Genomic DNA, 57,671 nt, shown 5'->3' with positions numbered 1-57,671 from the left:
ATGAATTTTTCACCTTCATTTTGTTTCCTCCTCTTCATAGGAAAAAATGTCCTCCACTGTCACCGATAGAATTTGTGCCAGCTTAAGCGCCAGCGTTACCGATGGGGAATAATCCCCCCGCTCAATCAAACTGATGGTCTGTCTGGATACACCTGCCAGATTGCCAAGTTCCGCCTGATTCACGCCGAGCCTTGCCCGGTGTTCCTTTAACCTGTTAATTAGTGGCATAGTTCTCCTTTCCGTATGACAACTTCTTTTTACATTTTGACAACTTTCTTTGTCATATTTACTATAACACTGACAACTTTCCTTGTCAATTCTTTTTGACAACTTTATTTGTCATTTTATATCAGTATACCTTGTACTGGCCCTATCCATGACATATCCAGGGCAGTCAACGTCCTGCATTTTTCCCCATCTGAAAACAGGAAAACTCCTATACCGCAACGATTTCCGTCACGATACAGGAGCCTGTTTTTTGCCGTGCCACTTCTATTTATAGATACATCCACTTACAGATACTTTCCACTTACAGATACTTCCCACTTACAAATACTTCCCCGTCACACTCTCTTTATTCCCCGCAATCTCAAACGGCGTCCCCGCCGCCACAATCCTTCCGCCGTCCTTTCCGCCACCCGGTCCCATGTCGATACAATAGTCCGCGCTCCGGATGACATCCAAATCATGCTCAATCACAATCACCGTCGCCCCATTCGCGATAAGGGTGCGGAATACACCGAGCAGCGTCTGCACATCCAGCGGGTGGAGCCCGATGGTCGGCTCGTCAAACACAAAGACGGAATCTGACTGGGCTTTTCCCATCTCGCTTGCCAGCTTTAACCGCTGGGCCTCGCCGCCGGAAAGACTTGGCGTCTCCTCTCCCAGAGTCAGATAGCCCAGTCCAAGACTTTGCAGCACCTGCAGTCTCGACTGTACCGTCTTCATATCCTTGCAGAATTCCAGCGCATGATTCACATCCATGTCCATCAGCTCCGGCAGGGAGCGGGACACATGCTCCTTGTTTGTGTGCCGGATTCCGTATGCCATTTTCGCATAGCGGGACCCACGGCAGTCCGGGCAGGGAATATCTACATCCGGCAGGAACTGCACGTCGAGACTGATTGTCCCCGTCCCGTCACACACCGGACAGCGCAGCATTCCCGTATTGTAGGAAAAATCTCCCGCCTTATATCCGTGATGTTTGGCGTCCGCCGTCCTCCCATAGATTTTGCGCAGCTCGTCGTGCACATTGGCATAAGTCGCCACCGTGGAGCGGACATTGATTCCAATCGGCGACGCATCAATCAGTTTGATATGGGAAATGCCTTCCGCCCGGACAGACAGCACATGCTCCGGCAGTTTCCTCCCCGCGATATGCGCCTCCAGCCCGGGAATCAGACTCTCCAGTATCACGGTCGTCTTGCCGGACCCGGACACCCCCGTCACCACCGTGAGTTTCCCCTTGGGAATATCCACCTCCAGCGGCTTCACCGTGTGAATGGATGACGTGGACAGATGAATCGTCCCCTCCGAGAACATTTCCTCAGAGGACACCCGGTTTTCCAACATCGTCCCCGCTCTCCCAGCCAGAAATGCTCCAATCTGCGACGCGCCGTCAGCCTCAATCTCCTCAATCGTTCCTTGGGCAATGACCCGGCCTCCGTCAGCCCCCGCCTGCGGCCCCATCTCAATCAGCCAGTCAGCTTCCCCCAATATCTGGGTGTCATGGTCCACCAGCAGAACGGAATTTCCATCCGCAATCAAATCGTGCATCACACCGTTAAGTCCCACAATATTGGACGGATGCAGCCCGATAGACGGCTCGTCCAGCACATACAAAACCCCCGTCGTCCGGTTGCGCACCGCCCGGGCCAACTGCATCCTCTGCCGCTCCCCGGTGGAAAGAGTGGACGCCGCCCGGTCCAGTGCCAGATAGCCAAGCCCCAAATCCATCAACCGCCTGGCGACGCCGGTAAACGAGTCACAAATACTCTCCGCCATGGGACGCATCTCCTCCGGCATATGGGAGGGAAGACTCCTCACCCACTCCGCCGCTTCCGTCAAGGTCATTCTGCACGCCTCATCCAGGGAAATGCCGAGAATCCTCGGCATTCTCGCCGTCTCCGACAGCCGTGTTCCGCCACAGTCCGGACAGACATCCTCCTTCAGAAACTTTTCCACCCGCTTCATGCCCTTCTCATCTTTGACCTTGGCAAGCGAATTTTCCACGGTATACACCGCATTATAATAAGTAAAATCCAGTTCGCCGGCCTGGTTAGATGTCTTCGCCTTGTAGATAATGTGCCTCTTTTCCGCCGGCCCGTGATACACCATCTCCTTCTCCCAATCCGTCAACTCGCAAAACGGCACGTTCGTCCGCACCCCCATGGCCCCGCAGACATCGGTCATCAGCGACCACATCAGCGTTTTCCAGGGCGCTACCGCCCCCTCATCAATGGTGAGAGATTCATCCGGCACAAGAGTCGATTCATCGACCGTCCGGACCGTTCCCGTGCCACCGCACCTGCGGCAGGCCCCCTGGCTGTTAAATGCAAGCTCCTCCGCGGAAGGCGCGTAAAAATGCTCGCCGCACTCCGGACAGACCAACTCCTGCCCCGCCGCAACCGCGAGACTGGGTTTTAAATAATGCCCGTTGGGGCAGCGATGCTCCGCCAGTCTGGAAAACATGAGGCGGAGACTGTTCAAAAACTCCGTCCCCGTGCCAAACGTCGACCGGATTCCGGGAACCCCCGGTCTCTGGCGCAGCGCCAGGGAGGCAGGCACATACAGCACCTCATCCACCTGCGCCTTGGCCGCCTGGGTCATCCGCCGCCTCGTGTAGGTGGAAAGCGCATCCAGATACCGCCTGGACCCTTCCGCGTACAGCACCCCCAGCGCCAGGGAAGACTTCCCGGAGCCGGAAACGCCGGCGATACCGACAATCTTATTTAAAGGAACATCCACATCAATATTTTTCAGGTTGTGCACCCGCGCGCCACGAATCAGGATTTTCTGCGGGGCTGTCATTTCATCAGGCATATGGTCATCTCTTTTCTACTGGTCAAATTCAGTCTAATCCATATTATACTAAATCCTCCATCATTTTTCAAATGACGATTATCGCTTGACATTTTCTCCTGTCCTGTGTTAGGATACTTCACAGTGATAAAAAGTCACCGGTTTTTCTGTTTCAGAATTCAAACAGATGCCGGTGGCTTTTTTGTTCTCCCGCTGTCATGCGGGCAGAAAGGATAGAGGAAAAATTAAGATGAATCAAACAGATAAGAACCAAGCCAATCAATTTATGAAAACCCGCCCGGTATTCGGCCTTTTGATGTCCATGTCCGTGCCGATGATCATCTCCATGCTGATTCAGTCCCTGTACAACATTGTGGACAGCATCTACGTGTCCAGACTGGGAACCCAGGCCCTCACGGCGGTGTCTCTGGCATTTCCACTCCAGAATATCTCCACCTCCGTGGCCATCGGTATGGGCGTCGGCATCACCTCCGCCATCTCCATCCACTTAGGCTCCGGCAGCGCGGAGAAGGCCAACCGCTCCGCCACCATCGGCGTCGCTCTGGCCGCTGTCCACTGCCTGGTATTCGTGGTGTTCGGACTCCTGGCCACCAGACCGTTTCTCATGCTCTTTACCAGAGATGAGCAGACCCTCACCTGGGCCTGCCAGTACACCTACATCGTGGTGTGCGTCTCCTTCGGCTGCCAGCTTCAGCTTGCCATGGAGAAAATATTTCAGGCCGTGGGCTCCATGAAAGTCACCATGGTGCTGCTTGCCGCCGGCTGTATCATCAACATTATCCTGGACCCGATTCTGATCTTCGGTCTCCTGGGATTCCCGGCCCTCGGCATCATCGGCGCCGCCGTCGCCACGGTCATCGGGCAGATTGCCGCCTTTCTGCTCTACATTGTGGTGTACCACCGCAAACGGAAGACATTTCCGGTGAAAATCCACCCGCAGTATCTGCATTTTGATAAAGCCATCATCCGCCAGATTTACTCCGTGGGAATTCCGTCCACCATCATGCTGGTGCTGCCGTCGGTTCTGGTCAGCATCTTAAACAGCCTGCTGGCCAGATTCTCCGATGTCTACGTGGCCGTGCTAGGCGTTTACTTCAAGCTCCAGACCTTCATCTACATGCCGGCCAGCGGCATTGTCCAGGGCATGCGCCCCATCATCGGATACAATTACGGCGCCGGAGAGTACGACCGGGTGAAAAAAGTCATCCGGTACAGTCTGCTCTCCGCCGCCGTCATCATGGCCGTCGGAACCGTGGCCGCCCTGGGCTTCCCGGCCCAGATATTTGCTATGTTTGATGCCGAGGAAGCGCTGTTAGACGCCGGCATCTCGGCGCTGCGGATCATCAGCCTGGGCTTCGTCATTTCCACCGTAGGCGTCATCTGCTCCGGCACCTTCGAAGCCCTGGGACGGGGAAAGGATTCCCTCATCGTGTCCCTGCTCCGCCAGTTTGTCATCACCATCCCCTTAAGCTTTCTGCTGTCGGGCATCATGGGGGCGGACGGCGTCTGGCTGGCATTTCCTATCTCCGAGCTGTGCGCTTCTGTTGTCGCATGGATTCTGTTTCGGCGGGTGCCAAATCTGGGGTGATTACTCCTCCGGCGCCCGGATGACCAGTAACCCAACATGAATTCGTCTATCAGCAGCAAAACAAACGCAGAGGCCACATTGTCCTCTGCGTTTTACGTTATATTTATTTAAGCGCTAAACTCCACAACAATCCCATCCGGGTCGGCCACGGTAAAATGTTTTGGCTTCGGCCCTTTTACCACGATATCGGAGGGATGGTATCCCAGCGCGGCTATCTTCTCCCTCTGCTCCTCAAGATCTCCCTTCACCAAAAAGCTAATCACCATCCCCCTGACCGAAACCTTCTCCGCATCCTCAAACTGGATAAATTCCAGCATTGTCCCGCCATCTTCATCCGCCATAAACGTAATCTCCCCCATCCCCGGGTTGAACTGTCTGACAACACGCAGATTCGCCGCCTTCTCATAAAACTCCACCGTTTTCTTCATATCCCGAATCATAAATGTAATATAACTGAGCTGCATTGCTGACCCCTCCTTTTTCTTTGTCCTCATATTTAAATCAAATGCATTTTCTTACAGTAATCGTAAATCCCATCCTCCGCGGCGCACCCGCAGATATCATCCGCAATCTCCTTCACATTGTCCGTCGCATTTCCCATGGCTACACCGTGGCCGACGGCTTGCAGCATTTCGATATCGTTGGTTCCATCGCCAAACGCAATCGCTTCCTCTCTCGTCAGATGATAATAGTCAAGAATCTTCTCCACGCCCAGTCCCTTGCCGCCGTCTGCCGGTATGATATCTGCCGCCCGATTCCACCAGGCCGTAATTTTCGCGCCTTTTGCGTGGTCGAGTATCCTATCATACTCTTCCGGATAACAGCCGATCATCATCTGATAAATATCTTCCCTGGCCAGTTCCTCAAAATCATCCGCAATCTCTACTGTCTGATTGGCAATTGCAAAATAATCAACCAAATCCCTGTCCCTGCCATTCGCCCCCAGCCGGTCCGCACTGGCAACGCAGACCGGCCGGTTGATTCCTTTTGCATTTTCGATAATCGTGTGTACATCCGGTGACGGAATCGGATTTTTAAATATCACCTCATCTTTTGTACAGCAATAAGATGCATTAAACGTCAGAAAAACATCAAATTCAATCCCTGGAAAGCGCGGCACATTTCTCAGAGGCCGCCCCGTAGCAATGCAGAGAATCACATGATTTCGTTTTAATCGAATCAATGTCTCTTCCATCTTTTTAGTCATTACTTTGGTATTCATATCAATCAACGTTCCGTCGATATCAAAAAATGCAATTTTTATATTCTTCATCTATGTTCTCCTAAACTGGTGACGCTGCTTAACTTTATCTTTTATCATACCTCATGTATAATAGTGGGTATGGATTCCCCTGCTCATCGAATTCAGTTCTGTGATAAACGTGAAAACCCATATGCTCATAGAAGCCTCTCGCCGGCGGATTTTGTTCGTTCACCGCCAGTTCATTGACAGAATAGGTCTCTATTCCATATTGAATTAACTGTTTACCAAGGCCATTTCCTCTTTCTTCTCCTGAGACAAACAGCATCTCCAGTTTCTGGCCATCTATTCCCATGAATGCCACTGGGGATTCGTTATCATTTTCCACAATTACCAGGTGTGGTATCTCGGCCAGCGCTTGTGGAACATACGTCTTAATCATTTCTATTTCATCGTTTGATAAAAACAAATGCGTCGCCCTCACAGATGTCTCCCAGATTTCCAAAAGCTGTTGTATCAGCGAGGAGGATCGTTCTCTTACTTCGGTTATTTTCATCGTTGTCTCCCTAAAATAATAGCCATTTCATGTCACTGCTTCACTTTTAAAGTGGTCAATTCCATATAATCTCCCACTCTCAATTGATAAGACGGATGGTATAACCCTGTTGGCTCATAATAATTCTTGCCAATATACTGAAATCCAAGTTTTGTCAATAATTTTTTGGAAGCCGCATTCTGTGGATGATGACCGGCATACAGTATTTCTGCCTTTAGAACCCGAAAGCTATAATCGATAACTGCCTCTGCCGCTTCCGATGCAAATCCCATCCCCCAGTATTTTTTCCGAAGATGAAAACCAATTTCATAAGAATCCTTTTCATTTTTAAAAGGCCGCAGGCCACAGCATCCAATCAGTTCCTCTGTCGCAAGTTCGAATATGGGCCAGTACTGTACCGAATACTGTTCGCCATTATGAATTTCAGTCCCTAAACGGTCCGTAATTTCCTGCCGGGAAAATGCTCCGGACGCGCAAATATACCGCGTCACTGCTTCCTCTCCCCACAACAAAACAGCCAGTTCCATATCATCATGGCACCATTTTGAAAACCCAATCCGATTAGTCATTAAAAAATAATCTCGACTCATCTCATTCCTTCTCTCAATATTTTTCATTCACAAATCAATTACTGACGCTTTCCCGCATCGACATTGTTCCCGTGTCATAAGTGTCGAAGTAAATCTGCCGCACGACTTCTTTCCCGTCATTTTTCTGTGTGAAAGAAAAGAGAACTTCGTACTCGGCCGGCTCCTCCAGGGTTGGCTTTGCGGCGCCGTATGACCATGGCTCCTCTAAGTAATTCCAGTTTTCTCCCCAGTCGAGGATGTTGTTTAGCAAAATGCCTGTCTTCCCATACTCTGAGCTGATGAAGCCGTATGCTTCATATTGGCCGCTTTCGGATGTGCACAGTTTGACAATGGCATCCTTTGAAATATCTTCCAGTCCATTATCATAATCGATGGCATGATCCAGGCCCTGGTCTGTCAGGATGCGGCTCATAACTCGATATAGTGTCTGTTCCAGTGTATCGTCGGAATTCACGGAAGTGTCTGTCTGCTCCGGAGTGCTCGATTCCGGCTCGGCCGGTTCCACGGTCTCTGCCTGTTTCACTGTCTCCGTTTGTTCCACGGTCCCTGTTTGTGTTTGTTCCACGGCGCTGCTCCTGCTGCACCCACTAATTCCCAAAACCAATAATGACAACGTTAAGAGATTAACCATGCTACGCTTCATTTCAACCATCTCCTCAAATTCCAGTTTTTATTTTTATCACCATCTATCAAAATGCACTTTTCCCGAATCCCATCTCTCCTCCGCCTGTCTGCATTCATCCGGATAACCTAAGGCGATGACAGACACCGGTTCAATTTTCAGTGGAAGGTTGAGTGTATCTATGATCAGCTTTTTCCAATCAGAATTCTGTACAACGCCGCACCACACAGCCCCTAATCCCAGCCCATGAGCGCCAAGCAATATATTCTGCGTCGCCGCGGCACAGTCCTCATATAAAAATTCCTTATTCCCCTCGATATTCCGGTCTCCGCATACGACAATGCCGCAGGCGGCATCTCTTAGCATGACTGCGTAATGGTTCTGACTTGCCAGTATCTCAAGTGTCTCCTTCTCACGAATCACGATAAAATGATATGGTCTTTTATTCTTCGCGGTGGGAGCCTGCAAACCGGCACTCAGGACTGTATACAATATCGTCTCATCAACCGGTCTCGGCTGAAACTTGCGGATGCTCCGCCTTTCTCTTATCGCCGTGATAACATCTATCCCGCTAGCGGCCGTCTCCATTTCCTTCAATGGGCCATTTATTTCTTCCTTCTCAGCGCTCATTGTCACCTTCACCGGCATTGGACCACTCTGAAAACCGACCTGTTTCTGTAATTCTTTGTTTAAAACAAGAATATAGACGTCATTTCCCCGCGACAGCAGTTTGCTGCGGTATTCGACCTCATTGATTCTGCCTTTCACATAAATGGTTCCTTTGGGTATGGAGAAAACTTCTCTTGCATCAAAAGGAATCTCAAGAAAAGTAAGTCTTCCATTTTCCTCTTTCGTAATTTCCGCTTCAAATGTCTGCACGGTACCCCCTCCATTCTCCTATGTCACTCACGGAACATGTACTCAACGATTCCCTGAATATGATACTTTAATGTGTCAAACACAGGGACCGGCAACTTCTCGTTGGCATACATCAGCGGCAATTCCGTACATCCCATGATGACCGCTTCGATCCCCTCCTCCTTTATGAGGCGCTGGATGATAATGTCTATTTCTTTTTTGGATTCCTCGTTTACAATTCCGAACTCCAGTTCTTTTGCAATGATCTTGTCAATCAATGCCCGCTCCCTTTCATCCGGAACCACCACATCAATCCCGTGTTCCATAAAAGGTCTTTTAAAACATTCCTGTTCCATCGTAAATCCTGTCCCCAGCCAGACAACCTTCTTAATTCCGACTGCTTTCACCGCCTGATAAGTGGGTTCAACGATATTCAGAAGCGGGATATGTGCCTGTTTTTCAATGATATCGAATACAACGTGCGGGGTATTGGAAGCCAAGATGGCAAAATCAGCCCCTGCCTTCTCCAGATTATAAATTCCCCGCAACAGGTATTCAGCCAGTTTATCATATTGCTGTGCCTTACAATACCCTAGCATTTCATACATATTGACGGTCTCTATCGTCAGCGCAGGGAAATTCCCATCTTTATCTTTCCTCTTGTATCCCGCCGCAATTTCCTTGTAGTAAAGCAAAGTTGATTCCGGCCCCATCCCACCAAGTATTCCTAATTTTTTCATGGATAGTACTCCTTTCATCCGTTCAAAATATCATGTTCCAATCACTCTGCATCGGTCTGCGTCTGTCCGTACCGGAAATATATTCCATTCCCACTTCCAGAATACGCTTCACTCCCTGCCACATTACAGACATTTCCAAATAATCAGCAAAATCAGCAACAGCCAAATGATAATAATTGGAACTGCATAATACCATTTTTTAGGTTTTCCGTCTTTCCACATGCCAGCAGAACAAGCACGATTCCGCTCCCAAACCTCTTTCGGTATCAATTTTACTGTCAATACAATCAACGCTGGAAGCAGAATCACATCATCTAAATACCCCAGAACCGGAATAAAATCTGGCACCAGGTCGATGGGAGATAACGCATATGCCACGGTAATAGCCGCTATCACTTTCGCTAACACCGGCGTGTCTTTATCCTTTAGTGATAAAAAAACAGCTGGAATGTCCTGCTTTAACTTGATTGCGCGTTCTTTCAAATCCATTGGGAACTACCTCCCTTCAGCTTCTAACAGCCACTCCACAATCCCCCTCTGGGCGTTTTCCGTATAATAAAACACATCATACTCATTCCCTTTCTCACTCAGCCGCTTCTCCGCCACAATTCCATGTCATTCGTTTCCATCAAACTTTTTCTTGACAACTCAACAGACATATTCTATACTTAGAAAAAGGAAATGGGTTTTTACCAAGTAGAATCTTATGATTTGAACGGGTTGCTCGTTTCTTTTTTTATGTCAAGAATGTCATATAAATACATTTTTCCATCACTTGCATGGCGTATCAGCATAGATGCATGAAATACATTATAATGGTCAACCTTCCCATTATCCCCATAAACTGGCAAAGCAAATCTGGAATCGTACCGATACCAACCATTCGCAGCATTTCTTTGATGTTTTTCTCCTGAATTCTCTCTAAAATGCTTACCAACAGCAATTTCTAACATTTGAGGTATCCCCTGTGATGCATTGGCTTTTGCTTTAGCATTCGCTCCCTTTAAAGAATACGTGTATTTTGAGCTTGCATATTCATCCGGCAAATCATTGCCAATATACACAATATCTTTTGTATCAGCTATTTCATAAAATTCACCCACATATGATTTAAGATACGCTCTTACATCATCCCAATTTATAGATTTTTTCCCTTTGAAAATAACCTCATTAATCAATACCATTTTATCACCATTCAAATCGGTTACTATGCTCACATTCCTCACCAACAGCATTTCCTCCGGTTCTAATTCATTGAATCCTATATTGATTCACTGGACAAAACATATAAATATCCATCATCTTTTTACCAGCCACTCCACAATCCCCCTCTGGGCCTTCTCCGTATAATAAAACACATCATACTCATTCCCCTTCTCACTCAGCCGCTTCTCCGCCACAATTCCAAACATTCTTCCGGTTTCCGTCAAGTTCTTCCGCTTCATTCCATTGAAGAACCGCTCCTCAAAACATCCGTCGTCCACCAGTTTCTGTTCCACCTCTTTGATTGTCAGGCGTTTCATGACGGTGTCATCCCGCATATCGTTTATCTGTCCCACAAAATCGCTGAGGGACATCCGCTCCGAATAGTGAAGCTGTTCAGCCAGTTCCTGGGTCATGACGAAATCGGTCTTGGTGGCTTTGGTTTTCTTTGTTTTTGTGGCACTGGTCTTGGCGGGGGAGTTTTTTTGTTTCACTGGTTCCTGGCTGCCATTTTCCCAGGCCGCCATGGCGTCATCGATAGACCAATCGTCAAATTCATCGCTGTCACTGCTAAAATAGATATCATCCTCTCCGAAATATCCCATAGCATCCCCGGCAGCGATGTCCATTGTATACTCAGATACATGGACATTTCCGTTACTATCCCCGCTCTCTTCCGTGTGCACCGCCACATTCCGCTCCGCCCTGATGCACTCTAAGAAACGCTCTCCATATTTCTCATACTTAAACTCACCCACACCGGACACCGACAGCATTTCCCCTTTTGTCACCGGCTTAACACTGCACATATGGACCAGCGTCCTGTCAGAGAACACAATATACGGAGGCACTTTCTCCTCCTTTGCAATCTCGGAGCGAAGGCCGCGGAGTTTTTCAAAGAGCGTCTCATCCAGCTCCGTGAGCGCGGCATCCTTGACGGCCTTACTCTTCCTGGCTTTCTTCTCGCTCTTCTCCTTCGCCTGGCGCTCCTGTTCCTTCGCCATTTTCATCACAATGGCTTCGTCGCCTTCCATAAATTCCTTGGCTTTCTCTGTCAGTTTCACTACCACATATTCATCATTTGTCACAAACAGGTAATCCCCCAGCAGCAGATGATTCATCACCTGGCGCAGTTTGTAGGACGGTACTTTTGCCAGTTCGGCATAGTGAGGGTTCTCATCCATACGGTACTGTCGAATCTTCGCGGTATTTGCCCCATGAAGCGTGTCGATAATGACATTGGTGCCATAACGTTGCCGGCTGGACGCAACACACCCGATAATCGCCCTTGCAATATCCGTCACATCCACCGTCTCAAACTGGCTCAGACAATTGGAACAATTCCCGCAGTAATTCTCCCCATACTCCCCAAAATACCGCAAAATATAGTCCCGCAGGCACTCATTGGTAAAGCAGTAATACGTCATTTTTTTCAGCCGGTCCCGGTCCCGCTCCATGACAATGGCTCTCGTCACCGCATCCAGCTCCTGGTTGTCCTGGTTATTGTCAATGAAGAACTGGTTCGTCACCACATCCTGGCCGCCATACAGCAGAATACACTCCGCCGGCTCCCCATCTCGACCGGCTCTTCCCGCTTCTTGATAATATGACTCCATATTTTTCGGCATATTATAATGTACCACAAACCGCACATTGGACTTATCAATCCCCATCCCGAACGCATTGGTGGCCACCATTAACGGATACCTGTCATAGATAAAATCTTCCTGGTTCTGCTTCCGCTCCCCATCACTGAGCCCCGCATGATACCTGGTCACCGGATATCCATCCCTTCTCAGCTTCTCGCAGACCTCCTCCACCACCTTCCTCGTCAGGCAGTAAATCACGCCGCTCTCCCCCTGATGGGTCTCCAGATAATTTTTCAGACACGCATATTTATCCTTCGGACTCTGCACCCCAAAATACAGATTCGGCCTGTCAAACCCGGTCGTCAGCACCGTCGGCTCCCGAAGCATCAAAATATCAATAATATCATCCCGGACTTCCTTCGTAGCCGTGGCTGTAAATGCACTCAGCACCGGCCTTACCGGCAGCCGCTCCACAAACTCCAGAATCCGCAGGTAACTTGGCCTGAAATCCTGCCCCCACTGGGACACGCAGTGGGCTTCATCCACCGCAATCATGGAAATCTTCGTATGTAATGCAAAGTCCAGAAATTCATCCGTCACCAACCGCTCCGGAGCCACATAAATAATGGGATATCTTCCCTCCCTCGCAAATTCCAGCGCCCTATAATACTGCGCCGCCGTCAGCGAACTGTTCAAATACGCCGCATGAACTCCCGCCTGGTTTAACGCCTCCACCTGGTCCTTCATCAGTGAAATCAACGGGGAAATCACCAGCGTCACCCCATCCATCATCAGCGCCGGAATCTGAAAACACAGACTTTTCCCAGCCCCGGTAGGCATAATCCCCAGCGTATCTTTTCCTTCCAGCATACTGTCAATCAGCAGTTCCTGCCCTTCCCGGAACTGGTCATATCCAAAGTAATGTTTTAGTATCTCCTGTTTCTTCACGTTATCCCTCCAAGTTGTATTATCTCTCCGAATTTTGCAGCGACATGCCCTGACAAACTTTGATTTTGATATAGAACGTTTCGAATACCTTATAAGAATCTGTCATAATGACTAAATCATACCATATTCGTCACGAATATGCAAGAATTGCGATATATAAATGAAATCCTCTTTGCTATATAAGAAAAGCGGAAGCACAATCATAACTGACGTCTCTTCCATATTTCTTTATCTTTATTTTCACTATTTAATATTATTTTTCATACCTTTTCCTCCTGTCTATTTACTAAATCTTGAACCAGCCAAAAGCTTATAGGACCTTCCAAAAACATTATCCAGCAAGGCCGGGCAATATTATATTTCTAATCCACTAAATACACAGTAAATTTTTTCGGTACACCATCGACCATATGATTTACTACATCATTTTCCCACCATGGAATATAATCCTCTTTAAATCCTCTGAATATTTCAGTTTTAGACGAAATATCCAGCTTCATAAATAAATCATAATTATATATAACAATTACAATACTCATATCTTTCTCAATCCATGAAAAATCCATCATCCAATCATTATAAGTAGCCCACATATTACTTTTTCTTGGAAAACAACATTTTTTTGTACATGACACAAAAATAGTCATTTAATGTTGCTATTTGACCTCCCTCTAATTCTACAAGAAAAGTCTTATGATCAAATTCATTTTTTATTTGTTCCATTTTACCTTCTGTAACATGAAATATCCCATTTTTCATATAAATATCCCTTGTAAAAAAATCTGTATTTTACTGATTATATATTTATAATGCAATGTTAATCTTTAAGTATGATTTAGAGCGGTGCAATCGCGACAATTCAGCTTTTCTCTAAAAATAAAACGTATTTCACGTTTCTTTCAGGCGTTCTCTTGCCCATGTGACATGCTGTACCGGCTCGTGTTCCATTTTTAATCCTCATCTCAGTAAATGAGTTCCTGGGCACATTAAGCCGATTTGAGACAACGGCATTACCCTTAAAAGGCCAAAATATGGGCTGTTTCAAGAGGCTATGCCAAAGAACGGCATAGCCTCTTGAAACATACCCTGACAAAATCGTGCGAAATTAACCATGAATTCATTCTTTGTTTACTTCTGCTTCTAAGCAATCAAGATATTCATATGATAATTTAAAAAACAACTCCCACGCATCATCCTCTGTATCCGTCACACTATAAATCATCTTATACCATAGAAAAGAAAATTCAATCTTTGTAAATTCATTACTTTTATTTTTCCTAATCCATTCATAAATATAGTGTGCAATTCCTGCACGATATCTGCCATTTATACCTTCATCATTGTTCCAAAACCATCCAGCAAGAAAATGACGAAGATAATCTATTCTACCTTCTTTTTCCCCCAAATACATCCCAGGTCTCTTTTTAATATACTCTAGCATTTCTCTTATTGTCCGTTGTTGATTATCTTTGCTAACCATCTGTCCTCCTGTTTTAATTGTTTAAAATTTCTTTTACAATTCTCCATGTTATATCAGCAAATTCACCATTTGCTCCTAAATCAGCTAACCAATCCTCACATTTCATTCCTGCAAGTGTCAAATTATCATAGACCATATTACCAATCCGAATTCCGTAATGAAACTTGTCTCCTATACTACTTCCGTATTTGTCTGAATATATTCCAACCCTGGAGTCAATTCGAATAATCTCAAATTTAATTCCTGCTTGATTCAATTTTTCAACAAGAGCTTTTGCAAACTCATCACATGTTCCAACCTTATCTTTTAGATTGTCTGATATCTTGGCAATAATTCCAGCCATAATCGTAGGATCTGGGTTTTTATTGGGGTCACCCATGTTATTATTTCCAGAATCAGATTCCCCCTCAGCCTCCTCAATTTCTTCATAATGTTCTGACAGATATTCTGCCGTAGCCATCGTGACCCAGTTAGCCCCTACACGGACATTATCGATATATATCGACTGCGAATCCTTGATTTCAATTTGTATACTTCTGTTAAGGCCCGGCAGCGTTCCTGCTTTCAGCTCATATATTATTCCCAGGACTGACACAATCAGCCCAGCCATCAATAGGGTAAAGGCTATCTGCGCAAATACTCCTCCCAATCCTAATCCTACAAACTCAAGGGCCACTACGGCCGACCGCCCCGCAGGCTGCTCCGGCACCTGTTCGCTTGGCAGGCGTTTTATCTGCTCCAGCGCCTGGGTAAACTGCGCTTTGCTGTAAACATGCCCGTCAATGATGATGGAATCCGACGTTATCTCCAAGGTTCCCTGCGGCGTAATAACTGCGTTGGTGCCAGCTGCCTGTTCTCCGGCGGCCATGGAATAAACCGTCATATTGATACACATAACCGCTGTTAATAAGAAAGCTACTGTCCTTTTCAATAATCCTTTTCTCTTTTTACTCATAAAGACCTCTTTCCTCTCCATTTTTTTGATAGGTTCCTCTTTAGCGCTTACCACTGCATGCAGATAAATCTTTTTGGTGTTTACCGCCGCATATTGTTCCCCGATTTCATTCCCCCTCCCGTATGTCAAAAAATATGTTTTTGTTACAACTTCTCTTCCTATTCATCAATGATGCGCACTCAACTCCTCATTCACTGGAGGAATGGGAGTACGTGCTTCATAATCTTCAAATAATAACCTCTGTTTTCAAAAATGCCCTCTGTAAACCTGGCTCTTATAGATAATCTTCTATAACGGAATGGAAGAACATACCATTTATACTCTAAACTTTTTTTCTAATTAAATTATATAATAACGAGCGTTACAGATGTGTGAAAACATTTCCACTCATCCACTTCAAAACATGCAATTTCTTAGTCATTTATAGCAGACAGCCAATTTCCGGAACTTACATTTCTCCTCGTCAATAAATACAAATCAATAAAATATACAAAAGGCAGACTTCCATTTATATACAAGAATTCTGCCTTTTTTACAACTGCAATATATATTAAACAACCATCTGTCCCAGCCTCAGCAGGCCGTCACTTATGAGGGCAGGGGTTCCGACCTTTCTTGAAACGATTGCCTGCCCTTTCCTGTTACATACAGTACCGGTTCCTTCCCCCTTTTTTCGCCCGGTACAGCGCCTGGTCGCTTCTCTGAAGGAGCAGGTCAATGTCCATACCCGCATCACTCGTCTGGGCGATACCTACGCTGGCGGACAGCGTAAGAACCTGTCCGGCTGCCTGAAATTCATTCCGGATTTCCTCGAGGAAGTGATCTGCCTCCTGCTCCAGCTGGCAGATGGGACAGTCTCCCAGCCGGACTACCAAAAACTCGTCCCCGCCAAAGCGCGCCACAAAGTCTTCCCGGAATGACTCTGACAGTATCCGCGCGGTATGTATCAGGACCGCGTCCCCGACCTTATGTCCGTATGAGTCATTGATTGCCTTGAAACTGTCCAAATCAATATACAGCAGGCTGACCGTCCTATCCTCCCGGTTATTGTTGATGTACTTATAAAAGCAACGGCGATTATAAAGTCCAGTGAGAAAGTCCGTGTTAGAGCTGTGGAGAATCTGTTTTTCCAGACTGCGCTCTACCGTCACATCCCGGAAGATGCAAAGCTTCCCGACCACATTATGGAAGATATCATGGATGAAATTCTCATGAATCTCCAGCATTCTTCCAAAGCCTTCCGGCAGGGACACCATGGCCTCCACATACCCTTCGTTGTTAATCGTATGCGGCTCTGCAAACGCCTTTGCAATCCACCCCTCATAGTCCCGGCCCACCACATTTTCCCTCTCTGTCCGGAAATACTCCTCAAACTTTTCGTTGACATTGAGAATCCGGTCCTCCTTGTCCCTCAGAAGAATGGCATAGGGCATGCTCTGGAGCAGTATCTCAATCTCAGCGCTCATATTCCCCAAATCCGTCACATCATGCCCAATTCCCACGGTTCCCAGGACCGTCACTCCGTCCCGGTCGATAATCGGGGTCTTGTAGGTGCGGAGCTGGCGCATCCCGCGGGAGCATTTGACTTCCTCCGTAAACTGCAGGGTGTGGCCTGCCTTTATGACCGCCTGCTCCGACTCCCGGCAGGAGGCCTCCCCATTCTCAGCATCATCCGGCGAGACGCCCCAGATATAACAGTGGTCCCGCCCGGTCACATCCTCCCTGGATTTCCCGACCACGGTGCAAAATGCCTTGTTAACCTTGACGTGAATGCCGTCTAAGGATTTAAACCACATCATATCCGGAAGACTGTCTATGGCGGTATCCAGATAGGTCCTGGTCATACATAAATCATACTCCGTCTTCATGCGCCTGAATATATCTTCCATGCGCAGCCGCACGCGTTCCCGGCGGTAAGGCATTTCCCAGAACTCATCCACGGCCTGCAGTTCCGGCAGGTCAAATGCACCAATCTGCTCATGCTCCCCGCAGTAAATCAAGACAGCCTCCTTTTGGCAGCGCAGGCGAAGTTCGGAGGGAAGAAGCGCCGGTCCCAAGTCCCAGACCACCACCTGACTCTCCTGAAGCAGCAACGGGTCAGTATCCGTCCTTTCCATGACACGGTGTGAAAAATGTTCCAGCGGAGGAATTTCACGAATTACCTCCCCAATTACTTGGTGATGACTGAAAACAGCTATTTGCAGACTGCACTGATACATATTACCCCTCCCTCATATGTAAAACCGTCCGTTCAAACTCCTCCACGGGCATGGGCTTGGCAAAATAATAGCCCTGTCCGATATCACAGTGAATGGATTTCATAAACTCAAGCTGCGCCAGGTTCTCAATTCCTTCCGCAACCGTTGTGATGGAAAGCGCCCTGGCAAGGTGAATCACACTTTCAATCACAATCCGGCCCCGCCGGGATGTGGACTGTTCAGACAGGAAATCCCTGTCCAGTTTTAACTCCGCGATGTCTAAATCTTTTAAAGTATTCAAAGAGGAATACCCGCTTCCAAAATCGTCCATGGAGATGGAGAATCCCATGCTGTGAAGCTTCCCAATCACCTTCTTCACACGCTCTAAGTTGCTCATGGCAACGCTCTCCGTCACTTCCAGGATAATCATGGATGGGTCGATATGATACCGGTTCACAATTTCATAGAACTTGTCGAAATACTTCTCATCGTAAAAGAAGATTCTGGATTGGTTCACGGAAATCGGCCGTATATCATACCCCTGCCTTCTCCAGTCCGCAACTTGCCGGCAGGCTTCCTCAAGCATGAACATATCCAGCTCCGTGATAAATCCATTTTCCTCAAATACCGGTATGAATTCATCGGGATAGTGAATGACGCCGTCGGCCGTATACCAGCGGACAAGGGCTTCCGCACTATGAAGGGACTTGTCAGTTAAATTGTATTTGGGCTGAAGATACATGTGGAACTCCCTGTTTGCCAGGGCCGCGTGCATCTGGCTGGCAATCTCCACCTTTTTGCGCGCCTTTTCATGAATTGCCTCATCATAAAAAGCAAACGGATTGGTCATGTTTCCATTGACGCTGTTTAATGCCAGAAGGGCGCCATTGATGGCCCCATCCGGAGACAGGAGACTGTCCTTTTTATCCTCCCCCTGTATGATGTGTACTCCAAAATTACAGTTGATGCGGTACTCCTGGTTGGGAGAAGCAATATATGAGTTGATATCCCTGTGTATCCGTTTGAGCCTGTCAATCAATTCTTCCCTGCCGCTGTAAAGAAGAAGCATGCCGAAGCGATCGGCGTTGTCCCGGTAGCAGCGCTCCCCCTCGCCGATGTTATGTTCCAAAACGCCGGCGATATGCTGCAGGAGGGCATTTCCCCTTTCAAAACCAAAGAACTCATTCACAAACTTAAAGCCGCTGACATTCATCAGCACCAGCGCGTAATCCACCTGCTTTTCAAGCAGCGCGGGCAGTTCCGACACAAAGCCATTCCGGTTACCTGTCCCCGTCAGCACATCCTTGTACGCCAGTATCTGGAGCGTTTCCTGTTTCCTCCGCAGAAGGCTGTAAATATACAGGAACAGAATCATGAATAAAATGATCATACATATCATGACGCACAAATACACCAAAAAGATGGTATCAAGATTGTGGTTTAAGAATGTCTGAGGCACCAGGCAGAAAATCTGCCAGTCATTGATTCCCACAGGGATAAAAGTCACCCAATAACCTTTCCCCTGATAGCGAAATATGGCAAAGGAATCCCCGCCGTTTTTGATGTCGGCGAGTATGGACGCTTTCGTTTCCTCCGTGACATCTCCCTCATCAAAGATGTTGTCCATCTCCTTCTGGATTACCGCGTGGTCAGAACGGAGGATGAAATCACCGGACCGGTCAACGATATGGATAAAAGCAACGCCGTCAAAGATTTCACGGCTTATGATCTCGGAGAGATTGTCGGTTGTGCGGGTGGCCGTGACCGCGCCGATGACATTCCCATCGTGGGTGACCGGTACCCCGCAGAAGATAACAGATTCGGCCGACAGCCTGTCCTCCTCGATATCCGAAACCATCCGCTCTCCGTTTAATATCCTCCTGACGAATTCCTCGCCACCGACATCGATCCCATAATGCTTCGTCCCGTCCGCGTTGACAAAATATCCCAGCCCCTCTGAGGAAACAACTCCCATGCGGAGGAAATCATTTTGTCCGTTCATCTCTTTCATATAGCCCTCAAGATAAGGAAGAACGTCATTGATCCCATCGGCGCCGGCCTGCCCCGCAAGGACTGCCACTGCATCCAGGGTCTGCATATCCCCGTCGAGCTGTGCCGTGATGATATTCTTATACTGCGACACAATCTCCTTCATATACTTTTGCGCTTCCCTCTCCTGGGTGCCCTTGATGCTTAAATTGATAACACTGCCTGTCAGGACCAGTATCACACTGACTGTAAACGCCAGGACAACCGCTATGGTAACCTGCTTTTTAATATCGTCCCTGACCATACCTCCCCCTCCTCTGCCCGGCTATCCAGTGCCCAGACTCCCATTCCCATTACCCCAGTACGGATGTGACCTTGTTCACGTTAGCTTTATTGAATCAATTATATCGCTTACGGTGTAAAAAGACAACAAAATACCCGGAAAGTTTGTCCGGGTATTGAAAATGATAATTTATATTTCATGATTATTTTATTAGCCCTTTTTCACATCCACGTCCACCAGTTCTCTCCCATCCTCCACCTCGCACAGAAACAGGTCGTCGGGATGGCGTCTTATGATTCTCCTGCCACCCACATCGCCTTCCAGCGCCAGCAATTCCTCGCGGTACCTGTTGGAAAACACGGCCGGATTGCCCAGCTCTCCCTGGCAGGAGAGACAGCCGATGCCTTTGCCGCTCCGCAAAAATCCATCCACCAGCGTCCGCACCGTCTCCCCTTTCAGATAAGGCTGGTCGCACACCGCAAAGCAGAACCCGCAGTCCCCCCACGCCTCCGCCGCTCGAATCCCCAGCTCAATAGAGTGAGATATCCCCAACTCACTCTCGTGATTTTCCACCACCAGATACCCCTCCTCGCCAAGCGCGTCCATGATCTCCTGATACTGGGTCACCACAATCTTCTTCTCAAATAATGTCTCCGGCAACTTTCCAATCTCATCCACCAGATACCGGTACATCGGTTTTCCATCAAACAGGTGTAGCAGCTTATTCCCGTTAAACCGCCTGCTGTCCCCGGCGGCCAGTAAAATCAATACTATTTTTTCCATCGTTTCCTCCCCTTGCTTCTCTTTCTTCTCTGATTATACCTCTTATATTGCATTTATACCACAAATCGCCAGTCAAACGGATGGCCTGCCATCATATCAGTTCTTCTTCCATTTTTCTCTGTATATATTTAATATCTGGAAAAATCAGTCGAATCCCCCGATTATACATAGCCAAAACTTCCCGAAGATTGACAGTCAAATCTCTATTTAATTTGTTATGTATTGTAACTGGGATATTTTCAATCGTATGGACATGGTCAAGATATTTTCTGATAATCGGAAATGCATTTTGAATTAAAAAAGCATTATCTTTTCCGGCAAATTTACCTATAATTATGGTATTACACTTACCATACCGCTTTATTTTCTTCTCTACAATAGTCCTATATTTTTCCACTTGTGAACTTATAGAAATCATCCAATATATACCCCTGTTGTACTTTCATATTTCTCCTCAAAAAAATCCCCACCAAATCTGATGGGGATTCATACCAAACTATACTACTTATATCCCACCTGTATAGCAAGTGGCAATTATTTACGCACCGAATCATTTATATCCCACACCATCGGCAAGTGGCAGAATCACATATTATGCATCTTATACCCCGTTGCATAACAAACGGCAAACATTTACTTCTATTTATAGTATAGCAAAATCGCTTGAAAATGCAAGAAATATTTTCAGTTCAAAAAATACCGCCGTATTGCCAAAGAAAACGGAACTATTTTTGGGTCACTCCACTTACCACTGCCGCATTCGCCACCGCTTTTGCTACCGCCTCTTTTATCCGTGGGTCAAATGGTTCCGGCAATATATATTCCGGTCTTAATTCATCGTCTGAAACCAGTCCTGCTAAGGCGCAGGCCGCTGCCATCTTCATCTCATCATTAACAGTTCTGGCTCTCACATCCAGTACTCCTCGAAAGATTCCAGGAAAAGCAAGCACATTATTAATCTGATTTGGAAAATCACTTCTTCCGGTTCCCACTACGGCAGCTCCCGCTTCCAAAGCTAAATCCGGCATAATTTCCGGAGTAGGATTTGCCATTGGAAAAACAATTGCTTTCGGTGCCATGGAACGAATCATCTCCTGACTGACAACACCAGGAGCCGATACCCCAATCAACACATCCGCTCCTGCAATCACATCCGAAAAACTCCCCTGCTTCTTTTCCAGATTCGTAACCGTAGAAATCTCTACCTGCTCTTCATTCAGACCATCTGCTCCCTCATAAAGAGCCCCAAAACGGTCACACAGAATTAATTGTTTCGCCCCCATAGAAAGCAGCAGCCTGGCAATCGCGATACCTGCCGACCCGGCACCGTTTATTACAATTTTAATATCTTTTATTTCTTTCTCTACTATCTTTAACGCATTGCTTAAAGCAGCCATTACCACAATGGCAGTACCATGCTGGTCGTCATGGAAAACCGGAATATCACAGCACTCTTTCAGCCTCCGTTCAATTTCAAAACAGCGAGGTGCTGCAATGTCTTCCAGATTAATTCCGCCAAAACTGCCTGCCAGCAAAGAAACCGTATGTACAATTTCATCAACGTCTTTAGAGCGGATACAAATCGGAATGGCATCCACATCACCAAACGCCTTAAACAATACACATTTTCCTTCCATAACAGGCATAGCAGCTTCCGGTCCTATATCCCCAAGTCCCAGCACCGCTGTCCCATCCGTAACAACCGCCACCGTATTCCAGCGTCCGGTCAGTTCATAGCTCTTTTCTATATCCCTATGTATTTCCATACACGCTTCGGCGACCCCCGGCGTATACGCCATTGATAAATCCAATTTGGTTTTTACCGGCATTTTGGGAACCACACTCAACTTTCCCCTCCACTGCTGATGCAGCTTTAACGATTCCTTCGCGTAATCCATATGTCAATCCTCCTATTTTTCAACTGATGTTCAGCAAATCCTTAAATGTATTCAGTTTATAATTCGCAAGTTCAGAATTTACCGCATCCCCAATTGCAGCACAGTCCATATTTCCATTTACAGCAGCCAGAAGCCCCGCCCTGGCATCTTCTACTACCAGGCAATCCTTCGGGTCCAATCCCAAAAACTGGGCGGCTTTTAGAAATACCTCGGGGTCGGGCTTTGAATTGGTAATATTGTTTCCATCTGATACCGCATCAAAAAAACCCTTCAGGCCAATCCGTTCCAGAATAAAACCTGCATTTTTACTGGAGGACCCAATTGCCATCTGATACCCCCGCTCCCTCAACTGATTTAAAGTATCCTTCACCTCATCGCTCAAATCATCGGGGTTCATTTCTTTTAACATTTCCCTATAATATTGATTCTTCTCCTCTGCATAGCCTGCCTTCTCCTCCTCCGTCAAGCCACTGCTATCCTTTTCCAGAATAATATCCAGGCTTTCCATACGGCTTACGCCTCTCAATCTGTTATTGATAGTTTCGTCAAAATAAATGCCTAATTTATCTGCCAGCTTCTTCCAAGCCTGATAATGATATTTGTCAGTATGACAGATAACCCCATCTAAATCAAAGATAATGCCCTGATATTTCATACTCTCACTCCTTTACAATTCTATTCTTTTCACAGCTCCTGGCTCAATCGAGACCAGTTCTCCATTCAATACACAAGAGGATTCCTGCTGCCCCATATTTTCAACGACCAGTTCCTGATGAGCCGCCGTTATTTTTAACTGACAGCCCTTCAGGCACAATGGGAAAATGAGTTTCTTCCACTTTTTCGGAAGTTTTGGAGCGATATGAAGATACTCACCTTTCAACCGCACTCCGCCAAATCCCATGACCGTACTCTCCCAAATTCCTCCAATCGCGGCACTGTGTATCCCCTCGTTAGAGGATTTCATCTGTGGCCCCAAATCAATCATAAGAGACCTTTTATAGAAATCATAAGCCATTTCTGTAAGCCCCAAATCATTCGCCATGATAGAATGAATACACTTACTCAAGGATGAATCATGAAGCGTTTTATCCTCATAAAAAGTAAAATTTTTCCGTCTTGTTTCTTCGTCAAACAAATCAGGGAAAAGAAACATCAGCATAACGGTATCTGCCTGCTTCGAAACCATAAATCCATTAATCTGCTCCGCATTAAAATCTTTGTAAATGATTTTTGCCTCCTCAGAATTCTTGTACTTTGTGATATCTATTTTCGTCAAATGCAGATACTCATCTGTCTGGGGAATGATGCCATCCTTGTCAGGCCCTGGCAAATACAGTCTATCAATGCAGGAATCTATTTTTTCTTTGATATAAGAAAGATTCAGCTTATGATCCAGTCTTTTGGACAATTCCGTGTTATCATCCAATAAATTTTCCATGATAAATAAGGCCAGATGCATGTTATAGTTTGCCATATAATTGGTATAAGCGTTATTATCTACATGCTCCTTATACTCATCTGGCCCAATGACATCCAAGATTTCATACCTGCCCGTTTCTTTCCGATACTGTACCCGGCTCGCCCAGAATAATGCAGTATCCAGTATCATCTCATAGCCGCAAGTCTCCATAAAATCCCGGTCACCCGTCATCAGATAATACTGCCATACCGCATAGGCAATATCTGCGGAAATGTGATGCTCAATCAGGCCGGTCAACACCTTTTTTACTTTTCCGGTTACGACATCCGCTCCTTTATAAAGAGGTGTCACTTCTCCATCATCCACCCAGGCACATTCCCACGGATACATGGCTCCCTCATACCCATTTTCTTTTGCCTTTCTGCGGGCTCCCACCAAATTCTTATATCTGTATTCCAATAGAGATTTTGCTGCACCCGGTCTGGTGAAAGTAAAATACGGAAGAATGAATAATTCCGTATCCCAGAAAGAATGTCCTTTATACCCTTCCCCAGTGAGTGCTTTCGCACCTATTCCTATCCGGTTATCATCCTGCTTTGCCATAATATTTAAATGATACAGGGAAAAACGCACAGCCAGCTGTTCAAAGTCTGTATCCCCATCTATGGTAATACCGCTCTCCCGCCAGTATTTTTCCCACTGCAAGGCACTGGCCTCTTTTAATCCCTGATAGCCTTTGGAATTGCTTTCGCGCAAAGATTTAAGGCCGTCTGCCATCAGTTTTTCTTCGATACCTTCCGTTTTAGCATCTTCATATTCTAAATCTCTGGAAGTATGAATCGCTGAAATTTTTTCAAAGTGAATATTCTGCCCCGCTTTTGCCATAAAGGTATAGCGGTTCTTTAACGTGCGTCTTTCCATAACCGGCAGAATATCGGCCTGTAAATTCAGACTGCATGCCGCATGCTGGGCAACCCAGACGTCGGACTCCGTAGTTCTTGACAAGTACTGCATATCCCTGCCGTCATAAACTCTTCTCTTTAAATCTTTAAAATGCTGTGCGCCGCTGTTGGTCACAGTGCCGTCAATCCCCGTTTCAATTACAATCTGCACATCTTTGTCTACCATCAAGTCCAGAGCTGCTGCAATTATATGCTCGTCCGCTAGAGATACGATTCGTTTAAATACAGCGGCAGTATAAACACCGCCAGGACTTTTCCACCGGACTTCCCTGACTGTTTCCCCATTTTTTAGATTCATGGTCCTCGTATATGCGCTCAATTCTCCCTGCATCAGATTGAAAACATGCCCGCCAATGAGAATTGTCATCCCCGTCATATCAGGTACATTGGGGAGTTCTGTCACTTCCTCAGCAGATGCTTTGTTAAAGGTTCCCGCAACAAATGTATTTCTTACTTCTCCCGGATAGGATTCTTCCAGTGCATTTCTAACTCCCATATAACCATTGCCCTGTGCAAAAATTGCCTCGCACTTTCCTAAAAACCTAGAATCAAAGGAACTCTCCTGTATCAGCCAATTTTTCAGGTTCCCCGTACCTCCATCATATTTCAAATGATTCATCACTTATCTCCTCCATCAACCTGCCTTATGATTCCATGCCAAACAGGAGTGTTTCATATGGGCGAAGTGTAACCTTGCCTTCCCTAACGCAGGAATCCTCATAATTTGAGAGCAGTATATCCGAAACCGATATCGGCAGTTCTACCGTCCGCCTGGTCTCATGGAAATTGCCAATTACAAACATTCCCTTTCCGCCTTTTTCCCGTTTGTAAGCAAACACATCCGCGTCTTTCTCAAAAAACGGTTCATAATTACCGTATACCATAACGTCCTTCCATTTGGACTCACGCCTGAGCCAAATTAATCTGCGGTAATGCTGAAGAATGGAATGAGCGTCTTCTACATTTTCCTGTACATGAACCGTCAGATAGTTTTGATTCAGTTTCAGCCATGGACACCCTTCCGTAAATCCTGCATTTCTGGTATCATTCCACTGCATCGGTGTTCTTGCGTTATCTCTTCCCTTCGCATAGACCGACCTCATGATTTTATCATGACTCCAGCCCAGTGCCTGATACTCACGATATAAATTTAGTGTTTCTATATCTCTGTAATCTTCAATCTCATCGAACCTTACATTGGTCATTCCAATTTCTTCCCCTTGATAGATATAGGGCGTCCCCTGCATTCCATGCAGGTAGGTGGCAAACATCTTGGCACACTCTTTCCGGTACCGGCCGTCATCTCCCCATCTCGAAACAATCCGAGGCACATCATGGTTATTCCAAAACAGACTGTTCCAGCCTCTGCTATCCAGTTCACACTGCCATTTTGAAAGGACTTCCTTCAGCTTTATAAAATCCAGCTCTCCCAGTTCCCATTTGGCTTTTCCTTCTTCCTTATCCAATTTTATGTGTTCAAATTGAAATACCATACTGAGTTCAGAGCCATCCAGATTACTGTACTGCTTTGCGTTCTCCGTGGTCGCCGCCCATGATTCACCCACAGTAAGCACGTCACGTCGGCAGAGTACCTCCGTATTCATTTCCTTAATATAATCATGCAGCTTCGGTCCATTGGCAACAATCAGCTTATCCGGTATTTTTCCAATCTTATCGATGACATCCATCCGGAATCCCCCGATTCCCTTATCCAGCCACCAGTTCATCATCTTATAAATCTCCTGACGCATCTCTCTGTTTTCCCAGTTTAAATCAGGCTGCCTTTTGGAATAAAGGTGCAGATAATATTGACCGGCTTCTTCACACCATTCCCACGCAGAACCGCCAAAAGAAGATTTCAACTGATTTGGCAATTCTGCCGGGGTTCCATCCCGCCACACATAATAGTCATAAAATTGATTGGTCTTTCCCTTCTTTGCTTCCTGAAACCATGGATGCTCATCAGAAGTATGATTGACTACCAGATCCATGACAATCTTTATTTCCCGCTTCCCAGCTTCTTCAATCAATTGCTCCATATCTTTCATCGAGCCAAATTCCGGCGCTATCTCATAGTAATTGCTGATATCATATCCATTGTCAGCTTGCGGTGATTCATACACAGGCGACAGCCAGATAACATCAATCCCCAAATAATTCAAATAATCCAACCTTTTTATAATTCCCTGCAAATCACCAATTCCATCACCGTTGCTATCCTGAAAACTCCGGGGATATATCTGATAAACGACCGATTCCTGCCACCATTTTTTCTTCATCATTTCTCCCATATTATATCGGGCGGGCAGAACCTAATCCGCCCGCCCATACAGTTTTATATCCTTCTTATTCGAATTCAGACCAAAATTCGTCCAGACTCTCCTGTACCTTTGCATTGACTGAGTCAAGTGTCTGCCCTGAATCACCATCACCGAGCAGACTGGTCTCAAAAATTTCCTTGCATGCGTCATCGACACTATATCTTTTGGTACTAAATGAAGTAAATGCATATGGAAGTGCCTCGATAAATGGTGCCATGTATTTGTCAGAAAGCAGCTCCTGGTCTTCTGCAAATATCATACGCGCGCCTATTTCTCCGGTAGCAGCCGTCCAACGCTTCATAACCTCTTCACTTGTAAGAAACTGTAAAAATTTCACGCTGGCATCAAGCTCCGCTCCCTTGGTAAAAGAAGTGATAGAATTACACCAGTAATCTCCATAGGTAGCCTTTTCCCCATTTTCCCATGTTGGAAGCTCTGCCACTCCCCATTCAAAACTGTCGCCTATTTTCTCTTTCATAGTCGCGATACGAAACGAGCCATCAATATGGAGAGCCGCAACACCGGTAGCAAACGATACCTGGTCGCTTGTCGTAAATCCGCTGACTGCTACCTTACGGTTTTTATACATATCAATCAAATAATCTAAGGACTTCTTAGCAGTATCAGAATTATATTCGGCAGTCTTATTATCCTGACCATAAAGGTCCCCGCCCAGTCCCTTATTCAGAATACGGAACCAATGACTTAATCGTCCGTCCTTATCCATTGTCGAGCCTGCAATCTTTAAATTATTACCCTCCCAGACAGTCATCTTTTCAGCCATATCCGCGTATTCTTCCCAGGTTTTCGGAAGGTCTGCCTCTGTATAACCATTCTCTTCTAATAATTTCTTATTATAAAACATGGCATATGTTCTGACAGCTGTCGGCAGAGAATAATATACACCATTTATTTTCCCCATCTGCACTAAAGGAGAAAATTCTTCATCAATGACCGCCGGGTCAAAGACGTCTGCCGGCAATGGCTGTAAGACTCCCTGTGCATAATAATTTGAAGTATCCACACAATTATAATTTATGATATTCGGTCCCACACCGGAGGACTGTGCTGTCACAATAGAGGCCGCCATTTTCTCAAAATAACTGTCATATGGATAAGTGATATGCTCAATCTTAATGGTTGGATTCTCTGCCTCAAACTCCTTGATCAGTTCGTCCATCATGGCAACTTTGGAATCATACGCATACTGCCAATATTGAATCGTTACGACACCATCCGCACTCCCTTCTCCCTTGTCAGCAGAATTCCCCTCCACTCCTGAAGCGCCATTTCCACCACAGCCACTTAAGCTGCCCACAGCTAATGCCATCGTAAGTAACATTGCATAAATATTCTTTTTCATATTATCTCCTTTTCTTTCATAAAGTCATGATTCATTACTCTTTATCCTTTTATTCCGGACAATGCCACACCTTCTACAATCTTACGCTGGAATATAATAAACACAATCAGCACCGGTATCGTTGCAATAGAGGCTGCCGCTAAAATCAATTCCCAGCTTGTTGAAACTTCCCCGGAAAACATGGCAAGACCGACCGGAATGGTGAATTTACTATAACCATCAACGGCAATAACCGGCCACAAAAATGAGTTCCAGCTTCCAAGAAATGTAAAGATAGCAAGTGCGGAAATAGCCGGACCAACCAGGGGCAGCGCAACTTTCATATAAATCTGCAGTTCATTCATCCCGTCAATGCGAGCCGCCTCCAACAATTCTTCAGGCACCCCATCAAAGAACTGCCTGGTCAAAAATATGCCAAATGCAGAACTTAAACTGGGAAATACCAGCGCCCAATATGTATTATTCCACTTCATAGCATTTACCATAAGATACCATGGAATAACCAGCATCTCCGTCGGTATCATCATCGTAGAAAGTATGATGATAAAAATGATATTTTTCCCTTTAAATTTGTACTTGCTGAAGGCAAAACCTACCATTGGGTCAAATACAAGTACGGACAGCGTCGTAATGATTCCTACGAGCAGACTGTTTTTAAACCAAAGTGGAAAATTTGATTTATTCGCTACCGTGATATAATTCTCCAGCGAAAAATGCTTTGGTAACAAATTCATGGAATAAACCTCAGCTCCGCTTTTAAAGCTGGTACCTATCATCCAGATGAACGGGAAGATGACAACAAACCCGACAAGGAGTAAGATAATTGTTAACAGAATCTGATTTATTTTTTTCTTTGCACTCATGTTTTTCTTCCTCCTTAATTTTCTTCTTTGTTAAGAACCTTCATCTGGAATATGGTTATCGCCAGTATAATAACAAAGAGCACGACTGTCATTGCACTGGCCCTTCCCATATTATACTTTGAAAACGCCTCCAAATATATTTCGACAACAATACTTGTTGTTGACTTTAAAGGACCCCCCCACGCATTGATGTTCAATATCTGTGTAAATACCTGCAGTGTTGATATGGTATTCATAATAATAATATAAACGAGTGACGCCTTTAACTGTGGCAGAGTAATGCTCCAGAAAGTCTGCCATTTATTTGCACCGTCTATACTGGCCGCTTCATAATAAGAAGAAGATATCTGTGTTAAACCTGCCAGGAGAATAATGGAGTTAAATCCAATCTTTGACCATACTAATAAAGACATCACAACATAAATTGCCTGGTTCGGACTATTCAGGAATGGCTGATTGGCAATCCCCAGCATTTGCAGCAGAGCGTTCATAACTCCTCCCTGTTCCATAAACATCCATTTCCAGATAAAGGCCACAGCTACCGCACTGGTTACATAAGGTATAAATATCAGCGTACGGAAAAATCCTTTCCCTTTCCGCACTCCATTCAGCATCAGAGAAATCCCAAGACTGACAATCACCATTAATGGAACTGTAATGATAATATAATAAAACGTATTTCTTATTGCCTTTAAGAATGTTTCATCCTGAAAGATTCTTATAAAGTTACTAAGCCCAATAAAATCTCTTTTACCGGATAACAATTGCCAGTTCGTCACGCTTAAATATAAAGAAAATACGGTAGGTGCAATTTTAAATATAATGAAATAAATACACGGAATTGCAATAAACAAATATGCGGTCCTCTGCTGCCTCCTTCCCATTGTCAGAGCCTTCTTTTTACTGGTATTGCTCATTTGCCTCCTCCTTTACATGTTCAACTTTACATTTTCATTACAATAGATTCTCACCTCATACGGTTTTAATGTATTCCTGTCTTCTGATTCTGCATAATTACATAGGCAGGAGGTAAAATCAGTTATCCTATTGTCAATATCAATCACCGCATTTAATTCACTCCAGTTTGCAACGACAAACAGTTTCTGGTTTTGATATTCCCGATAATAAGCTACAATTTTTTCATGTTCCTCTAATACCGGACTGTAATTGCCGTAAACCAGAACCTCATTTTCTCTGCGAAGACGAATCAGTGTCTGATAGTATTTGAATATGGAATCCTTTGATTGTAAATCTTCTGTTACATTAATCATACGGTAATTCGGATTAACATTCAACCATGGAGTACTCTGACTGAATCCTGCATTGTCCGAACCATCCCATTGCATCGGTGTGCGTACATTGTCTCTGCTTATATGTTTTAGAGAAGCCAGCGCCTCCTCCGGCTCTGTCCCAGCCTCCACCATAGTATAATACTTCCCAACTGTATACTTTTCGTCATAATACTCAATACTTGGGAAGTCTACATTGGTCATTCCAATTTCTTCTCCCTGATAGATGTAAGGAGTTCCGGGGAGGGTATGAATAAGTGCTGCAAGCATTTTAGCCGATTCCACTCTGTATCCCGTATCATTTCCAAAAAATGAAACCTGACGCGGTGTATCATGGTTGCTTAGGTACTGTGTAATCCAGCCATTCTGCTCAACAATCCCATACCAGCGTTTTTGTACATCTTTAAACTGTGAAACAGATATCAAATCAGGCCGTTTAGCAACCTCAAAATGGAAAACCATATTAATCTGCTGCTGTTCCTCCTGGACATATTCCAGCGCTTTATCCGATTTCAGATTTCCGGTCTCACCAACCGTAAGAATATCATACCGGCTGAAAACCTCCTGATTAATTTCTCGCAGCAATTCATGGATACCCGGTTGATTTGCACACATTTCCCGGTCCACCACATAACCGTATACGCCGACCGGGGGCGTTGGTTCCCGGGGGGAATCCGGAAGTCCAGCCGGTTTCATCAGACGATTGACCGCATCTAACCGGAATCCGTCAACTCCCATATTGAGCCACCACTTAAGCATATCAAACATATCCGCTTTCAGTTTTTCACAATTCCAGTTTAAATCCGGCATTTTTACTGAATAATTATGTAAGTAATACTCACCTGTCAAATCATCCAACTCCCACGCCGACCCTCTGCCTTCATAAAAATAATTACCCCAGTTATTAGGTTCCTTACCATCCCTTCCCGGCCTCCAGATATAATAATCGCGGTAAGGATTATCTTTGGATTTGCGCGCTTCCTGAAACCATGGATGCTCATCCGAAGTATGATTAAGCACCATATCCAGGATGACCCGGATACCCCGGTCATGAGCCTGCCTAAGCAGTTCCTTAAAATCGTCAAGCGTTCCAAAATCCGGATTTATCTCCCGGTAATCAGAGATATCATAACCATTATCTACCTGCGGCGATTTAAAGATTGGTGTCAGCCAGATTACGTTTGCCCCCAAATCCTTAATGTAATCCAGCTTCTCCGTAATGCCCGGTATATCACCTATCCCATCACCATTTAAATCCCGGAAACTTTTAGGGTATATTTCATACACCACAGCTTCCTTCCACCACTTTCTTGTCATAAAGCTTCCTCCGCATATTAAATTTATTGCTTTTTGTTTTAAAGCGCTTTAAATCATCTTTAATATATATTATCACAATTTAAAGCGCTTTACAATATGCTATTTATAGTATTTATGCACAAATATTTTTTGTTAAATTTGTAAGTTTTTTTTCATATTATTTTTTTGTTGTAAAGCGTTTTAAATTGGTATATAATGAATGAAGAAATAAAAAGACAAAAAGAGGTAACTTATGGGAGTGAGCTTAAAAGAAATAGCAAAAGCTGCGGGTGTCTCCGAGGCAACGGCTTCTCTTGCATTAAATAATAAACCACAGGTTAATGCGGAAACCAAAAAACGGATTTGTAATATTGCCACCGAAATGGGCTATATTCCATCCATAAATGCACAAAACCTAACAAATAAAAAAAGTAAGCTGGTCGGTGTTATTGTTCCTAATATTTCCAATCTGGTTTACAGTACCTTTGTCCGGGGACTGGAAGCAGAGCTTAGAAAGCACGACTATAAAATGATTATGGCAACCAGCGAAAGTAACATTGCTTATGAAGAAGAAATGATTAAACACTTTATATCATTTCGGGTGGAAGGTGCCATCATCTATCCTTTAATAAAAGATAATCCCGACCCCAAATATCTGAATATGCTGACCTCTTACAATATTCCATTTGTATTTATTGGGAGCTATTATAATGGAATCAATGCGCCGCATGTAATGTCAGACATTTACGGAGCTATATCAAATGCCACCGAATATTTGTATGATACAGGTGCAAGAAACTTCTATTATTTTGGAGGATGTAAAACGATTGTCAGCAATGATTTGAAATTCCGCGCAATTCGAGACACACTTGCCAACAAAGGAATTCCTTTTGAGGACAGTCATTACATCGAACTGCAAAAAACCAATTATCAATGCGCATATGAGCAGGCCATCCGATTATTGTCCCAACACCGGAAAATCGACGCAGCGCTGGCCGGTGATGTGTACACTTCCATGGCTATTTATAATGCTTTACGTGAATATGGATTTAAAGTCCCAGATGACGTTTCTTTGATAAGTTTTGATAATTTATTGCCACCAGAGGTCTGCAAAGTACCATTGACCTGCATAGAACAAAATTCAAGCGAGATTGTACATGATACTGTGGACATATTATTGCAGAAAATGGCTGGTAATCATGTAAATAAAAATATCTTAGTTAATACAAAGCTGATTATTCGGGAAACCACCAAAAACATCTGAAGTTCCAACACAAACAGAGCCTGAAATGCTATTTTTCAAGCATTTCAGGCTCCTTGACTTTTTTATTTTATAACTCCCCTCACTTCGCCAGCTTCCGATACAGCTCCACCATCTCCCCAGCCAGAGCGTACGTAATCTCCGTTCCCATCATAATGTCCTCGCTGTGAATCAGAATCAAACTAATCTTATCCAGCTTCCCAGCCGCATCCATGGTGATAAGCTCCGTGTGAACGTGATGGGCTTCCTTCATCAGTTCGGCGGCTCTATCCAAATGAGCTTTTGCCTCCTCGAACACCTCATTTCTGGCCTCCACCATGGCGGCCATACATTCACTTCTGGCTTCGCCGGCGTTGGTGATAATCTGTAAGCATGTCATCTCCAGCTCTTCCATTATCAATCACCCATCTCCTTTCTGGCCTGATTCAGAACCTTCTCCCCGTTCATGGTTCCATAGGCCATCGGGTCGATGGATACCACCGGACATGATACCTGTTTCTTCACCACTTCCATCTGGAACCGGACCTGCGGCCCCAGGAGAATGATATCGGCTTCCGCCCCCACCACTTCCGCATCGGCCACCGGCGCGGCTGAAATCTCACAGTCGTAGGACGTGGCATCGGCCGACGCTTTCATTTTCTTTACAAGAATCCCTGTCGATAATCCACCATTACATAACAGTACAATTTTCTTCATGTTCCTTCGCTCCTTCTCTTTCTATTTCTCTGCGTCTTCAGTTTCCCCGTTCTCTTCCTTCACCAGCTGTTTCTCATAAATCTTAAAGAATGGGTAGTAAATAATTCCATCCAATACCATCAGCGCAACAATCAGAATCGGCGCCTTCCAGTCCATGGTTGATAAAAATGCTCCGAAAACGGACGGCATCTGCCAGGACAACATGGCAAAACTCTTTCCAATCAATCCCACCTGCATGGTGATAAATGCAATCGCCCCGTTTAAGGCTGATGTCACCATGAAAGGAATGAAGAAGATGGGATTCAACATCAGCGGCAGGCCAAAGATAATCGGCTCGGAAATGTTGAAGAATGCGGGAACGATTCCCAGTCTTCCAATGGTTTTCAACTGCTTTGATTTGGAGCAGCACAGCATCGCTGCCAAAGCCAGCACGGAACCGCAGCCACCGATTACCACAAAGTACACCCAAAATGGTGTGGTGAAAATGTTGGGCAGAGCCTGTCCGGCTGCGTGGGCGGCGGCATTGATGGATAAGTTGCCGTCACGGATTGGAGATAATACTCCCGAAAGCGCCGCGTCATGAATTCCAAAGAACCAGAACACATGAACAAACAGTGTAATCAGGATGGTGAAGCCTAAGTTGTCCACCGCTTTTAAGGATGGAGATAAAATGCCGTAGATCAGTTTCGGAAGGGTCGTGCCTGCCGCATTGCACAGGACAAAGATGACCGTGTAAAGCACCAGCAGAACCGCGCCCGGAACGATGGAGGCAAATACATCCGAAAGGGACGCCGGCACCGTATCCGGCAGACTGATTTTACCAAAATCACGTTTTCTCATATAGCAGTACAAATCGGCGGTGAGAATCGCTATCAGCATGGCGGGAATCAGACCCTTGCCATCCATGTAGGATATCTCCACCATTTTCCCGTCCCATCCTAAGGATACCGGCTCCATAACCAGCATCAGGAATCCGCAGACACCGAGAAGAATCGGCAGAAACGATTCAATTTTCCGGCTCTTGCACAGGAAATGAATGATTCCGATGCAGACATAGATGGACATAGCGCCCAGCGTCAGGGCATTGATCCAGGAAAACACAATGGAATTGCTGATTTCAAGCGGCAGCGAACTGATAACCGCCGCGATACCTCCCATAAAGTTGATGGGAAGCAGTGACATAAACGCGTCGCGGATGGCCCGCAGATGACACTCATTTCCCAGCCGGTTCGCCACCGGCATTACATATTTTTCCATACTCACACTGATTTTTTGAATCCCCATAATTCCTGCCCCTCCTTAGTTTTTCTGATCCTGTGCAATCATATCTCTGTACCAGTAGTAGCTCTTCTTCGGCTTTCTCTTCAATCCGTCCTCGTAGTCGATGGCCACCAGCCCGTAGCGTTTCTCCGTTCCATTTTTCCAGGAATATAAGTCAAATGGCGACCAGGCATAATAGCCTCTTACGTCACAGCCTTCCTCTTTGGCCTGCATGACCGCGTGGATATGGCTGTCCATGAATTCAATTCTCTGCCGGTCATCTACCTGCTCCACGGTGACATCCTCGTAGAGTCCGATTCCATTTTCCGTTATGTAGACAGGCAGGCGGTATTTGTTCCAAACCCGGCGGATCCCTTCACAGAGCCCTTCCGGAAATATCTCCGTATCCCATTCCGTATACTGGCTGCTCTCCGGCCGCACCTGCTCAAACCAGCCCTTGATAATCGTCTGTGACGTTCCCTTAGCCTGTTTTCCTTTGTTATTGACAATCAGCGTGGTCTCGCCTGTGGTATAGGGCGCTATCATGACCCTTGCATAGTAATTCAGTCCCAGGAAATCCACGGTGTAACTCTTTATCAGCTCCAAATCTTCCGGCTTCATCATGGACAAATCACACCGTCCATAAAGCTCCGCCAGCAAATCTCCCGGAATCTCTCCCAGCGCCGCCGTGTCCAGAATCCAGTTATTGTAGAAATTTTCCGCATACCGGGCAGCGATAGCCGTCTCCACGGTGCTGTCAACCCCATAGATGGGGGAAAAGCTGTGGACAATGCCAATCTGGCCCTGATAGCCGCCGTTCCGGAACTCTTTGACCGCCATGGCGGAAGCCAGCATCATGTAGTAGGACGAAGTGACCGTCTCCTGCAAATCCTGATGTCCCGGCGGGTAGTTGCCGATGAGATAGCCGCTGAAGGTATAGTATCTTGGCTCATTAAAGGTAGTCCAGAGCCTTACCCGGTCCCCGAATTTCTCGAAGCAGACCTTAGCGTAATGAGCGTAGGCCTCCGTCGTCTGCCGGTTCAGCCAGCCGCCGTTCTGTTCTAAATAGTCCGGCAAATCCCAGTGGAATATCGTCACAAACGGCTCGATGTCATACTTTAAGCAGGTGTCAATCACGCGGTTGTAAAAATCCACTCCCTCCTGGTTGACCTCCCCCTCGGCATTTTTGATGATTCTCGGCCACGCGATGGAAAAACGGTAGCTGTTCTGGCCGCCCTCCTTCATCATCCGGATGTCTTCCTCAAAGCGGTGATAATGGTCGCTGGCCACGTCACCATTTTCCAGATGATTGTCATGGAGATATCTGTCCCACATGGAAATAGCCCGGTTTCCCTCGTTCCAGCCGCCTTCACATTGGTAGGAAGCGGTTGCGCTTCCCCATAAAAAGTCTTTCACGTTTCTCTCCTCCTGTGTTTTGATAGGTTCAGTATAGCAAGGAGGGAACCAAAAATAAAATCTGCTTTTTCCGCTATGCAACGGAAAAAGCAGATACTATATCACAGCAGGAAATCCAAAAATTCCCCGCAGTCTTTGATCTTCGCCAGCTTATGAATGGTGCTGGTTTGGAACAGATGGTCTATCATCACGTTATATACCGGAATAATGGTATGGTTCCAGCTGGAGGCCAGGGCAAAGAGAAAGACAATCTTGACCTGATAGGGGCCCCAGGAGATTTTGTTCTTTAAGATGCAGGTGCACACCGCAGTCCGGTAGGCATTGTTCTCCATCCCATGGGAGAAGGCAAAGCCCGGCTCGAAGGCCGTGGGCGCAATGTGCTCCCGCTTTATCACACTCTCAAAGAACCCTTCCTCCACATAACCCTCTTCATATAATTTTCCACACATAAAAGACAGCGCCGCCTCCCTGGATTCAAATTCCATATCCGTAAAGAACAGTGATGGTTTAAACAAGGTTTTAAAATAGCTTTTAATACTACTTACCTGGCTGTCCCGGATAATCGTCAGCAGTTTCTCCTTCTCGTGGTAGTCCAGAAAATTCCGACACAGCACCACCGGGATATCCTCAGGAGGCGGTGACAGCGGGATCGTGGAGAGAACCGCCACCGCGTCTTTGGGCATCTGTTTCGGATAATCGAAAACAGAATACTCATAAGCAATGATGGGGTTACATTCCGCCGTCTTTTTGAGACGTTTCTCCATCAGGACGCTCGTCTGCTTTCCGTAAGGGTTGATGAGTACCAGCTTCTGCTGCATATTCTCAAACCCACTCTCCATTCCCCATATAAAATGTACCGCAAACTGTCCAATCTCATCCTCACTGACCACAATCCCAGTCAGGCAGTGAAGCCGGTCCGCCAAAAAGATGGCAATATCATATTCCAATGGATATTTGGACTTAATCTCCCCCAGCGCCGGGTTGATGACATGCTGTTTCTTGCTCGCCCGAAGCATCACTCCATTCAACTGGGCCGCCATCTCATCACAGAATTCCTGGTTTCCAGAGAAATCGAATCCATATTCCACATTGATTTCAATCAGTATCTTGTGAAGCAGCTCCCGGGGCGGCTCCGGATTCTCTGTCTCCTCATAGTAAAAGTCGTTCTGAATCGAGTGCTCGTAATCCCGGCATTCCTCAGAAGAAATCTCTATATCAAGAGAAAGCATCTCTTTTAAATGATTCAGAATCCGCTCCGCCTCCAGGCAGCCTGGCGTCTCCTGCGACGGCGGACGCCGGTTCAGATTCCACTCTGCCTCCTCCGTCCTTTTCTCAGGAATTGTACGGCCGAAAGACCACCTCTCCGCCACCACAGCCGTATGCAAAATCAAGCGCATCACCGTCGTATCATAATAACTACACGCGCAGGACCGAAGTTCTTCCAGTACCAGCTCCTTCATCTCCTCCAAATCCACATACTCAAAATATGGCTGGTATTCCTTGCAGTCAAAATAATGTTTCAGTGTCCGGGACGCCACATAGAACAGATAATATTTCCTCGTCTCCTGCTCCGTCATCTTCAACACCAGTTTCCCGTTCATCTTCAAAATCGGGTACTCCCCATAATCGTACCGCTGGGCCATCCGCCGGTTGATTCGGTTGATCAGTTTGCCAAGCTGCGTATCGCTGATATACAGCTCATCCGCCAGCTCCAGATAAGGCGTCTCCCCCTCAAACAAAAGCCGCCTCACAATCTGCCACTCTAAATCTTCTTCCTCCGCCTCCCAGCTATACCCCGCATCCTCTTTCACCAGAGATTCCTCAATAAAATACCCCTGTCCCTTGACAGCCTGAATCACTTCCCGCCCCTTCTCCTGATTGATCTCCTTAATGTCATTCCGCACTGTCCTGTCACTGATATGCAAAAGCCTCGCAATCTGCCCCGACGTCAACCGCCGCTGCTCCACCAGCAATTCCCAGATTTTCTTTTGTCTAAGAGTCATTCATCCGCCCCCCATGGACTCACGTCATTGCTCTCCATTCTGTTCCCCACTATCAAATCCTTCAAAAATATCCGTAAACAGTTCCTTACCATATTTCTTATATAGAGCCGAAGCCAAATTGTAACAATAGCTGTCATCACGCTCTGAAATAACAACAATATTCATAACCATTTCATCAATTGATAATGTATATACCACCCTGATTCCAACTCCCCGGTATTTAATTTTGAAAAATCCGGTCAAATTATTTCCACCCTTATTCCCCAACGGCTTTCCATACCCATGCGGGCTTGGCAATGGCGCCTGAGATACTTTATAAATGCCAGCTAAAACCTGTTTTCTGATTGCACCATCCAGTCTCTTATAGTCCTTCCTGGCCTCCTCTGTTATCCGTACTTTCCATCCCATCAATCAAACTCCACACTCTTTGCAAGTTCCCTGATTTCCTCCATCGTAAATCCGTCTTCCATGACCAAATCTTCAAATGGTATCGAGTTATCACTGGCCCTATCCTTTGCCATTTGTAACAGCCTGATATTTTCAACATATTCCAGCAATCTATCCATCTTCGCCAATTTTTCCTGCATTGCTTTGTATTCTTTTATAGACAACAAGACTGCCGTTGGCTGATTGTTTTTTAATATAATATATTCATTGTTATTTTCAGCTACATCACTAAAAATTTTCCCAGCCCGTCCCTGGCTAAAATCAGAGATGGGAACAAGCCGTTCCGCAAAATCCGCAAATGCCATACTCATTATATCAACTTCCTTCTGCTATTTTTAATTCCATTATATATCTTCCCTATATTTTACGCAATACTTTCATCAATATTTTAATGAAAATAATTCGGGCACAAAAAAAAACCCCGGCAAAATATTCATGGCCATCGGCCACAAACATTTCACCAGGATTCTATTTTCAATTCACATTCACAGCTTTTTTACTTTCCCCGCCATCTCCGCCTTCTCCAAAACAGGCTCCAACGCCTTCTTCATTCCTACCAAATCATTAATCATATTCACCACAATCACCTTTTCCACCCCCGGCATATCCGGGATATTCTTGGCTATCGTGGAGCCGGTGACGAAGACATCCGTGTTTGTTCCGATGGCTTCCTGCACCCCGATGCAGCTCACCCGGATATCAGATGTATCGTAACCCAGTTCCCGGACCGCATCCTGAATCAATTTTCTGGAAAACAGACTGGTCCCAATTCCACTTGCACATACCGCATACATGGTAAACATCTCTCAACACTCCTCTCCTACTGAAACATCCGAAACAGATAAAATACAACCGACGGGTAAGCACAGCTGTCAAAGTTCGCCTGGGCAATTCCCTGCTCCAGGATACCAAGTCCTGTTGCGAAAAATCCGGCTGCCACCGTCGCCAGGATTCCAACCATCAGTCCTGCTGCCACACAGGCTTTCCAGCCCCCTTTGCTATTGGCGATGGCTCCGATGGCGCTTGACTCTGAAAACGCGCTTGCCAGCTGGAAAATCACCAGAACCGGCGTTTTCAGCAGGATGCACACGATGGTGGTCGCAACCGCACCTGCCATATAGGACAGCATGGTGATAACCACTGCATTGGGAGACACGGTATAAAATGCAACGGTGTCAATACCAGGAACCGCGTCCGGGATGAATTTCTCCGAAATCCCCTGGAAGGCCGGCAGCAATGCACCGAGGAACATCCTCAAGCCATAAAGCAGAATATAAATGGCGGCTGCCAGCTGAAGGGCCGTCAATACCATATACAGGAACGAATTTGTGGAGCCCGCATTCTCGTGAAGCAGCTGCAGCGCGGCATCATTTCCCACAAACATGACGATGGCCCAGACAAAGATGTAGGCAACCGGCAGTGATACCGCCACGCTCAAGCCTCCATCCGATATGCTTCTGAGCCAGCCCGGAAGCTGCATGGTCTCCGCGTTTTCCTTCTCAGGATTTCCACACAGAGGCGCAATCTTAGACGCCAGCCACGCGCTTATCTGATTGAAATGCCCCAATGCGAACGCATTGTTGGTGACCTTCATACAGTCTTTGTACACCAGCATCGGTGTCAGCGTAATATACAATACGGTAAAAAGTCCGGCGCAGCAGTCCAGCAGCCAGCCCCTGTATCCCATAATGGTGTAAAAAAACATATAAAAGGTTGCTACAAATGACAGGATATTGTGCATGGTCAGATACACAACCTTCAACGGCTTGATAAATTTGACCAGCAGAATATGTATCATCCATGACACAATAAAACAAATCGTGATACGCGGCGCAATATACTCGATGGCGTACCCCATGGCAATGAAGGTCTGGCTGGAAAATGGATTTACCCCCGCTTCCACTCCCAGAGTCGGCCTCAGCAAATTGCCCATGACCATGGCCAGGCCGCCGATGGAACCTGCGCCGGTATTAAAGATATAATACCCCAGCGTGGCCGTAATGAATCCCTGTAAAATCTCTCCCGGTTTCTTTTTCTGCAATGCGATGCCAACCGCTACAATTAACCCCAAAAACAGCGCCGTCTGTCCAAATAAATTGTCTTTCAACCAATTCAACACTACCAGCATGAATATTCCCCCTCCATGGTAACTGTAATGTTAAGTTACCTTCCTGATGATTGTGAGCATTTCCTCTTCTGTCTCACAGTTTGCCAGTTGTTCCAGCTCCTGTTCGTTTTCGAACACCAGAGCCATTTCACGAATTAAATCCAGGTGTGATGAGTTGTCAACCGCGCTGAGGGCAAAAACCAGGTTGACCGGGTCGTTTTCTTTATTTCCAAAGCATATGGGCTTCTTCAGCGTCACCAGGGACAGGCCGATAGCCTTCGCTCCGTCCTCCGGTCTGGCGTGTGCCAGGGCAACCCCCTTGATCAGCACAATATACGGGCCAATCTCTTTGACGATTTGAACCATATGGTCTATATAGCGCTCCTCCACGACCCCTTTCCGATATAGTAAGTCTCCGGCAGTCCGAACCGCCTCCTCCCAGTCCTTAGCATCAACTCTGGCCCTCACCGTGTCTAACGTCAAAACATCCTGAATCACGTGTCCCTCCTCCTTTTCTCTCTTTATTTTTCATTTCCTTTGCTGTCCAAATTATAAAAAACATCAGGGGAATATTCAATACGTGGAACGTTCCTGTCTGTTTCCGGAAATTAAGGAAAAAAACGTCGATTCAAAACTCTGGTTCCACTGCCCTTTTATCATCATTTCCGCTGTTTTTCCCTGAATTTCCCGATGAACCGGAAATAAATTGTTCTATCAAACGGATGAACATTTCCGCATCCTCCGCCTGTATCAGCTGCTCCTTCTTGTCATCCTGGCAGACCAGCTCGATCAGCTCCCCCATAGCCGTCAAATGTGTCATTCGGTTATCTGCCGCCAAAGCTACAACCAAACGGATTTCATGGGTTTCCTGCTCATGTTCCAGAATGACGGGTGTCTTCAATGTCACAAAGGAAAAACCGGTTTTGATAACGCCGTCAGCCGCCTTGGCATGAGGCAGCGCCACGTCCTCACAGAGCATCATGTAGCAGCCATAGTTACGCACGTTCTGAATCATACAGGAAATGTATCCCTTTTCTATGTACCCTTCCCTGTAAAGAAGATTTCCCGCCAGCCGAAAAGCTTCCTCCCAATTTTCTGCCGTGGCTCCGGTCATAATCAGGGACGGGTTTAGAAATGTCCGCAGGGAGGAACACCCGGCGGAGCCCGACATTTGGGAATAATTAAAATACTGGTCCATCTCTCTGTACAGACCGTCAAAATCCTGAATTGACGCGTAGCGGGATACGATGGCCATCATATCCTCCACCACCAGACTGCTGCTGTTGTTGTTTGTCAAATTCATCCGCTTGATGGTTCTTCGGATTTTGGCTATATCCTCGTCATTGAGCAGTGGATTAACCTGGATAAGATTCATCTGATTCTCCGTATAGATGGGAACCGTCGACAGAAACAAATCCACGTCATCCCTGGATGTCTCTTCCCATTCCCCGATAGAGCATATCCCCTTAATCTGCAGATTGGGGATACTGTTGAGCAGCCTGTAATACAAAATACTGCTGGACCCGTTCCCCTCCGGGCAGATAATCATAACGCGGCAGACACCGGCAAACTGCTTCTCCTTCGCTTTCTCAACAGCGGCGCCCACGTGCATGGCCAGATAGCTGATTTCATGGATATTCACCGGATTCCCGGTTTCTTTGGAAAACAACTTTGCCGCTTCCTGACAGGCGGTAACGATCATGGGATAGGTCTTTTTAATGTCCTCCGCCAGTGGATTCTCAATACGAATTCCGAACAACAGGCGGAATATCATCGGACGGACATGAAGCAGAAGATGGTCCAGAAGCGCTTCGTCATGCTCCAGTTCGATGTTCAGACAGTCTTCCGCCTTTCGAATAAACTGCTTTGTCATATCCAGCGTCTTTTTGTTAAAATAATCGTCCTCTATAAACACCTGCTCCAGAAAGCCGTGTTCCGAAAACTGCTTCTGGGACAGCATGTAAATGAGCAGCGCTTCCCGCTCATAGTAATTCATGTTTTCCTTTAATCCCCGGTTTAAAAAGAGCAGATGGTCCAGCGCCTGCTCACTGACGCGCTCTTTGTGAAAAAATCTCCTCAGTTCAAAATGACTCTGCTGTAATTCATGGCCGGAGCAAATCCGGTTCATCGCAATACAGATGTAAAAGAAGATGGAGAGAAACGCCTTGTCCGTGAAACGCATTTTATGGTCCGCTTCATATTTTCGGAGGAAATTTGCAATATACCGGGTATTCACATCGTAGACGAAGGTTCCGATAAACTGGTTGATGGATAAGGTGATGTTTAATTGATTTCCTTTGATTAGGTTATCATACAGCTGGTGAAAGTCCATTCCGCCCACATACTGCATCATGTGCTCCAAAACGGCCATGCGCCATTGGTACTCCGCGTATTCCAGCTTCATTCCATTTCTTGGACGCCTGCTCACCGTAATCTGCCATTTCCCAAGCTTCCTCTCACAGATATCGAGACTCTTCACAACGCTGGATTTGCTGGACAAGGTTAGCTCCTCCAGCCTGTTTAATGTCAGCGGTCCTTTCTCAAGAAGCAGCGCTTCCATAATCATGTTTTCCCGTTCCGCAGCGGAGTAAAAATTCTTTTCTTCCTTTATTCCGGCAATCAGATTTAAGACCGCTTTTTCCGATAGATTTTGTCTGTCCAGCGCAATCCCCTGGTTTCTCTTCTTTACGATTTTGATTTTGCTGCCTTCCGTTATTTTTTCCAGCGCCATTAAATCATTGCGGATGGTCCGCGGCGTCACATCCAAATCCTTCGCCAAATCATCAATGGATATAAAGCCCTGGATTCCGCTTAATATCTTTATCATTTCCGACAATCGTTCCATATTGGATCCCCCTTTCCCCCCATGTTTCCGCCTGCTGTTTATACTCATTATACAGACAACATTACGGCAAAACAAGATAGCCGGCAAGTCCAATATTTTCCATTTAAAATGGAAAACTTGATACTAATCATCTCTTTTTTCCTGGAAAAAGAGGGCTTTTGCCACCTTTGATTTTCCTTCGGCTTTCCACTTCCACCAGAAAAAAGTAAGACCACCAAACCCGTTGATTTCCACCTGTTTCCCCTATACAATTTTCTCAGAAACCGACAATCTGTTTTCTTAGAAAGGGTGATGAACTTGGATAAAATTAAAATGCTGTGTACAGGGGACTATGAACCGGAGTGGTTCCCAAAATTCGAGGAAATTTTTGACATCGAGAGAAAAGGGTTCTCTCTTGGAGATGGTTCCTCCATGATTGTTCTCAAGGGGGAGGAACTGGTTGAATGCCTGGCGGGCAAAGAAATCTGCATCATTGGATATGATGCTGTCACGGAAGATATCATTAAAAAATCTGCCGATGTCAAACTGCTGCTGAGTGTGCGGGACGGTCCCGAAGAAAACATTGATATCGACGCCTGCACAGCCGCCGGTATCCCGGTCATATCAAGCGCCGGAAGATGTGCCGTATCCGTAGCGGAATTCACGTTCCTGCTCATGCTGATGCTGGCCAGGCCTATGGTTCCGGTGATAGAAAAAATCAGAAGCGAGGGATGGACGAAGCAGAATTCTCCCAGCCTTCGAAGCATGTACGCCCATCAATCCACAGAATTATACAACAAAAATCTTGGAATCATTGGATTTGGGCGCAATGCCAAATCACTCTCCGTTCTCGCCAACGCCTTTCACATGCAGGTAAATGCCTATGACCCCTATGTCAGTGAGGAGGTCATGGATTCCTTCCATGTGAAAAAAATGGACTTGGACCAGGTGGTCAAAACCGCCGACTACGTCATTGTCCTGGCACGGTTAACCCCTGATACGGAGGGCATCTTAAGCCGGGAACTTATTTTTTCCATGAAGCCAACCGCCTCCATCGTCAACACGGGACGGGCCAGGCTGGTAGACGGGGAAGCGATTCTCGACGCGCTGGAACAGCAGGTAATCAAATCCGCGGCCCTGGATGTGCACACGCCGGAACCATTAGGCGCCCTTTCCGAAAACCGGATTTATCAGATACCGGAGGACAGACTGATTATCACGTCCCACGCGGCCGGTGTCACAAAAGAGCGCTCCTGGCACCAGTATCATCTTCTTTACAAACAGCTATTGGAGTATTTCCAAGGGAATATCCCTGAGGGCTGTGTCAATAAACAGGTATTCGATACCCCTCAATTTAAAGAGCGCGGTGGGAAATATTTTGGAATCAGATAACAACAGAAAAGGAGACTGTATATGTTAGTAAAAATGGATGAAATCCTGATAAAAGCCCGCAAAGAAGGCTATGGTGTCATCGCCGTATCCTGCTTCAGCTTGGAGCTTATCAAAGCGGCCATCTCGGCGGCCGAGAAAAAGTGTTCTCCCGTCATTCTCAACATCAATCTGAAATATGATTTTGTTCGTGAGGAACAGGATGTGGAGCTGTTTTTGTACATGGCGCGCCAGCGGGCTATGAGGTCCGCGGTTCCCGTTGCCATCAATCTAGACCACGGCCAGAATTATCAAACCGTGATGCGTGCAATCAGCCACGGCTTCACGTCTGTCATGGTTGACGCCTCCTCCAAACCTTATGAGGAAAATGTGACCGTCACAAAAGAAGTGGTCCATGCCGCGCACAGCATCGGACTCCCCGTGGAAGCCGAGCTTGGCTGTGTCGGTATGGCCGACGAAACCTTTGTGCTGGAGAACAAATATACCAAAAGCGCCAAGACGGACCCGGCCATGGTGAAAGACTTTGTTGAGAAAACCGGCGTGGATTTTCTGGCCATTTCCATCGGAAATGCCCACGGTCCTTATGCGAAAAATATCACTCCCCATATCGATTTTGATTTGCTGGAAGAAATCGCCGCTGTCACTCCCATCCCTCTTGTTCTCCACGGCGGCAGCGGCACCGGAGACGAAAATCTTTCAAAGGCTTGTAAAATGGGAATCAGCAAAATCAATGTCGGCACCGACCTGATGGAGACGGCGATCCGGAAAGCCAGTCAATGCTATCAGGAAAATCCCAATATGGGGAGAATCAATTTTTTAACCAATTATGTTTCCGGTTATCAGGAAGGAATTGAGTATTATATGGATGTGTTTGGCAGTACTGGGAAAGCCATTCCTTCTGTCACACCAAAAACAAAATGCTCTCATCCGGAATCATAAACCGCTCCGGCACCGTTTGCCCATAGGTTTTCCTCCAAATATCATTGGGGATTTTCCACCAGATTCCGTTTTCCATGATGATGGTCACCTCAAACGGGTCCTCCAGAAGCTGGCGGCAGTGGCAGGGAAGCACATTCTCTGTCTCGCCGGGTTCCGGGAGGCGGAAATAGTGGGCGCGGATGCCGATGGCTCTGGTGTTCTCCGGGATGGTTCTTTGGAGATGGATATCCGCATCCCAGGCCGGGACACGGAGGTGATGTCCGGAAATAATTTCTATCGCCTCGATGTTTTTACAGCCGGTCAGCTTGGCGGCGGCTATGGTTTTGGGGTCTTTGAATACCTGCTTTGTCCCGCCGGAAGTGACTACCTGGCCCTGGTCCAGGACGTAGATGTTCTGGCAGAAGCGGTAGATTTCATCCCGGTTGTGGGTTACCATCAGAATATCGCCCTGGTACATGCTAAGGACCTCCAACAGCTCCAGCTGGAGATTCTCTTTCAGATAATAATCCAGGGCGGAAAATGGTTCATCCAGCATTAAGACATCCGGCTTGGAGGCAAGGATTCTGGCGAGAGCCACCCGCTGCTGCTGGCCGCCGGAGAGGCGGGACGGATAGTTGTCCGCCAGCTCGCTGACACGGAGCAGTTCCAGATACTGGCTGGCCGTCTCCGACTTCTCCGCTTTGGTGCCGTGGAGGGCCAGCTCTACGTTCTGCCGCACCGTCATGTTAGGGAACAGGGCGTAGTGCTGGAATAAGTAGCCCACTCTTCTCTCCTGGGTTTTCCGGTTGATTTTTTTCTCCGAATCAAACAGGACTCTGTCGTTTAACATAATCCGGCCTTTGTCGGGGGTCTCGATTCCTGCGATGCATTTTAAAGTCATGCTCTTTCCGCAGCCGGATGCCCCCAGAATGCCGGTGATATCTCCCATCTCATGGGTCTCGAAGGAGATGTTCAGGGTGATATCTTTTAACTTTTTTTGAATGTCTACGGTCAAACTCATCCCATGGGTCTCCTTCTATCCTTTTATCCCTGCCTTGATCCTGTCTTTGGTCCTGTTTTTTGCCACATCTCTTGTTCTGTCTCTTCCCACGTAGTTCATGCCCACCACAATCAGAAAGGAGACGGCCACAATGACGGCCACATATTTTCCCGCCTGAGTCATATTGTTGGCGGCTACCTCCGAATAGATGGCAAGCGGCAGGGTTCTCGTTTTCCCGGCAATGTTGCCGGCTATCATGGCTGTGGCGCCGAATTCTCCCAGTCCCCTTGCAAATGCAACCACGCCGCCGGAGAGAATCCCCGGTCTTGCCACAGGAAATACAATCTTCCAGAAGATGGTTTCCTCGGACAGCCCAAGGGTTCTCGCAGCATGTATCAGGTCTTCCTCCACCTGCTCCAGGGCGCCTCTTGCCGAGCGGTACATGAGCGGCAGGGAAATGACCACCGCCGCCAGTACCGTGGCCTGCCAGGTGAACACGATTTTATAGCTGAACAGTTTATTCAGCAATAGGCCGATAGGACGTTTCACTCCAAACAGATACAGCAGGAAGAATCCGGCTACCGTCGGTGGAAGCACCAGCGGCAGGGTCAGGATTCCGTCCAGAATCATTTTCCAGCGCTCGGATTTCATGGACACCACGGCTCTGGCCAGCCAGATTCCTAAAAAAAAGGTGATGACGATGGAGACTGATGCCGTTTTGATTGAGATGATAATTGGTGATAAATCCATAGTTATTCTCCTGCTCTTTTACATCCGGTCCTCATTGCCGTTTAGTTGGCGGTAAAGCCATACTTTTCAAAGACTACAATTGCCTCGTCGCTCTGCAAAAATTCCACGAATTTCTGGGCGGCATCTTTTTTCTCGGAGGCGGTTACTACGCCGACCGGATAAATCACTTTTTTGCTCAGACTGCCTTCCGGGGCCTCCGCCACTACTTTCACATGTTCGTTGGTGGCCGCGTCGGTGGCGTAGACGATACCTGCGTCAGCGCTGCCCTCCGCTACCCAGTTGAGCACTTCCGTCACGTTGGTGCCGAGACTGGCCTTTGCTTCCACCTGGTCCCACAGGCCCAGCGTCGTCAGCGCTTCCTTGGCGTACTGGCCGGCAGGAACACTCTCCGGGTCACCGATGGCGATGGTCTCACCTTTTATGATGTCTTCAAAAGATTTGATGTCACTGTCGCTGCCTGCACTTGTAATCAGGACAATCTTGTTTTCCAGCAGTTCCACGATGGAATCCGCGTCTACCATATTTTCCTCTTTCAGGGCATTCATCTGCTTCATGGCTGCTGACATGAATACGTCGGCCTCCAGACCTTCCTCAATCTGGGTCTGAAGTTTGCCGGAGCTGTCAAAGGTTCCCTCCACTTTGATGCCCGGGTTGGCGGCCTCAAACATGGGGATCAGCTCGTCCTCGTAGGAATATTTCAGACTGGCGGCCGCGGCAACCAGAATCGTAGTCTCCTCTGTGGGATCGGTGACGGCCGTGGCTCCGGTTGTCTCGGTATCTTTGGTTTTTTCGGCATCTGCTTCGTCCAGGGCGGTTGTTGTCTGTGCCGCTGTGGTTCCCGCGTCCGTTCCTGCAGAATCAGCGCCTTTACCGCCGCATCCGGCTAATGTCAGTACCATGGCTCCTGCCAGGCATAATGCTGTTGTTTTTCTCATTTTTCTCTCCTCTAGATATGCCATATCAATTTTGTATGGCTTAATATCGCTTCCAACACGCCTCCTCCGATGGCGGACGCCTTGTCGGACACAGTGAAACAGCTTTCCACCACGCCTCTCGGGTCCACGTCACCGGATTTCATTCCCTTGCAGACTGCCACACCGTCCTGTAACAGCCCTCTTACCACGCCGCCCACTTCTGCATATATCGGCGTTTCCCCCGCTTTGCCAACCAGCTGCCCTTTCTCCACCAGGTCCCCGATGGAAACGCAGCCGGTGAAGATTCCGTCCGCACTGGCCCGTATAATCCGCTCCTTATCGTAACCGCCTATCATCCCCGGCACTCCGGTATTGGGCACCGCACTGCCATCCCAGATACACCGTCCCAGGTTATGACCCCGCTTCGTCTCCACCACGCAGTGGCAGTCCACGCCTGCCGTAAATCCCGGTCCCACGCCAATCACTGTCTGGACATCCCCAATGGCAGTTCCAAGATTCTTCTTGGCAATGATGGCGTCCACAATCACCTCCGGCTTCCAGGTGTTCCGGATATCTCCCCGGTCATCCACCACAACCGCAATCCGGCCGGCCCTGACTGCCTCCTGAATCTCCTCCTGATTCTGGCACAGTACCCCCGTGGTATCCTCCACCACCGCCGTCCCTTCATAGACTGCCGGTGAAAATGCCACCGTTCTGCGCACCGTCGTCGGCACGGCGATATCCGTCATCACAAGATCAAATCCACAGCGGTGCAGACGCAGCGCAATCCCGGACGCTAAATCGCCCGCTCCCTTTATCAGAACTCTCATATTGATAGTTTCCTTTCCCCTTTTTCATTTTTGTTTCCACACACCCATGGCAAGACAGGAATTCCATCACCTGGCGCACTCTCCGTCACGTCCAGTGAGGATATCAAGACCGTGGGGTAATGTATCCAGCAGATATTCCAGACTTTCCTTCACCGCCTTTGGGCTGCCCGGAAGATTCACAATCAAAGTCCTCTTACGAATCACACTGGCCGCCCTGCTAAGCATCGCCCGCTTTGTGATAGTCATGCTGTAAGCCCGCAAGCCTTCCGCAATCCCGGGAACATTTCTGTCCCCAACCTCCATCGTCACTTCCGGCGTATTGTCCCTGGGAGAAAAACCGGTTCCGCCTGTAGTGAGGACCAAATCGCATTTGACATCATCGCACAGGCGCAGAAGTTCCGCCTTCAACATTTCCGGCTCATCTGGAACGATGGTGTAACTGGCGATATGATACAACTGCCCATCCAGCAACGATTCTATCATGGGGCCGCTCTTATCTTCCCGCTCTCCCGCCGCGCCTTTATCACTCACGGTGACAATTCCCACCTCATACATACTGCCACTCTCCTTTTATCACTCTTTCTCACCCGTTCCCGGTCTCGAAGTTTTTCTTTCATATAATCCACTTTTCCCGCCGTGTTTTTTCAACAGGCACACATCCGAGATCACCATCCCCTTATCCATGGCCTTGCACATGTCATAGATCGTCAGCAATGCAATCTGGACCCCGGTCAATGCCTCCATCTCTACCCCCGTCTTCCCGTGGGTTTTCACCGTGCAGACAGCTTCCACCGCGCACCGCTCCTCGTGCAGTACAAATTCCACCGCGCATTTTGTCAACATCAGCACATGGCACAACGGTATCAGTTCCGACGTTTTCTTCGCGCCCATAATCCCGGCCACCCGTGCCACGCCCAGTACATCGCCCTTTTTGGCGGTGCCGTTCACAATGGCCTGATAGACCTCCGGGCTGACGGTGATGAATCCGTGGGCCACGGCAATCCTGTCCGTCTCCTGCTTGCCTCCCACATCCACCATCCAGGCATTTCCCTGTTCATCAAAATGTGTCAGCTTCTCTCCCATATCACCACCCCTTTCCAAATCCACAGTTGGGATAATGACAGACCTCACAGTTCATACACAGTCCGCCTCTGCCCAGCCGGTACAGTTCCTCGACGGTCACCATATCGTCCGCCATCAGCCGCGGCAGCACCAAATCAAATATCGTCCGCTTCGCATACATGACACAGCCCGGAAGTCCGGCCACCGCTCTGGGTTTCTCCCCCTCTTTTTCATAGTAGGACAGCAGGAACATGGCTCCCGGCAGCACCGGAGCACCGTATGATACCACACGGACACCGCTGTTTCGGATGGCAAGAGGCGTCTTGTCGTCCGGGTCCACACTCATGCCGCCGCTTACCAGAACCATGTCGGCCCCCTGTTCCAGCCAGTGCCGGATGGCCTCCGTCGTCATTTCCGGATTGTCATCCGTAATGGTCTGCCCCAGTATCTCCGCGCCAAACTCCTTTACCTTCTCCATCAGAACCGGTCCAAAAGCATCCTCAATTCTGCCGTGGTAAACCTCGCTTCCCGTCGTGACAATGGCTGCTTTTTTCTTCTGGTACGGCAGAATCGTAAAAATTGGTCGTCCGCCGCAGATGCGTTTTGCCTCCTCCATCCGCTCTTTTTTAATCACCAGCGGTATTACTCTCGTTCCGCAGATTTTGTCTCCCTTTTTCACCGGCATATTGGGATGCAGGGTGGCTATCATCATATCGCCCAATCCATTCACCCCGTCCAGAAGCTCCGTGTCAATTTTTAACAGTCCGTCAACCTCCGCCCGCAGCTCTATCTTGCCTTCCTTGGCCTGGCTCCGACTCATATGCTCATTCATACACAGCGAGCACAAAATCTCCGCCGCCTCATCCTCATGATACATGGTATCGTCCTTCTCCCATATGTACAGATGCTCTTTCCCTATGGACAAAAGCACCGGAATATCCTCCTCCGTCACCACATGCCCCTTGCGGAACCTGGCGTCCTTCATCACCCCCGGTATAATCTGCGTCAAATCATGACACAACACCTGCCCAACCGCATCCTCTGTCCGAACCTCTCTCATATCCTTCTCCCTCGCTTTTCACAATTTATGTTTACTCAATCTTCCTCGTTATTCTCACTCAAGAATAACCATTGTATTTTTTTAGCTCACAGTTCATACCTGTGGGCTTCCCAATCTTTCTATCACTATCTTCAACTGTAAATCGATCCCCTATTTCCTATCCTCCCCCGCTCCAAAATACCTCTCAAACACTTCGTCCGCCTTCTGCTGCACCTCCGCCTCAAATCGAAGATACCGCTCCAGAAAATCCTTCCCCTTCTCCGTCAGGACCGTCTTCCCGCCGCTCTCGCCGCCGCTGCTTCCCTCCATCAGAGCAAATCCCAGGTCCGCCTCCGCCGCCTTCACAATCTTCCACGCCTTGGAGTAGGCCATCCCCATCTCCTTGCATGCCGCCGACAGAGAACCTTTCTCCTCCACCAGCCTCATAAGCGTAGACACCCCCGGTCCAAAACTCCGCTCCGTCCGGTACACCCTGAGCCGCATATGGTACTTCCACACCTCACCCGTCTCCATGTCACACCTCTTTTCATAGACTGACCGTACTGTCTATCAGTTTACCATATTCCACCAGAGAACTCAAGGCCAAAAACGTCCCCTGACATCGCACCGAAGCAATGAAAGAGGACGTACAAAATATAAATGCATCTATAATGGTCAGCCGCCGCTGCCTAATGGTAACCGGCGGCTTTCCAATATATTGTTATGTTGTGTGATTAAGAATTCCTGGCACCATCCGAGCCCACCTCATAATCATCTATTTTGGTATTGACAGCCATTGATCCGTCCTTATAGAAGTAGTACCATTTGCCATTTATCTGTTTCCAGCCATCGTACTGCATCAGGCCGGTTTGGTCAAGATAATACCACTTTCCGCCAAGCTGTTTCCAACCAATGACAGGCTTTCCGTTCTCATAATAAAACCACTGGCCGGAATCATTCTGTCTCCAGCCCTGGGCCGTGGCCGGATCGATGATAACCTCTACGAATCGGTGAAGCAGCGCTGAAACCTCGGCACGTGTTGCTCCTGCCTGCGGGTCAAACTGATTTCCAGCCTTGCCTTTTATGACACCGGCCCGCTGCATAGCCGTGACTTCCTTTGTGGCCCACGCACTGATTTGGCTGCTGTCTGTAAATGTTGTCCCAGCAAGCGCAGTCGGAATGGAATATCCCATCTGTCCGGCATAACCGGACATAATGACTGCCATCAACTCCCGCGTTACCGGCTCATCCGGGCTGAATAAGCCTTCGCCCGTTCCTTTCACAATATTTTTCTGTACTGCCCATTCAACATATGGAGCATAGTAAGCATCTGCTTTTACGTCAGTAAAGCTGCGTGCTGCATAGGTTTCCGGATTGACGCCCGCCAGACGTCCCAGGGCGGTGACGAACATGCCCCGCGTCATGTTGGCATCCGGAGAGAACCTGCCGCCTCCCGTACTGGCTAGCAGGCCGCGCGCTGCCACAAACTCAATATCTGCTTTGGCCCAATGCTCTGCAATGTCGACAAACACCGGTGCCGATGCTTTATAAGCCACACCGTAAATAGAGAAGTGGGGAACATCCGCCAAAACCCTGCCGTTGTTGCAGCTGGATTTATCCAGCCATGTTACGGTCCCGGAGCCGTCCACATAAACCATGAAAAGGTTTCCCATCACTTCATTTGCTGCCGTTGTACTATTCATGGCGATGGAGGACGAACCTGCGGGGAAATTCACCTTTAACGGGACGTTATTCCCCTTGTCATCTTTATAGCTGATTGTAAAGTCATAGGCCAGATGTGAGCCAATCAGAGCCGCCGCTCCCGGAAACGCCTGTAAATCTGTCGGACTCGCCGTAAAGATGATACTGCCTGCCGTGGCCGGAACCACTGCTAAAACAGCTTTCAGTGCCGCTGGTTCAAGGATCATGCTTACCGTATCGCAATTCATAGTCAGACTCTTGCTGGAATCAGCCAGCCGCTGTAAATCGTAACGGGTAATACTTTGATTGATTCTGTCGCCTGTTATTTTGTAACTGTCTTTTGAACTGACAGCGCCGGAAGACGAACCACCCTCGTTGCTGCCTGAATAACGAGACTCGACAACTAGCATGGCGGCATCCGAGATAACATTGCCTGCATCGTTACGTACAACGCAACGGTATTTCCAGCCATTCATCGCGGACGTGGTCTGCCCCGTGGTGTAGCTGGCCGACGTGCCGCCTGTACCTTCGCTCACATCGCCCCATGTCGTGCCTCCATCCTTGTTCACCTGCCACTGATAGGAAAGATGCTTGCTGCCGGATGCGTTTACCGCAAAAACGGCGGTCTGGCCCTCTTGGACGTTTTGATTCCCTGGCTGCACAATAATCTGTGGCGCTTCGCCCACAGGGGTCTTCGTCGTCACCGTAAAGTCCACCTGGACCTTTGCAAATGCCACATCGCCCATCGACACCACGACGGTGGCGGTATGGGGCCCCACAGAGAGCCCCGCGGCGGGCTGAATGGTGAAGGTTGCCTCGTTGCCAGACACGATGTTCAGACTTGTGGGAGAGACCACAAAGTCAGTGGTGGAAATGGAAATGGTCAGCACACCCGTGGGCTGGTTACCGGTATTCTTGACCGTGACCGTCAGCGCCTCGGGTACCGCGGCGCCCTCCTCTGCTTCGGCAAACGTATGGCTGGGCGGGGTGACGGAAAGCCGGTGGAAGGTCCCGCCGGTGGGTTCATTGCCCGTGAAGGTCCCCAAACAGAGGATGGTGCCGTTGTTGATGATGGTGCCGTTGTTGTGAAGCGTGCCGCGGATTGTCAGAGTCACGCCCGCACCGATGGTAAGGGTCTTACCCTCTGGGATGGTGAGCGTACAGCCTGTGGGGATCTCCGTATCATGAGACAGGGTGACGTCGCCGTACAGGCTGCCCTTCATGTTCGTGTCCACCGCTCCCTCTAAAATGACGCCGCTGTTTTTCTTTGGCAGGGCGCCTGCGGTGGCGGCCAAAGGCCCATCTCCAATCGGCTCCTTACCGGCGGCAAACACCACCGCGTTGCCCTCGATTGTAATGTTTTCCGCTTTACCATACCGGCCGCCGCCGATGCCCGCGGCCGCCCAGTCCGATCCGTTGGCTTTCACCCAGGCATTGCCGGAGACCAGGATCGTCCCACTGTTGCCATTACTGCCGCCGCCAATGCCTGCACCGGTGATGCCGCCCGTCGCTTCTACCTGAGCGTCCCCCTGGATGGTGATGCTACCGCCGCTTCCGTCATCACCACCGCCGCCGATACCGCTGCCGTCATTGCCGCCCGTTGCCCTGACCCGAGCGTTTTCCTCGATGATGATCTCACCGCCGATGCCGCCATATGCGCTACCGCCTCCGCCACCGATGCCGCTACCCCCGAGACCGCTGGCGCCGCCGACAACTTTGCCGCCCACGGCCTCGACAAACGCACTTCCTGAGAGGGTGATCTTTCCGCCGGTGCCACCAGCGTGGAAACTATTCGCGTCACCACCTGCGCCGCCGATGCCGGCGCTACCGCCGGTGTCATTGTTGCCGTTACCGCCCACCGCCGTCAGGCGGCCGTTGCCTTTGATGGTCAATTCCGCAGATTCCGGAACTTCCAGTCCCGCGCGGCCTAAGCCGCTTTTCAAACTGTTCTCGGAATTCCCGGCCAGCGTAACCTCAACAACAGCGTTGTTGGAGATGGAGAAGGCGCAGGCTTTTGCGATTCCGCTGACGTCTATGTTCACGCCGCCCAGGGTGATATACACATCAGTCAGGCCTTCCTTCACCACGATACGGTTCGTGGTGGGAACACTCGGGTTCTGGTTTTGAATGGTATAGCTGCCGGCCTTCGTGATGGTGACCACACCGTCCGAGAAAGTGTAGCCGAAGTCTCCCGCCGCTACGGTATCGATATTGATGACCGCGTTGGGCAGTATTTCCTGACCGCTCTCGTCATACTGTGCGCTGTTTCCGTCCTTGTCTATGACTGTACAATTTTTATAGTCCGTTGTGGCATTGGTGTCGGCGCCATACAGCGTGAGGACCGCGCCTTCTGAAGCCGTGAGGCTGCCGTTGTCGGCAGCTCCGAGTCCGCCGCCGATGCTGGCGCTGAGGAACCCAGCCGCATCCACATGGCCGCCGATGATTTTGACGGTTCCGCCGTTGCCGCCAGTAATACCTCCCCCTCCGCCGATGCCAGTACCAGTGTCACGCTGTGATTTCTTTATCGCCTTGACAACGGTGTCTTCCCCAGAGATCTCAATATTGCCACCGTTGCCGCCGGTGGAACCTCCATATCCGCCGCCGATGCTCGCGCCGCTTGCCGCCATTGCCGTCACTTGGCCTCCGGTAATTTTAATGTTGCCGCCGTTACCGCCGGTGGCGCCTCCATATCCGCCGCCGATGCCGGCGCCATTGTCACCGGTCGCCGTTACCTGGCCACGGGTGATTGTTATAGTGCCCGCTGATTCGCCGTTGCCGCTGGCAAGGCCCCTTGCCCCAATGCCTGCGCCTAAAGTCTGGGATTCGGCGGAAAGGGAGGATTGGGCGTCCACCCCGGACAGCGTAAGACTATGGGTGGACGGGACGTGAATGGCGGGGGTTCGGGCGGTGTCACCCTTGACCTTCAGGCTGCTCGTTCCGGCAAATTGCAGCGTACTGCCGCTGGCCAGGAAAATGACGCCGTCCGTCACGGTGGTGGGCGTAAAGCTGACCGTCAGGTTCTTGATGGTAAGCGTCACCGCCTCGTCTGAGCGCAGCAGCAGGTTGGTGAGCGGCGTTTCCGCACCCAACGTGCTCTCGATGGTGATGTTCTTATTAGGGACAGTCAGTGTGTATTCAGAGATCGAAGCGCCAGCCGCCGTGTTGATCCGCACGACCGCGTTCTGCGACGCGGTGTCGTTCAACCAGGTTTGCAGCCCGTCCCAGTCCGCCTGGGCGTCAATGGTGTAGAGGGAAGAATCCACCAATCCTAAAAATGCAGCATCAGTTCCCACTATCACGGTAACATGTGGAATCTCTACATCAGGCGCGATAACATATCCTTCCGGCAGAACCGCCGTAAAGGTGTAGTCTCCGGTAAAAGGCCAGTTGCCGTCCTCATCCTTCTGGTAGTCTGGACAGAGCCAGTCAGCGATGTCAATGACAGCTTGTTCTTCTTCCGCTTGCAGCTCTGCCTGGATCTGTGTAGGCAGCATGGAAACCACAGTTTCATAGTCTGCCTGGTTATCCTTGCTAACGGTAAGCAGGGGCAGTACGCCCTCATTCAGATTCTCATCGTCCACAAAGGTCCAGTTGATAATGGTGAGAAGCAATGCATTCTCCGTCTCACAACTGCCCTCATGCCCATCCAGGAGGATACAGCCCTCGGTCTTGGTACAGGGGACTGGTTTCTCCGGCTGGGTTTCCCCCGGATTTTCTATGACTATCTCGCCAACCATTACTGTGATCTGCGGCAGCTCCACACCACTGGAAAGGATGTAGCCGTCCACGTTCGCCGTAAACACATAACGGTCTGCTGTGTCCCCGTCATAGGCTGGACTGCTCTCCCAGGTCACGGGAATCTGTTCCTTTGAAGTCGTGACGATGGTGGTTGTTTCTTCGTTATCACCTGTGTTGTTGCCTGACACGCTGCTTTTGGCGTCACTGGGGCTGGCCGTGGATACGTCGTCATCTTCCGTTATATCCTCATCAGGGATAATCGTATCTTCCGTCACATGA

52 protein-coding genes (2 of these 52 cut by a window edge) are annotated in these 57,671 nt (G+C 47.9%); 4 read left to right on the top strand and 48 right to left on the bottom strand.

Annotation, left to right across the window (positions count from 1 at the left end):
• The 3 genes from HMPREF9473_RS16800 to HMPREF9473_RS16790 form a co-directional block, all read right to left on the bottom strand.
• Positions 1-19: the 5' end (the start) of a DUF3169 family protein gene (locus HMPREF9473_RS16800; RefSeq protein WP_006781365.1), read on the bottom strand. The gene continues 698 nt to the left of window position 1, outside the view; only the first 19 of its 717 coding nucleotides appear in the window; its start codon is at positions 17-19; the stop codon falls past the left edge of the window.
• Complete coding sequence (locus tag HMPREF9473_RS16795) at positions 16-228, bottom strand: helix-turn-helix transcriptional regulator (RefSeq protein ID WP_006781364.1); 213 nt, start codon at positions 226-228, stop codon at positions 16-18. Before HMPREF9473_RS16795 ends, HMPREF9473_RS16800 begins: the two co-directional genes overlap by 4 nt.
• Positions 229-546: 318 nt before the next feature.
• Positions 547-3,042 (bottom strand): hypothetical protein, encoded by a 2,496-nt coding sequence (locus HMPREF9473_RS16790; protein ID WP_006781363.1) that lies wholly within the window; start codon positions 3,040-3,042, stop codon positions 547-549.
• Positions 3,043-3,271: 229 nt separating this feature from the next.
• Between HMPREF9473_RS16790 and HMPREF9473_RS16785 the strand changes: the two genes are divergently transcribed.
• Complete coding sequence (locus HMPREF9473_RS16785; protein ID WP_006781362.1) at positions 3,272-4,630, top strand: MATE family efflux transporter; 1,359 nt, start codon at positions 3,272-3,274, stop codon at positions 4,628-4,630.
• 107 nt (positions 4,631-4,737) lie between these two features.
• Here HMPREF9473_RS16785 and HMPREF9473_RS16780 read toward each other — a convergent pair whose 3' ends face one another.
• The 25 genes from HMPREF9473_RS16780 to HMPREF9473_RS16660 form a co-directional block, all read right to left on the bottom strand.
• Positions 4,738-5,094 carry a VOC family protein gene (locus HMPREF9473_RS16780; RefSeq protein WP_006781361.1) on the bottom strand — a complete coding sequence of 119 codons (357 nt, stop codon included), beginning with the start codon at positions 5,092-5,094 and terminating at the stop codon, positions 4,738-4,740.
• A 32-nt stretch (positions 5,095-5,126) separates the two neighbouring features.
• On the bottom strand, positions 5,127-5,903 hold the full coding sequence (locus tag HMPREF9473_RS16775; RefSeq protein WP_006781360.1) for an HAD family hydrolase: 777 nt from the start codon (positions 5,901-5,903) through the stop codon (positions 5,127-5,129).
• A 34-nt stretch (positions 5,904-5,937) separates the two neighbouring features.
• Positions 5,938-6,387 (bottom strand): GNAT family N-acetyltransferase, encoded by a 450-nt coding sequence (locus HMPREF9473_RS16770; RefSeq protein WP_006781359.1) that lies wholly within the window; start codon positions 6,385-6,387, stop codon positions 5,938-5,940.
• 32 nt (positions 6,388-6,419) lie between these two features.
• On the bottom strand, positions 6,420-6,956 hold the full coding sequence (locus HMPREF9473_RS16765; protein ID WP_242830852.1) for a GNAT family N-acetyltransferase: 537 nt from the start codon (positions 6,954-6,956) through the stop codon (positions 6,420-6,422).
• Between the two features lie 55 nt (positions 6,957-7,011).
• Positions 7,012-7,620, bottom strand: coding sequence for a hypothetical protein (locus HMPREF9473_RS16760; protein WP_006781357.1), 609 nt, complete (start codon positions 7,618-7,620; stop codon positions 7,012-7,014).
• Positions 7,621-7,656: 36 nt separating this feature from the next.
• Positions 7,657-8,478, bottom strand: coding sequence for a nitroreductase family protein (locus tag HMPREF9473_RS26950; RefSeq protein WP_006781356.1), 822 nt, complete (start codon positions 8,476-8,478; stop codon positions 7,657-7,659).
• Between the two features lie 23 nt (positions 8,479-8,501).
• Positions 8,502-9,197 carry an aspartate/glutamate racemase family protein gene (locus HMPREF9473_RS16750; RefSeq protein ID WP_006781355.1) on the bottom strand — a complete coding sequence of 232 codons (696 nt, stop codon included), beginning with the start codon at positions 9,195-9,197 and terminating at the stop codon, positions 8,502-8,504.
• 123 nt (positions 9,198-9,320) lie between these two features.
• Positions 9,321-9,686, bottom strand: coding sequence for a YkvA family protein (locus tag HMPREF9473_RS16745; RefSeq protein ID WP_006781353.1), 366 nt, complete (start codon positions 9,684-9,686; stop codon positions 9,321-9,323).
• A 215-nt stretch (positions 9,687-9,901) separates the two neighbouring features.
• Positions 9,902-10,414, bottom strand: coding sequence for a hypothetical protein (locus HMPREF9473_RS16740; protein ID WP_242830851.1), 513 nt, complete (start codon positions 10,412-10,414; stop codon positions 9,902-9,904).
• A gap of 81 nt (positions 10,415-10,495) precedes the next feature.
• The gene (gene recQ, locus HMPREF9473_RS16735) at positions 10,496-12,937 is read right to left on the bottom strand and encodes a DNA helicase RecQ (RefSeq protein WP_006781351.1); all 2,442 of its coding nucleotides are present in this window, start codon (positions 12,935-12,937) and stop codon (positions 10,496-10,498) included.
• A gap of 362 nt (positions 12,938-13,299) precedes the next feature.
• Positions 13,300-13,530, bottom strand: coding sequence for a hypothetical protein (locus tag HMPREF9473_RS16730; protein ID WP_050810075.1), 231 nt, complete (start codon positions 13,528-13,530; stop codon positions 13,300-13,302).
• A gap of 524 nt (positions 13,531-14,054) precedes the next feature.
• Positions 14,055-14,417 (bottom strand): hypothetical protein, encoded by a 363-nt coding sequence (locus HMPREF9473_RS16725; protein ID WP_006781349.1) that lies wholly within the window; start codon positions 14,415-14,417, stop codon positions 14,055-14,057.
• Between the two features lie 13 nt (positions 14,418-14,430).
• Positions 14,431-15,501 (bottom strand): papain fold toxin domain-containing protein, encoded by a 1,071-nt coding sequence (locus HMPREF9473_RS16720; protein WP_034859570.1) that lies wholly within the window; start codon positions 15,499-15,501, stop codon positions 14,431-14,433.
• Positions 15,502-16,013: 512 nt separating this feature from the next.
• A complete protein-coding gene (locus tag HMPREF9473_RS16715) occupies positions 16,014-17,489 on the bottom strand; it encodes a diguanylate cyclase (RefSeq protein ID WP_242830850.1) in 1,476 nt (491 codons plus the stop codon).
• A gap of 103 nt (positions 17,490-17,592) precedes the next feature.
• Positions 17,593-19,863, bottom strand: coding sequence for a bifunctional diguanylate cyclase/phosphodiesterase (locus HMPREF9473_RS16710; protein ID WP_006781346.1), 2,271 nt, complete (start codon positions 19,861-19,863; stop codon positions 17,593-17,595).
• A gap of 189 nt (positions 19,864-20,052) precedes the next feature.
• Positions 20,053-20,625: a nucleotidyltransferase family protein gene (locus HMPREF9473_RS16705; protein WP_006781345.1), complete on the bottom strand. Its 573-nt coding sequence runs from the start codon at positions 20,623-20,625 to the stop codon at positions 20,053-20,055.
• Positions 20,626-20,716: 91 nt separating this feature from the next.
• Complete coding sequence (gene cptIN / locus HMPREF9473_RS16700; RefSeq protein ID WP_434059280.1) at positions 20,717-21,052, bottom strand: type III toxin-antitoxin system CptIN family toxin; 336 nt, start codon at positions 21,050-21,052, stop codon at positions 20,717-20,719.
• Between the two features lie 298 nt (positions 21,053-21,350).
• Positions 21,351-22,523: an NAD(P)-dependent malic enzyme gene (locus HMPREF9473_RS16695; RefSeq protein ID WP_006781343.1), complete on the bottom strand. Its 1,173-nt coding sequence runs from the start codon at positions 22,521-22,523 to the stop codon at positions 21,351-21,353.
• 19 nt (positions 22,524-22,542) lie between these two features.
• Positions 22,543-23,178, bottom strand: a complete 636-nt coding sequence (gene pgmB, locus HMPREF9473_RS16690; RefSeq protein ID WP_006781342.1) for a beta-phosphoglucomutase — start codon at positions 23,176-23,178, stop codon at positions 22,543-22,545.
• Between the two features lie 12 nt (positions 23,179-23,190).
• The gene (locus HMPREF9473_RS16685; protein WP_006781341.1) at positions 23,191-25,524 is read right to left on the bottom strand and encodes a glycoside hydrolase family 65 protein; all 2,334 of its coding nucleotides are present in this window, start codon (positions 25,522-25,524) and stop codon (positions 23,191-23,193) included.
• A gap of 25 nt (positions 25,525-25,549) precedes the next feature.
• Positions 25,550-27,184, bottom strand: a complete 1,635-nt coding sequence (locus tag HMPREF9473_RS16680) for an alpha-glucosidase (RefSeq protein ID WP_006781340.1) — start codon at positions 27,182-27,184, stop codon at positions 25,550-25,552.
• A 67-nt stretch (positions 27,185-27,251) separates the two neighbouring features.
• Positions 27,252-28,589 (bottom strand): extracellular solute-binding protein, encoded by a 1,338-nt coding sequence (locus HMPREF9473_RS16675; protein ID WP_006781339.1) that lies wholly within the window; start codon positions 28,587-28,589, stop codon positions 27,252-27,254.
• 41 nt (positions 28,590-28,630) lie between these two features.
• On the bottom strand, positions 28,631-29,452 hold the full coding sequence (locus HMPREF9473_RS16670; protein ID WP_006781338.1) for a carbohydrate ABC transporter permease: 822 nt from the start codon (positions 29,450-29,452) through the stop codon (positions 28,631-28,633).
• 14 nt (positions 29,453-29,466) lie between these two features.
• On the bottom strand, positions 29,467-30,369 hold the full coding sequence (locus HMPREF9473_RS16665) for a carbohydrate ABC transporter permease (RefSeq protein WP_006781337.1): 903 nt from the start codon (positions 30,367-30,369) through the stop codon (positions 29,467-29,469).
• A 12-nt stretch (positions 30,370-30,381) separates the two neighbouring features.
• Positions 30,382-32,058 (bottom strand): glycoside hydrolase family 13 protein, encoded by a 1,677-nt coding sequence (locus HMPREF9473_RS16660; RefSeq protein ID WP_006781336.1) that lies wholly within the window; start codon positions 32,056-32,058, stop codon positions 30,382-30,384.
• 232 nt (positions 32,059-32,290) lie between these two features.
• Here HMPREF9473_RS16660 and HMPREF9473_RS16655 point away from each other — a divergent pair, with 232 nt between their 5' ends.
• On the top strand, positions 32,291-33,301 hold the full coding sequence (locus tag HMPREF9473_RS16655; protein ID WP_006781335.1) for a LacI family DNA-binding transcriptional regulator: 1,011 nt from the start codon (positions 32,291-32,293) through the stop codon (positions 33,299-33,301).
• 79 nt (positions 33,302-33,380) lie between these two features.
• Here the strand turns inward: HMPREF9473_RS16655 and HMPREF9473_RS16650 are convergent, their stop codons facing one another.
• The 11 genes from HMPREF9473_RS16650 to HMPREF9473_RS16600 all read right to left on the bottom strand — a co-directional run bounded on the left by HMPREF9473_RS16650 (position 33,381) and on the right by HMPREF9473_RS16600 (position 44,072).
• On the bottom strand, positions 33,381-33,692 hold the full coding sequence (locus tag HMPREF9473_RS16650) for a PTS lactose/cellobiose transporter subunit IIA (protein ID WP_034859567.1): 312 nt from the start codon (positions 33,690-33,692) through the stop codon (positions 33,381-33,383).
• Positions 33,693-33,694: 2 nt separating this feature from the next.
• Complete coding sequence (locus tag HMPREF9473_RS16645) at positions 33,695-33,994, bottom strand: PTS sugar transporter subunit IIB (RefSeq protein WP_006781333.1); 300 nt, start codon at positions 33,992-33,994, stop codon at positions 33,695-33,697.
• Between the two features lie 21 nt (positions 33,995-34,015).
• Positions 34,016-35,278: a PTS sugar transporter subunit IIC gene (locus HMPREF9473_RS16640; RefSeq protein ID WP_006781332.1), complete on the bottom strand. Its 1,263-nt coding sequence runs from the start codon at positions 35,276-35,278 to the stop codon at positions 34,016-34,018.
• 15 nt (positions 35,279-35,293) lie between these two features.
• Positions 35,294-36,670 (bottom strand): glycoside hydrolase family 1 protein, encoded by a 1,377-nt coding sequence (locus HMPREF9473_RS16635; protein ID WP_006781331.1) that lies wholly within the window; start codon positions 36,668-36,670, stop codon positions 35,294-35,296.
• A 101-nt stretch (positions 36,671-36,771) separates the two neighbouring features.
• A complete protein-coding gene (locus tag HMPREF9473_RS16630) occupies positions 36,772-38,673 on the bottom strand; it encodes a BglG family transcription antiterminator (RefSeq protein WP_006781330.1) in 1,902 nt (633 codons plus the stop codon).
• A 24-nt stretch (positions 38,674-38,697) separates the two neighbouring features.
• Entirely contained in the window at positions 38,698-39,081 is a 384-nt protein-coding gene (locus HMPREF9473_RS16625) for a type II toxin-antitoxin system RelE family toxin (RefSeq protein ID WP_006781329.1), read from the bottom strand.
• The gene (locus HMPREF9473_RS16620; RefSeq protein ID WP_034859718.1) at positions 39,081-39,425 is read right to left on the bottom strand and encodes a type II toxin-antitoxin system Phd/YefM family antitoxin; all 345 of its coding nucleotides are present in this window, start codon (positions 39,423-39,425) and stop codon (positions 39,081-39,083) included. The genes HMPREF9473_RS16625 and HMPREF9473_RS16620 overlap by 1 nt, the downstream gene beginning before the upstream one ends.
• A gap of 180 nt (positions 39,426-39,605) precedes the next feature.
• Positions 39,606-39,923, bottom strand: a complete 318-nt coding sequence (locus HMPREF9473_RS16615) for a hypothetical protein (protein WP_006781327.1) — start codon at positions 39,921-39,923, stop codon at positions 39,606-39,608.
• Positions 39,924-39,940: 17 nt separating this feature from the next.
• The gene (locus HMPREF9473_RS16610; protein ID WP_006781326.1) at positions 39,941-41,248 is read right to left on the bottom strand and encodes a PTS transporter subunit IIC; all 1,308 of its coding nucleotides are present in this window, start codon (positions 41,246-41,248) and stop codon (positions 39,941-39,943) included.
• A gap of 30 nt (positions 41,249-41,278) precedes the next feature.
• Positions 41,279-41,725: a PTS sugar transporter subunit IIA gene (locus tag HMPREF9473_RS16605; protein WP_006781325.1), complete on the bottom strand. Its 447-nt coding sequence runs from the start codon at positions 41,723-41,725 to the stop codon at positions 41,279-41,281.
• 130 nt (positions 41,726-41,855) lie between these two features.
• The gene (locus HMPREF9473_RS16600) at positions 41,856-44,072 is read right to left on the bottom strand and encodes a BglG family transcription antiterminator (RefSeq protein ID WP_006781324.1); all 2,217 of its coding nucleotides are present in this window, start codon (positions 44,070-44,072) and stop codon (positions 41,856-41,858) included.
• A gap of 291 nt (positions 44,073-44,363) precedes the next feature.
• Here HMPREF9473_RS16600 and HMPREF9473_RS16595 point away from each other — a divergent pair, with 291 nt between their 5' ends.
• Entirely contained in the window at positions 44,364-45,443 is a 1,080-nt protein-coding gene (locus tag HMPREF9473_RS16595) for an NAD(P)-dependent oxidoreductase (RefSeq protein WP_034859562.1), read from the top strand.
• 21 nt (positions 45,444-45,464) lie between these two features.
• On the top strand, positions 45,465-46,379 hold the full coding sequence (locus tag HMPREF9473_RS16590) for a class II fructose-bisphosphate aldolase (RefSeq protein WP_006781322.1): 915 nt from the start codon (positions 45,465-45,467) through the stop codon (positions 46,377-46,379).
• On the opposite strand, the gene HMPREF9473_RS16585 is transcribed toward HMPREF9473_RS16590, so the two are convergent.
• The 9 genes from HMPREF9473_RS16585 to HMPREF9473_RS16545 form a co-directional block, all read right to left on the bottom strand.
• Positions 46,342-47,379, bottom strand: a complete 1,038-nt coding sequence (locus HMPREF9473_RS16585; RefSeq protein ID WP_006781321.1) for a sulfate/molybdate ABC transporter ATP-binding protein — start codon at positions 47,377-47,379, stop codon at positions 46,342-46,344. The two genes, HMPREF9473_RS16590 and HMPREF9473_RS16585, sit on opposite strands and share 38 nt — an antisense overlap.
• A 15-nt stretch (positions 47,380-47,394) precedes the next feature.
• Positions 47,395-48,108, bottom strand: coding sequence for a molybdate ABC transporter permease subunit (gene modB, locus HMPREF9473_RS16580; protein ID WP_006781320.1), 714 nt, complete (start codon positions 48,106-48,108; stop codon positions 47,395-47,397).
• A gap of 41 nt (positions 48,109-48,149) precedes the next feature.
• On the bottom strand, positions 48,150-49,043 hold the full coding sequence (gene modA / locus HMPREF9473_RS16575; protein WP_006781319.1) for a molybdate ABC transporter substrate-binding protein: 894 nt from the start codon (positions 49,041-49,043) through the stop codon (positions 48,150-48,152).
• Positions 49,044-49,054: 11 nt separating this feature from the next.
• Positions 49,055-49,852 carry a selenium-dependent molybdenum cofactor biosynthesis protein YqeB gene (gene yqeB, locus HMPREF9473_RS16570; protein WP_006781318.1) on the bottom strand — a complete coding sequence of 266 codons (798 nt, stop codon included), beginning with the start codon at positions 49,850-49,852 and terminating at the stop codon, positions 49,055-49,057.
• A 66-nt stretch (positions 49,853-49,918) separates the two neighbouring features.
• Complete coding sequence (locus tag HMPREF9473_RS16565; RefSeq protein ID WP_006781317.1) at positions 49,919-50,407, bottom strand: MogA/MoaB family molybdenum cofactor biosynthesis protein; 489 nt, start codon at positions 50,405-50,407, stop codon at positions 49,919-49,921.
• An 18-nt stretch (positions 50,408-50,425) separates the two neighbouring features.
• Positions 50,426-50,935: a cyclic pyranopterin monophosphate synthase MoaC gene (gene moaC, locus HMPREF9473_RS16560; RefSeq protein WP_006781316.1), complete on the bottom strand. Its 510-nt coding sequence runs from the start codon at positions 50,933-50,935 to the stop codon at positions 50,426-50,428.
• A gap of 1 nt (position 50,936) precedes the next feature.
• On the bottom strand, positions 50,937-51,974 hold the full coding sequence (locus HMPREF9473_RS16555; protein WP_006781315.1) for a molybdopterin-binding protein: 1,038 nt from the start codon (positions 51,972-51,974) through the stop codon (positions 50,937-50,939).
• Between the two features lie 150 nt (positions 51,975-52,124).
• A complete protein-coding gene (locus HMPREF9473_RS16550; RefSeq protein WP_006781314.1) occupies positions 52,125-52,487 on the bottom strand; it encodes a winged helix-turn-helix domain-containing protein in 363 nt (120 codons plus the stop codon).
• A 200-nt stretch (positions 52,488-52,687) separates the two neighbouring features.
• Positions 52,688-57,671: the 3' portion of an S-layer homology domain-containing protein gene (locus HMPREF9473_RS16545; protein ID WP_006781313.1), read on the bottom strand. Its footprint extends 218 nt past the window's final position; 4,984 of the gene's 5,202 nt are visible here — the last part of the coding sequence; its start codon lies off the right edge, out of view; it ends in the stop codon at positions 52,688-52,690.

Origin of the sequence: Hungatella hathewayi WAL-18680 (assembly GCF_000235505.1) — a bacterium.
GTDB lineage: Bacteria > Bacillota > Clostridia > Lachnospirales > Lachnospiraceae > Hungatella_A > Hungatella_A hathewayi_A.
This window is presented reverse-complemented; position numbering and strand designations above follow the sequence as displayed.

Bases quoted from the DNA above. Each gene is read 5' to 3' on its own strand.
- HMPREF9473_RS16795 (WP_006781364.1), bottom strand. From the start codon at position 228: ATGCCACTAATTAACAGGTTAAAGGAACACCGGGCAAGGCTCGGCGTG.
- HMPREF9473_RS16790 (WP_006781363.1), bottom strand. From the start codon at position 3,042: ATGCCTGATGAAATGACAGCCCCGCAGAAAATCCTGATTCGTGGCGCG.
- HMPREF9473_RS16785 (WP_006781362.1), top strand. From the start codon at position 3,272: ATGAATCAAACAGATAAGAACCAAGCCAATCAATTTATGAAAACCCGC.
- HMPREF9473_RS16780 (WP_006781361.1), bottom strand. From the start codon at position 5,094: ATGCAGCTCAGTTATATTACATTTATGATTCGGGATATGAAGAAAACG.
- HMPREF9473_RS16775 (WP_006781360.1), bottom strand. From the start codon at position 5,903: ATGAAGAATATAAAAATTGCATTTTTTGATATCGACGGAACGTTGATT.
- HMPREF9473_RS16770 (WP_006781359.1), bottom strand. From the start codon at position 6,387: ATGAAAATAACCGAAGTAAGAGAACGATCCTCCTCGCTGATACAACAG.
- HMPREF9473_RS16765 (WP_242830852.1), bottom strand. From the start codon at position 6,956: ATGACTAATCGGATTGGGTTTTCAAAATGGTGCCATGATGATATGGAA.
- HMPREF9473_RS16760 (WP_006781357.1), bottom strand. From the start codon at position 7,620: ATGAAGCGTAGCATGGTTAATCTCTTAACGTTGTCATTATTGGTTTTG.
- HMPREF9473_RS16750 (WP_006781355.1), bottom strand. From the start codon at position 9,197: ATGAAAAAATTAGGAATACTTGGTGGGATGGGGCCGGAATCAACTTTG.
- HMPREF9473_RS16745 (WP_006781353.1), bottom strand. From the start codon at position 9,686: ATGGATTTGAAAGAACGCGCAATCAAGTTAAAGCAGGACATTCCAGCT.
- HMPREF9473_RS16730 (WP_050810075.1), bottom strand. From the start codon at position 13,530: ATGTGGGCTACTTATAATGATTGGATGATGGATTTTTCATGGATTGAG.
- HMPREF9473_RS16725 (WP_006781349.1), bottom strand. From the start codon at position 14,417: ATGGTTAGCAAAGATAATCAACAACGGACAATAAGAGAAATGCTAGAG.
- HMPREF9473_RS16715 (WP_242830850.1), bottom strand. From the start codon at position 17,489: ATGGAAAGGACGGATACTGACCCGTTGCTGCTTCAGGAGAGTCAGGTG.
- HMPREF9473_RS16710 (WP_006781346.1), bottom strand. From the start codon at position 19,863: ATGGTCAGGGACGATATTAAAAAGCAGGTTACCATAGCGGTTGTCCTG.
- HMPREF9473_RS16705 (WP_006781345.1), bottom strand. From the start codon at position 20,625: ATGGAAAAAATAGTATTGATTTTACTGGCCGCCGGGGACAGCAGGCGG.
- HMPREF9473_RS16695 (WP_006781343.1), bottom strand. From the start codon at position 22,523: ATGGATTACGCGAAGGAATCGTTAAAGCTGCATCAGCAGTGGAGGGGA.
- pgmB (WP_006781342.1), bottom strand. From the start codon at position 23,178: ATGAAATATCAGGGCATTATCTTTGATTTAGATGGGGTTATCTGTCAT.
- HMPREF9473_RS16685 (WP_006781341.1), bottom strand. From the start codon at position 25,524: ATGAATCATTTGAAATATGATGGAGGTACGGGGAACCTGAAAAATTGG.
- HMPREF9473_RS16680 (WP_006781340.1), bottom strand. From the start codon at position 27,184: ATGAAGAAAAAATGGTGGCAGGAATCGGTCGTTTATCAGATATATCCC.
- HMPREF9473_RS16675 (WP_006781339.1), bottom strand. From the start codon at position 28,589: ATGAAAAAGAATATTTATGCAATGTTACTTACGATGGCATTAGCTGTG.
- HMPREF9473_RS16670 (WP_006781338.1), bottom strand. From the start codon at position 29,452: ATGAGTGCAAAGAAAAAAATAAATCAGATTCTGTTAACAATTATCTTA.
- HMPREF9473_RS16665 (WP_006781337.1), bottom strand. From the start codon at position 30,369: ATGAGCAATACCAGTAAAAAGAAGGCTCTGACAATGGGAAGGAGGCAG.
- HMPREF9473_RS16660 (WP_006781336.1), bottom strand. From the start codon at position 32,058: ATGACAAGAAAGTGGTGGAAGGAAGCTGTGGTGTATGAAATATACCCT.
- HMPREF9473_RS16655 (WP_006781335.1), top strand. From the start codon at position 32,291: ATGGGAGTGAGCTTAAAAGAAATAGCAAAAGCTGCGGGTGTCTCCGAG.
- HMPREF9473_RS16650 (WP_034859567.1), bottom strand. From the start codon at position 33,692: ATGGAAGAGCTGGAGATGACATGCTTACAGATTATCACCAACGCCGGC.
- HMPREF9473_RS16645 (WP_006781333.1), bottom strand. From the start codon at position 33,994: ATGAAGAAAATTGTACTGTTATGTAATGGTGGATTATCGACAGGGATT.
- HMPREF9473_RS16640 (WP_006781332.1), bottom strand. From the start codon at position 35,278: ATGGGGATTCAAAAAATCAGTGTGAGTATGGAAAAATATGTAATGCCG.
- HMPREF9473_RS16630 (WP_006781330.1), bottom strand. From the start codon at position 38,673: ATGACTCTTAGACAAAAGAAAATCTGGGAATTGCTGGTGGAGCAGCGG.
- HMPREF9473_RS16625 (WP_006781329.1), bottom strand. From the start codon at position 39,081: ATGGGATGGAAAGTACGGATAACAGAGGAGGCCAGGAAGGACTATAAG.
- HMPREF9473_RS16620 (WP_034859718.1), bottom strand. From the start codon at position 39,425: ATGGCATTTGCGGATTTTGCGGAACGGCTTGTTCCCATCTCTGATTTT.
- HMPREF9473_RS16615 (WP_006781327.1), bottom strand. From the start codon at position 39,923: ATGTTTACCATGTATGCGGTATGTGCAAGTGGAATTGGGACCAGTCTG.
- HMPREF9473_RS16610 (WP_006781326.1), bottom strand. From the start codon at position 41,248: ATGCTGGTAGTGTTGAATTGGTTGAAAGACAATTTATTTGGACAGACG.
- HMPREF9473_RS16600 (WP_006781324.1), bottom strand. From the start codon at position 44,072: ATGGAACGATTGTCGGAAATGATAAAGATATTAAGCGGAATCCAGGGC.
- HMPREF9473_RS16595 (WP_034859562.1), top strand. From the start codon at position 44,364: ATGAACTTGGATAAAATTAAAATGCTGTGTACAGGGGACTATGAACCG.
- HMPREF9473_RS16590 (WP_006781322.1), top strand. From the start codon at position 45,465: ATGTTAGTAAAAATGGATGAAATCCTGATAAAAGCCCGCAAAGAAGGC.
- HMPREF9473_RS16585 (WP_006781321.1), bottom strand. From the start codon at position 47,379: ATGAGTTTGACCGTAGACATTCAAAAAAAGTTAAAAGATATCACCCTG.
- modB (WP_006781320.1), bottom strand. From the start codon at position 48,108: ATGGATTTATCACCAATTATCATCTCAATCAAAACGGCATCAGTCTCC.
- modA (WP_006781319.1), bottom strand. From the start codon at position 49,043: ATGAGAAAAACAACAGCATTATGCCTGGCAGGAGCCATGGTACTGACA.
- yqeB (WP_006781318.1), bottom strand. From the start codon at position 49,852: ATGAGAGTTCTGATAAAGGGAGCGGGCGATTTAGCGTCCGGGATTGCG.
- HMPREF9473_RS16565 (WP_006781317.1), bottom strand. From the start codon at position 50,407: ATGTATGAGGTGGGAATTGTCACCGTGAGTGATAAAGGCGCGGCGGGA.
- moaC (WP_006781316.1), bottom strand. From the start codon at position 50,935: ATGGGAGAGAAGCTGACACATTTTGATGAACAGGGAAATGCCTGGATG.
- HMPREF9473_RS16555 (WP_006781315.1), bottom strand. From the start codon at position 51,974: ATGAGAGAGGTTCGGACAGAGGATGCGGTTGGGCAGGTGTTGTGTCAT.
- HMPREF9473_RS16550 (WP_006781314.1), bottom strand. From the start codon at position 52,487: ATGGAGACGGGTGAGGTGTGGAAGTACCATATGCGGCTCAGGGTGTAC.